The organism is Propionispora vibrioides (genome assembly GCF_900110485.1).
GTDB classification, from domain to species: domain Bacteria; phylum Bacillota; class Negativicutes; order Propionisporales; family Propionisporaceae; genus Propionispora; species Propionispora vibrioides.
On the sequence record NZ_FODY01000007.1, the window covers coordinates 1 to 57,671 of the forward strand.

General features: G+C 50.1%; 50 protein-coding genes. 5 read left to right on the forward strand and 45 right to left on the reverse strand.

Translation table 11 applies throughout. From position 1 onward, the window contains the following. Positions 1 to 318 precede the first annotated feature (318 nt). The 15 genes from lysS to BMW43_RS07535 all read right to left on the reverse strand — a co-directional run bounded on the left by lysS (position 319) and on the right by BMW43_RS07535 (position 15,785). Positions 319 to 1,815 (reverse strand): lysine--tRNA ligase, encoded by a 1,497-nt coding sequence (lysS, locus tag BMW43_RS07465; RefSeq protein ID WP_091745350.1) that lies wholly within the window; start codon positions 1,813 to 1,815, stop codon positions 319 to 321. A gap of 56 nt (positions 1,816 to 1,871) precedes the next feature. Continuing rightward, complete coding sequence (gene greA / locus BMW43_RS07470) at positions 1,872 to 2,348, reverse strand: transcription elongation factor GreA (protein WP_091745352.1); 477 nt, start codon at positions 2,346 to 2,348, stop codon at positions 1,872 to 1,874. A gap of 217 nt (positions 2,349 to 2,565) precedes the next feature. Further along, complete coding sequence (locus BMW43_RS07475) at positions 2,566 to 3,660, reverse strand: shikimate dehydrogenase (RefSeq protein ID WP_091745355.1); 1,095 nt, start codon at positions 3,658 to 3,660, stop codon at positions 2,566 to 2,568. Positions 3,661 to 3,810: 150 nt separating this feature from the next. After that, positions 3,811 to 4,713 carry a DUF8754 domain-containing protein gene (locus BMW43_RS07480; protein WP_091745357.1) on the reverse strand — a complete coding sequence of 301 codons (903 nt, stop codon included), beginning with the start codon at positions 4,711 to 4,713 and terminating at the stop codon, positions 3,811 to 3,813. A gap of 16 nt (positions 4,714 to 4,729) precedes the next feature. After that, complete coding sequence (locus BMW43_RS07485; RefSeq protein WP_091745359.1) at positions 4,730 to 5,248, reverse strand: transcriptional regulator; 519 nt, start codon at positions 5,246 to 5,248, stop codon at positions 4,730 to 4,732. Positions 5,249 to 5,421: 173 nt separating this feature from the next. Beyond that, on the reverse strand, positions 5,422 to 6,378 hold the full coding sequence (gene dusB / locus BMW43_RS07490) for a tRNA dihydrouridine synthase DusB (protein ID WP_091745361.1): 957 nt from the start codon (positions 6,376 to 6,378) through the stop codon (positions 5,422 to 5,424). 252 nt (positions 6,379 to 6,630) lie between these two features. Continuing rightward, positions 6,631 to 6,987, reverse strand: coding sequence for a PTS glucitol/sorbitol transporter subunit IIA (locus tag BMW43_RS07495; RefSeq protein ID WP_091745362.1), 357 nt, complete (start codon positions 6,985 to 6,987; stop codon positions 6,631 to 6,633). Positions 6,988 to 7,112: 125 nt separating this feature from the next. Then, complete coding sequence (gene srlE, locus BMW43_RS07500) at positions 7,113 to 8,090, reverse strand: PTS glucitol/sorbitol transporter subunit IIB (protein WP_091745364.1); 978 nt, start codon at positions 8,088 to 8,090, stop codon at positions 7,113 to 7,115. Positions 8,091 to 8,159: 69 nt separating this feature from the next. After that, the gene (gene srlA, locus BMW43_RS07505; RefSeq protein ID WP_091745366.1) at positions 8,160 to 8,690 is read right to left on the reverse strand and encodes a PTS glucitol/sorbitol transporter subunit IIC; all 531 of its coding nucleotides are present in this window, start codon (positions 8,688 to 8,690) and stop codon (positions 8,160 to 8,162) included. A 176-nt stretch (positions 8,691 to 8,866) separates the two neighbouring features. Then, positions 8,867 to 9,271, reverse strand: a complete 405-nt coding sequence (locus BMW43_RS07510) for a transcriptional regulator GutM (RefSeq protein WP_091745367.1) — start codon at positions 9,269 to 9,271, stop codon at positions 8,867 to 8,869. Positions 9,272 to 9,312: 41 nt separating this feature from the next. Then, a complete protein-coding gene (locus BMW43_RS07515) occupies positions 9,313 to 10,275 on the reverse strand; it encodes a sugar-binding transcriptional regulator (protein WP_091745369.1) in 963 nt (320 codons plus the stop codon). Positions 10,276 to 10,770: 495 nt separating this feature from the next. Next, entirely contained in the window at positions 10,771 to 11,733 is a 963-nt protein-coding gene (locus tag BMW43_RS07520) for a sugar-binding transcriptional regulator (RefSeq protein ID WP_091745371.1), read from the reverse strand. Between the two features lie 408 nt (positions 11,734 to 12,141). After that, entirely contained in the window at positions 12,142 to 13,437 is a 1,296-nt protein-coding gene (locus BMW43_RS07525; protein ID WP_091745373.1) for an NAD(P)H-dependent oxidoreductase, read from the reverse strand. 572 nt (positions 13,438 to 14,009) lie between these two features. Then, complete coding sequence (locus BMW43_RS07530) at positions 14,010 to 14,774, reverse strand: type III pantothenate kinase (protein WP_091745375.1); 765 nt, start codon at positions 14,772 to 14,774, stop codon at positions 14,010 to 14,012. Positions 14,775 to 14,795: 21 nt separating this feature from the next. Next, the gene (locus BMW43_RS07535) at positions 14,796 to 15,785 is read right to left on the reverse strand and encodes a biotin--[acetyl-CoA-carboxylase] ligase (protein WP_091745377.1); all 990 of its coding nucleotides are present in this window, start codon (positions 15,783 to 15,785) and stop codon (positions 14,796 to 14,798) included. A gap of 254 nt (positions 15,786 to 16,039) precedes the next feature. On the opposite strand from BMW43_RS07535, the gene BMW43_RS07540 reads away from it, so the two are divergent. The 3 genes from BMW43_RS07540 (at position 16,040) to BMW43_RS07550 (ending at position 19,040) form a co-directional block, all read left to right on the forward strand. Further along, positions 16,040 to 16,717 carry a response regulator transcription factor gene (locus BMW43_RS07540; RefSeq protein ID WP_091745379.1) on the forward strand — a complete coding sequence of 226 codons (678 nt, stop codon included), beginning with the start codon at positions 16,040 to 16,042 and terminating at the stop codon, positions 16,715 to 16,717. After that, entirely contained in the window at positions 16,714 to 18,120 is a 1,407-nt protein-coding gene (locus BMW43_RS07545; protein WP_091745381.1) for a sensor histidine kinase, read from the forward strand. Before BMW43_RS07540 ends, BMW43_RS07545 begins: the two co-directional genes overlap by 4 nt. Positions 18,121 to 18,365: 245 nt before the next feature. Beyond that, positions 18,366 to 19,040, forward strand: a complete 675-nt coding sequence (locus tag BMW43_RS07550; protein WP_091745383.1) for a hypothetical protein — start codon at positions 18,366 to 18,368, stop codon at positions 19,038 to 19,040. A gap of 123 nt (positions 19,041 to 19,163) precedes the next feature. Here the strand turns inward: BMW43_RS07550 and BMW43_RS07555 are convergent, their stop codons facing one another. From BMW43_RS07555 to BMW43_RS07650, 20 genes are all read right to left on the reverse strand, one after another. Continuing rightward, the gene (locus tag BMW43_RS07555) at positions 19,164 to 20,159 is read right to left on the reverse strand and encodes an asparaginase (RefSeq protein ID WP_091745385.1); all 996 of its coding nucleotides are present in this window, start codon (positions 20,157 to 20,159) and stop codon (positions 19,164 to 19,166) included. 68 nt (positions 20,160 to 20,227) lie between these two features. Next, positions 20,228 to 22,156, reverse strand: coding sequence for an ATP-dependent zinc metalloprotease FtsH (gene ftsH, locus BMW43_RS07560; RefSeq protein ID WP_091745387.1), 1,929 nt, complete (start codon positions 22,154 to 22,156; stop codon positions 20,228 to 20,230). A gap of 127 nt (positions 22,157 to 22,283) precedes the next feature. Next, positions 22,284 to 22,823: a hypoxanthine phosphoribosyltransferase gene (gene hpt, locus BMW43_RS07565; RefSeq protein ID WP_091745612.1), complete on the reverse strand. Its 540-nt coding sequence runs from the start codon at positions 22,821 to 22,823 to the stop codon at positions 22,284 to 22,286. Continuing rightward, the gene (tilS, locus tag BMW43_RS07570) at positions 22,813 to 24,228 is read right to left on the reverse strand and encodes a tRNA lysidine(34) synthetase TilS (RefSeq protein WP_091745389.1); all 1,416 of its coding nucleotides are present in this window, start codon (positions 24,226 to 24,228) and stop codon (positions 22,813 to 22,815) included. Before tilS ends, hpt begins: the two co-directional genes overlap by 11 nt. A 43-nt stretch (positions 24,229 to 24,271) precedes the next feature. Next, positions 24,272 to 24,727, reverse strand: a complete 456-nt coding sequence (locus BMW43_RS07575; protein WP_091745391.1) for a threonine/serine exporter family protein — start codon at positions 24,725 to 24,727, stop codon at positions 24,272 to 24,274. 24 nt (positions 24,728 to 24,751) lie between these two features. Then, positions 24,752 to 25,510, reverse strand: a complete 759-nt coding sequence (locus tag BMW43_RS07580) for a threonine/serine exporter family protein (protein WP_091745392.1) — start codon at positions 25,508 to 25,510, stop codon at positions 24,752 to 24,754. A 283-nt stretch (positions 25,511 to 25,793) separates the two neighbouring features. Further along, entirely contained in the window at positions 25,794 to 28,259 is a 2,466-nt protein-coding gene (spoIIE, locus tag BMW43_RS07585; RefSeq protein ID WP_091745394.1) for a stage II sporulation protein E, read from the reverse strand. Positions 28,260 to 28,741: 482 nt separating this feature from the next. Continuing rightward, entirely contained in the window at positions 28,742 to 29,191 is a 450-nt protein-coding gene (locus BMW43_RS07590) for a S1 domain-containing RNA-binding protein (RefSeq protein ID WP_091745395.1), read from the reverse strand. 114 nt (positions 29,192 to 29,305) lie between these two features. Beyond that, positions 29,306 to 29,659: an FtsB family cell division protein gene (locus BMW43_RS07595; RefSeq protein ID WP_245732265.1), complete on the reverse strand. Its 354-nt coding sequence runs from the start codon at positions 29,657 to 29,659 to the stop codon at positions 29,306 to 29,308. Positions 29,660 to 29,726: 67 nt separating this feature from the next. After that, positions 29,727 to 30,224, reverse strand: coding sequence for a spore cortex biosynthesis protein YabQ (yabQ, locus tag BMW43_RS07600; protein WP_177173498.1), 498 nt, complete (start codon positions 30,222 to 30,224; stop codon positions 29,727 to 29,729). Between the two features lie 175 nt (positions 30,225 to 30,399). Beyond that, positions 30,400 to 31,116: a lytic transglycosylase domain-containing protein gene (locus tag BMW43_RS07605; protein ID WP_177173499.1), complete on the reverse strand. Its 717-nt coding sequence runs from the start codon at positions 31,114 to 31,116 to the stop codon at positions 30,400 to 30,402. Positions 31,117 to 31,150: 34 nt separating this feature from the next. Beyond that, positions 31,151 to 31,432 carry a YabP/YqfC family sporulation protein gene (locus tag BMW43_RS07610; RefSeq protein WP_091745401.1) on the reverse strand — a complete coding sequence of 94 codons (282 nt, stop codon included), beginning with the start codon at positions 31,430 to 31,432 and terminating at the stop codon, positions 31,151 to 31,153. A gap of 468 nt (positions 31,433 to 31,900) precedes the next feature. Beyond that, positions 31,901 to 32,875, reverse strand: a complete 975-nt coding sequence (locus BMW43_RS07615) for a SpoIID/LytB domain-containing protein (protein ID WP_245732266.1) — start codon at positions 32,873 to 32,875, stop codon at positions 31,901 to 31,903. A gap of 74 nt (positions 32,876 to 32,949) precedes the next feature. Next, positions 32,950 to 34,998 carry a methyl-accepting chemotaxis protein gene (locus BMW43_RS07620; RefSeq protein WP_091745402.1) on the reverse strand — a complete coding sequence of 683 codons (2,049 nt, stop codon included), beginning with the start codon at positions 34,996 to 34,998 and terminating at the stop codon, positions 32,950 to 32,952. A 193-nt stretch (positions 34,999 to 35,191) separates the two neighbouring features. Next, positions 35,192 to 36,070 carry a phosphate ABC transporter permease PstA gene (gene pstA / locus BMW43_RS07625; RefSeq protein WP_091745405.1) on the reverse strand — a complete coding sequence of 293 codons (879 nt, stop codon included), beginning with the start codon at positions 36,068 to 36,070 and terminating at the stop codon, positions 35,192 to 35,194. Between the two features lies 1 nt (position 36,071). Next, entirely contained in the window at positions 36,072 to 36,980 is a 909-nt protein-coding gene (gene pstC, locus BMW43_RS07630; RefSeq protein WP_091745407.1) for a phosphate ABC transporter permease subunit PstC, read from the reverse strand. A gap of 135 nt (positions 36,981 to 37,115) precedes the next feature. Beyond that, a complete protein-coding gene (locus BMW43_RS07635; RefSeq protein WP_091745409.1) occupies positions 37,116 to 37,991 on the reverse strand; it encodes a phosphate ABC transporter substrate-binding protein in 876 nt (291 codons plus the stop codon). A gap of 362 nt (positions 37,992 to 38,353) precedes the next feature. Next, complete coding sequence (locus tag BMW43_RS07640) at positions 38,354 to 40,201, reverse strand: GGDEF domain-containing protein (protein WP_245732267.1); 1,848 nt, start codon at positions 40,199 to 40,201, stop codon at positions 38,354 to 38,356. Between the two features lie 220 nt (positions 40,202 to 40,421). Then, positions 40,422 to 41,138 (reverse strand): zinc dependent phospholipase C family protein, encoded by a 717-nt coding sequence (locus BMW43_RS07645; RefSeq protein WP_143050585.1) that lies wholly within the window; start codon positions 41,136 to 41,138, stop codon positions 40,422 to 40,424. 25 nt (positions 41,139 to 41,163) lie between these two features. Further along, positions 41,164 to 42,315, reverse strand: coding sequence for an MGDG synthase family glycosyltransferase (locus BMW43_RS07650; RefSeq protein ID WP_177173500.1), 1,152 nt, complete (start codon positions 42,313 to 42,315; stop codon positions 41,164 to 41,166). Positions 42,316 to 42,522: 207 nt separating this feature from the next. Here BMW43_RS07650 and BMW43_RS07655 point away from each other — a divergent pair, with 207 nt between their 5' ends. Both BMW43_RS07655 and BMW43_RS07660 read left to right on the forward strand, forming a co-directional pair. Further along, on the forward strand, positions 42,523 to 44,322 hold the full coding sequence (locus tag BMW43_RS07655) for an ATP-binding protein (RefSeq protein WP_091745415.1): 1,800 nt from the start codon (positions 42,523 to 42,525) through the stop codon (positions 44,320 to 44,322). A 146-nt stretch (positions 44,323 to 44,468) separates the two neighbouring features. Continuing rightward, the gene (locus BMW43_RS07660) at positions 44,469 to 45,854 is read left to right on the forward strand and encodes a PhoH family protein (RefSeq protein ID WP_091745417.1); all 1,386 of its coding nucleotides are present in this window, start codon (positions 44,469 to 44,471) and stop codon (positions 45,852 to 45,854) included. Between the two features lie 74 nt (positions 45,855 to 45,928). On the opposite strand, the gene BMW43_RS07665 is transcribed toward BMW43_RS07660, so the two are convergent. The 10 genes from BMW43_RS07665 to mfd all read right to left on the reverse strand — a co-directional run bounded on the left by BMW43_RS07665 (position 45,929) and on the right by mfd (position 57,579). Beyond that, positions 45,929 to 46,897, reverse strand: a complete 969-nt coding sequence (locus BMW43_RS07665; RefSeq protein WP_091745419.1) for a metal ABC transporter substrate-binding protein — start codon at positions 46,895 to 46,897, stop codon at positions 45,929 to 45,931. A gap of 174 nt (positions 46,898 to 47,071) precedes the next feature. Beyond that, positions 47,072 to 47,215 (reverse strand): hypothetical protein, encoded by a 144-nt coding sequence (locus BMW43_RS21050; protein WP_177173501.1) that lies wholly within the window; start codon positions 47,213 to 47,215, stop codon positions 47,072 to 47,074. 124 nt (positions 47,216 to 47,339) lie between these two features. Then, positions 47,340 to 47,999 (reverse strand): phosphate signaling complex protein PhoU, encoded by a 660-nt coding sequence (gene phoU, locus BMW43_RS07670; protein WP_091745421.1) that lies wholly within the window; start codon positions 47,997 to 47,999, stop codon positions 47,340 to 47,342. 27 nt (positions 48,000 to 48,026) lie between these two features. Next, the gene (gene pstB, locus BMW43_RS07675) at positions 48,027 to 48,782 is read right to left on the reverse strand and encodes a phosphate ABC transporter ATP-binding protein PstB (RefSeq protein WP_091745423.1); all 756 of its coding nucleotides are present in this window, start codon (positions 48,780 to 48,782) and stop codon (positions 48,027 to 48,029) included. Positions 48,783 to 49,135: 353 nt separating this feature from the next. Continuing rightward, positions 49,136 to 49,828, reverse strand: a complete 693-nt coding sequence (locus BMW43_RS07680) for a response regulator (RefSeq protein WP_091745425.1) — start codon at positions 49,826 to 49,828, stop codon at positions 49,136 to 49,138. Positions 49,829 to 49,952: 124 nt separating this feature from the next. After that, on the reverse strand, positions 49,953 to 50,225 hold the full coding sequence (gene hbs / locus BMW43_RS07685; protein WP_091745427.1) for a non-specific DNA-binding protein Hbs: 273 nt from the start codon (positions 50,223 to 50,225) through the stop codon (positions 49,953 to 49,955). A gap of 106 nt (positions 50,226 to 50,331) precedes the next feature. Next, entirely contained in the window at positions 50,332 to 51,813 is a 1,482-nt protein-coding gene (gene yabN / locus BMW43_RS07690; protein ID WP_091745428.1) for a bifunctional methyltransferase/pyrophosphohydrolase YabN, read from the reverse strand. Between the two features lie 16 nt (positions 51,814 to 51,829). Continuing rightward, on the reverse strand, positions 51,830 to 53,428 hold the full coding sequence (locus BMW43_RS07695) for a putative polysaccharide biosynthesis protein (RefSeq protein WP_091745430.1): 1,599 nt from the start codon (positions 53,426 to 53,428) through the stop codon (positions 51,830 to 51,832). A gap of 183 nt (positions 53,429 to 53,611) precedes the next feature. Further along, positions 53,612 to 54,178 (reverse strand): stage V sporulation protein T, encoded by a 567-nt coding sequence (gene spoVT / locus BMW43_RS07700; RefSeq protein ID WP_091745432.1) that lies wholly within the window; start codon positions 54,176 to 54,178, stop codon positions 53,612 to 53,614. Positions 54,179 to 54,261: 83 nt separating this feature from the next. Continuing rightward, on the reverse strand, positions 54,262 to 57,579 hold the full coding sequence (gene mfd / locus BMW43_RS07705) for a transcription-repair coupling factor (RefSeq protein ID WP_091745434.1): 3,318 nt from the start codon (positions 57,577 to 57,579) through the stop codon (positions 54,262 to 54,264). Between the last annotated feature and the right edge of the window lie 92 nt (positions 57,580 to 57,671).

Consider the following 57,671-nt stretch of genomic DNA (forward strand, 5'->3'; position numbering starts at 1 on the left):
GATACGAGTCCGCACATCTGGCATATTGTTTATACCTTACATTGTTCAGTTTTCAGAGAACACCGGACTGCGTTGCCGCAGTTCCTGTTGACCGCCGCCTTGCGACAGCTTTTATATACTATCACATCGGCTTTTGCCTGTCAACCTGTTTTTTTGTTTAACTAGCATCGCTCGTTCCAGCGACTTTTTATATGATAGCATATTACAAATTGTTTGTCCATATATTTTCCCGGATTTTGTCGGTAATTCATGCCGATGGTTTTCGGCAGACTCTTAGTTATAAGCATAAAAAAGTGAGCCCAAGGGCTCACTTTTCATTTATTCCCTATGTCTCATATGCGGGAACAACAAAACATCCCGGATAGAGTAACTGTCAGTCAGGAACATCACCAACCGGTCAATGCCAATTCCCAACCCGCCTGTCGGCGGCAAGCCGAATTCCAAAGCAGTCACATAATCTTCATCCATCATATGCGCTTCATCGTCACCGGACTCTCTTTGTGCCACCTGTTCCAGGAAACGGCCCTTTTGGTCGATAGGATCATTTAATTCCGAGAATCCATTGGCAATTTCACGGGCAAAGATAAAGGCCTCGAAACGATCGGTTATATCGGGGTTGTCCTTATTCCGTTTAGCCAAAGGCGAAATTTCAGTCGGATGTCCGGTAATAAAGGTAGGCTGAATCAGATGTTCTTCGGCAACTTCCTCAAACACATGATTTAAAATTCCACCAATACCGTCTTTCGCTTCATATTTCACACCTAATTGATCCGCTAGAGCTCTCGCTTCTTCGATTGTTTTGACTGAGTCAAAATCGACACCGGCAAATTTCTTAATGGCTTCCGGCATCGTCATCCGGTTCCAAGGCGGCGTTAAATCAATTTCCTGCCCTTGATAAGTAATCTTCGTTGTGCCAAGCACTTCTTTTGCCACGGAAGAAATCAATTCCTCGGTAAGCTTCATAACATCTTCATGGTCAGCATAGGCCTGATAAAGTTCCACCATAGTAAACTCAGGGTTATGTTTAATGGAAATGCCTTCATTCCGGAACATGCGGCCAAGCTCATAGACTTTTTCAAAACCGCCGACAATCAGACGTTTTAAATAAAGCTCCGGCGCAATCCGCATATATAGCTTCATATCCAGCGCGTTATGGTGGGTGATGAACGGACGGGCTGCCGCACCGCCGGCAATGGGATGCATCATCGGGGTTTCCACTTCCAGGAAGTCTTTTGCATCAAGGAAACACCGTAAAGCCCGGATAATTTTGCTGCGAGTCACAAAAGTCTGCCGTACTTCGGGGTTTACAATCAGATCCAAATATCTCTGCCGGTAGCGCATTTCCACATCTTTGAGTCCATGCCACTTTTCCGGCAGCGGTCGCAACGATTTCGACAGAATTTCAAAGTTGCTGATCTTAAGACTGATTTCGCCACGTTGCGTTCTGAATACCGTTCCCTCAACTCCTAAAATATCACCGATATCCAGCAGATGTATCTTCCGGTATTCCTCTTCACCTATCGCATCCTGACGAAAATACAATTGTATCTTGCCGCTCATGTCCATGAGATGGGCAAAACAGGTTTTTCCGTGTCCGCGGACAGACATAATACGCCCGGCGAGTTTAGCCGTTTGACCTTCCAACGTTTCAAAGTTTTCTAAAACCTCGGCCGCATGATGTGTAAAATTGTACTTACGGCCAAAAGGTTCAATGTCCATTGCTTCAATAGCTGTCAACTTTTCACGGCGGGCCCGCATTAATTCATTTAAACCGGTTGTTTCTTCCTGTGGTGTTACTTGTTCATTGTCTGACATTTGCACTTTCTCCCCCAACGATACTGCTTGTTGCGTTTACAGGTATTTTAATTGTATTAACGTTTAATATCCAGAATTTCATATTTTAATATTCCCGCCGGGACATTTACTTCCACGATGCTGCCTACCTTTTGACCTAGAATAGCTGCTCCGACAGGCGATTCGTTAGAAATTTTAGACTCAGTCGGATCAGCCTCCGCCGAACCAACGATGGTATATTCCAATTCATCGGAAAACTCCAAATCCTTTAAGCGAACGGTCGCACCAACTGCAACAACATCAGTACTGATTTCTCCTTCATCAATAACCTGAGCATTGCGTAAGGTTTTTTCCAGGGTAAGGATTTCACCTTCAATAAAGGCTTGTTCATTTTTCGCATCTTCATATTCCGAGTTTTCGCTGATATCGCCAAATTCTATGGCTTGCTTTATGCGCTCCGCTACCTCACGCCGTCTTACCGATTTTAAGTAGTCCAGCTTTTGTTCGGTCTTCTTTAATCCCTCTAACGTAAGGATAATCTGTTTTTCTGCCATAAGATGAGCTCTCCTTTATCCCTCTAAATTATACCTTATTAGAATTATGATAGAATCCGATTACTACATCATATTCTTATTTTTAATAAAATTGCCACGCGAAGCAAACAGACAATATAAATAGTGCCAAGTTACACTTGACACTTGCAACAGGCTGATGAATACCCCGCTATCATGCATTCATTATAGGCATTAAAGCTTATCTTGTCAATATTTTCTAAACGATTTCCCTCCTTAAAGCGGTACTTTTCCTTGCAGCATTTGTTTTTATTGCAGCTACCTCTTCCGGCCGCAAAGCGCGCTCAAAACTACGGAGCCCAGACAATTTGAACCCATGCTTTTTACCTAGTTGCTCTATTGTTTCCACCTGCCTGACGGTTAATTCACGTCCTAATGTAAAATTTTCGTATCTTTTTTCCAGAGCCAGGATCATCGTTTCCGCCATGCAGGCGTAGGCGGTGCCGGCCGGAAAACCAAAATGCATGCCGAAATCCACCTGTCCCGGTACTTCAACAATACCGCCTTCAATGACCAAAATGTCGTCTCTCAGTTCTGCCACCTTTCTGGACACATTGCGCGGTCTGGCCACATCACACACGATAGCTCCCGGTTTCAGGTCTTCCGCCTCAATAATACTATCTACCGCACTGGTTACGGCAATAATGATGTCCGCCGTTTTTAATGCAGCTTTTGTATTGGACGTTACCCGCACAGCCAATCCTGTATGACGCATAATTTGTCCGGCCAGCCATTCCAGCTTCGTTCCGTTGCGAGCGGCCAGTGTCAAGAAACGGACCTCTTTGGCCAAAATTTGCGCACAGGCTGCACCAATCGAACCGGTTGCCCCGAGTATTAAAATATTAGCCTCCTCCAGCTTTATATCCATGATAGCGGCAGCCTGCCGTATTCCCTCAATAGCCGTGGCCACCGTATAGCTATTGCCTGTGGTAACGGCAATATTTAGATGATCGGCAACGGTGATTCCCGCATCACCGACAATAGAGGTAAACGCTCCCAGGCCAACCACGTTTGCCCCCAGCTTTTCCGCGATCTTGCCAGCCTTGATTATCTTGTTCAGCACATATTTCTCCGGCAGCTCCAGCATTTGCCGCGATGTCAACGGGCAGCCGATAAACCAGCCCTCCGCTTCATTGCAGGGTGATTGTATCCCGGTTATAGTGGAAACCTTAAAGGGAGGAACATATTTAATCAAGGTCTCTACGAACGGATCGGGCAAATCCTTAACTACGGGAAACTTCCGGCTTACATCTTTCGCCGTAAGAGGATGAAGGATAAATGCAAACTTTTCCATACCGATTCCACTCCTTTCTATTAGACCTCTCCTGCAGTTAAACGCGAGTAGATGAACGAGGATTTTTTCGTCCAGTATTGGCGGGTTCTGGCACCAACGTTGGCCGGAAAAAAGACCGCTTAGCGTCTCGATTTAATTGTTGAATAAGGTCTATCCCCAGCACTCGATCCGGGGCCTTATATCCAGCTCGGTTAACCACCGTTCATAATCCCGTCCGGTAAGTTCTTCCGGCCGTTTGCCCGCTAAGGCAACAAGCACTCCTTCCAGCACATTCGTACCACAAGACCGTCCGCTCATCCATGGTGTAGTCGTTATCAGCGTCTTCACACCGCGTTCTTTGAGCAGCGCCATATCCTGGGCGGTAACGGTATTGGTGATAATGCTCTTGCCTGCCAAGCTATCCGGCATATACCGCCTGATATAATGAAAATCACCGGCAATAACCGCCGCTTCACGAAAGTAACTGCCAAACCGGGGGGTTGCCTGTTGTTGACTTAATCCGGTGGGATAGAAAAACCGGACGGGGAGCCGGGTAATTACAGGAGCCAGGCAACGCGCCAGCCTTGCCAGGCCGGTCAAGGTATGTAGCGGCAACGGCAAACCCACACCGAACAGTAAATCGCCAAAAACCAGCTTACTGCCCCGTTCCGTCAAGGCCTCGGCCATGCCAAAGCGATCTACCGCACAGACCAGCAGCACTGGCGTATCCTGGAATTGTACAATGCGCTGATCATCCAGAAATTGAATGACCCGCCGTTCCAAAGTATTTTTAAGACCACTGCCATCGACGACCGGCGTTTTCCTGGCTACTCCTGCCAACCGGGCACTTTCGCGAAAGGTGTACCGCTTTCCACCGGCATAAATGTAAAGATCAGTTCCGCCCAGACCAAAAGCATCTACCTGCCCATCCAGTTGACGGATCAGTTGCATGGCCTTCTTTATACTTCCGTCTGTGCCTATACGGGAAATAGCAACCGGTTGACCGCCGATTGTTTCGACGGAATGGTGATCGCGTTCTGACGCTCCCAGGCTAATACTGACAATGCGTTTCACCCAGAAAACCCTCCTGCTATAAAAGCTGCTCCATAATGGTGCGTACCTTTGCCGGGTCTACATATTCGTCGGCCACCAACGGCGATTCGCCAATTTTAATGGCGACAATCTCCTTGTCAAGCAAGGCGCCAAATAGCGCGACTCTCTTATCGGAGCCAATGACAATCACCGTTTCATAGGTCCGCAATTGGGAAAGAATGCGGATCAAATCGTTGAATAATTCCAGCCCTGACCTTTGCCTGATAAATTCCTGCCGGCCCTGCTCCGATAGCACCAGACAGTAATCAATACCGGTTTGCCTGGCAATAGCATCAATTTCATCGCAGTTTTTTATCGGAAACCCGATAATGGCCACCTTACCGCCTTTCCGGATTTCTCCCAGCGTTTCCAGTTTAGAGATGACCGTACGGTCCAGTCCGAAAGCTTCGGACGTTTCCATCTGAGAGTAGCCCCGGGAACGCATAAGCATAATATTGTCCAGTATTTGGTGGATTTTATACAAATTGATGACTTTAGCTCCGATGCGCAACAACATACGCTCGTCCTTTCCCTGCCAAGTGCCAATATGATCAGGAAACTACCTATAGTATATGTACACAATACGGTGCACATACGCCTGGAAACCAACTATTTGCAAACAAAAAAGGGTATAAAAAAACAGAGCCGCAGCTCTGTTAAACATCAAATATTACCTATGACACTGACGTCTTAAGAAAAGTAACGCTTTACCGTATCAATGAAATCCTGCCTGGATTCGGCTTGATTGAATCTTAGCCTCATTTCATTGGAATGGGGCAAACCCTTTGTATACCAGGCAGCATGGCGGCGCATTTCACGAATACCGACATATTCGCCTTTGTAATAAAGCAGCATATCCAGATGGCGAAACAAAACATCCATACGTTCGGCCATGCCAGGCGGCGGCAACAATTCTCCTGCCGCCAGATAGTGCGTAATTTGACGGAAAATCCAGGGATTCCCCTGAGCGGCCCGGCCTACCATTACCGCGTCGCAGGCGGTTTCTTCCATCATTCTTGCCGCATCCTGCGGCGTCCTGACATCACCATTGCCAATGACCGGAATGGTCACGCTCTCTTTCACTTTTTTTATAATACTCCAGTCAGCCTGACCGGCGTAAAACTGCTCCCGGGTACGTCCATGCACCGCGATTGCGCTAATACCGGCCTTTTCGGCCAGCAGGGCCATTTCCACAGCGTTTACCGAGTCGTCATCCCAGCCTTTGCGGATTTTAACAGTTACCGGTTTGTGAGCTGCTTCCGTTACACTGGCCATAATGCGGTAAGCTAATTCCGGTTGCTTCATCAGCGCCGAGCCTTCACCGTTTTTTACAATCTTAGGTGTAGGGCACCCCATGTTGATATCAATAATATCAACCCCGGCTTGTTCTACGATTTTAGCAGCTTCGGCCATCCCGTCCGGATCGGAGCCAAACAACTGAACGGCTACCGGCCGCTCCCGGTCCTCGCTTTGCATAATGCTTTCCGTATTGGTGTTTTTGTATAGTAAGCCCTTGTTGCTGACCATTTCGGAATATACCAGGCCGCAGCCCATTTCCTTGGCCAGCAGTCGAAAGGGTAAATCGGTTACACCAGCCATCGGCGCCAGAATAACCGGATTTTTCAGTATTATGTTTCCAATCTGCATATCCTTATTGCTCCCCGCTTAATCAGATGAACTTATTATATAGTGTCCCTCCATTTAGCGCAAATCAGACCGGTAAGAAACTATCTGTGCGATAGGGAACCACTGATTTATTCACATAACACAGCCAGCCGGAAAAATCTCTCGCCAGGCTGGCAGGCTCATTAAATCAGCGGTTCCCTAGAAACAAAAAAGTTTCATTATATATACAGCATTGTATATATAATGAAACTTTTATACTGCTATATGACCTGATTATTCGATGGTAATCTTATCGCCAACCGTAATTTCAGGTTTATTTTCACCTTTTAATTCAATTTGACCCGGCAGTTCCACTTCGGAATGTCCGGAAAATTTGAATGTGCAATGACCCAGTTCGCTCAATGTTTTCGGTGCTTCGTCACCGATAGCAGTAATGATGTACTCATGTTTCCCCATCGTTACTTTGTCGCCCACGGCAAGAGGACTCTTAATTTCGCCTGGCGTATGCATAAGCGATATTTCTTCCAGTTCAGTTAAAGGACATTTATCAAAAATAATCAAACAGCCGGTATCCTTCAATAATTCGAAGGCAGCATCTCCAACACTGGTAACAGTAACTTCGTATTTCATTTTTACTTTTCCTCTCATTTCTTAGCACAAAGAATGTAAAGTTAATGAGTGACAAGCAACAGTAGCGTGGCCCGCCCTCATTAACCTTACAAATCTTATATACTATATTGTTTTTATGATGTGACTTAGAACAACCCGATTCCCATGAAGTATGCAATTACTACGGATGCCGGGCCAGTGATAAGCCGTGTCATCAGAATAACCGGTACACCGATTTCAATAGTTTGCGGTTCAGCTTCAGCCAAGCTCAAACCAACCGGATGGAAGTCGCAACCAACCTGCGGGTTGATGGCAAACAGAGCAGGCAGTGCAAAGGAAGGAGGAATATGGCCAGCGCCAATTTCCACACCAAGCAACACGCCAACTACCTGAGCGATAACGGCGCCTGGTCCAAGCATCGGTGACAGCACCGGCAGGGAGCACACAACAGATATGGCCAGCAAACCGGGGATACTGCCGGCATACGGCGATACGAAATTAGCAATGATATTACCAATCCCGGATTGTAAGATAATACCGATAATCATACTTACAAATGCCATGAAAGGCAGAATGCTCTTAATACAAATATCAATGGTGTTACGACCGGCCTGGAAGAATACACCCACTACCTTACCGGCTGCTTTACCGAATCTGGCAAGGAAGTTGCTCTTTTCTTCCGGTTGAGGTTGTGCCGGTCTTGCAGCGGCGGCCGGTTTAGCGGCGGCCGGAGCTGCGCTCGGTACCGGAGCGGAACCGTCAAACATCGTAATGTTCTCTTCTTTAACATCCGATACATAAATATCTTCGGTAATGAATTGAGCCAGAGGACCGGTTTTACCTACAGGCAAAACATTAACGGTAGGAACACGTTTTTTCGGATATACACCGCAGCGAGCCGTACCGCCGCAGTCAACAACAACAACTGCGATTTGATCATCAGGAACACCGGTTTTAAAACCGTCTACCAGTTCGCAGCCAGTCATTTCAGCCAGTCTCAGAGCAATCGGATGAAAACCGCCGCCGGTAACGCAGACAACTTTGTTCTTTTGTTCGGTCGGTTGTATCACTAATGGTCCGCCAAAGCCGGCAGAGCCTCTTTCAATTTTTACTTTATTAAACATCGCTTCATGCCTCCTAAAGATTTTAGATATTTATCAGGCTAACCCAAAAATTCTTATTAAAACTTGTGATTAGTCTACGCTGATTCCATTTTTACGGAACATGTAAAGGGTTGCTTTTTCGGTAATAATGCCGCGCATTAAGATAACGATAACGCCTGTGATAAAGTATCTAACTGCCAGTTCGCCAAGAGGAAGGCCCAGAGTAGTGATGCCTTGCGAAATACCCATCCAAACGAATAATTCAGCCGAGTTTGCATGCGGGAAAAGTCCAGTGATCGGATGAACGAAGGAAATTGATGCATCCTGGAAAGCCGGTTTATATTTTTCCGGCAGGAAACGACCAAAACTGTAGCAAATCGGATTAGTTAGGAAAAATACCGCAATAACAGGGAATATGGTGTAACGCAGGATAATGTTGCCGGTACACATCTTAGCTATATTGTTTACTTTCTCTTCACCCACCAAACCAATCAGTGAGTTTACTGCCGTAATAAGAACAACAAGAGTGGGGATAATGCCTGTAACTAAGCCTGCAAAAACTGTACCGCCTTTTTGGAACAATGCGATAAAACCTGTCGCTAAATGTGCTAATAGATCCATGAACTTATACCTCCTTATAATTTGCACTGCCAGACTAATTCCACCGTAACCGTTCAGTCCCCCCGGACGCTTGCCGCTCCCCTCCCTTCGTGGGATTTGTAAACTGCTATATAAAATATAAGCCTATATTCTATATACTTTGTTAATGAAACCACCAGTTAGCTCTGCTCCTGTTCTTACGCCAGGCACTCGGCCGCTGCTTCGGTTTCCTCAGCCTTATTGAGCTGCCTTTCGATTTGTTCGATAGCTTCCAGCATAGCAACATCCCGTTTTTTATCCGGCTCAGCCAGTACTCTTTCTTTTAGCCGGGCAACGTTACAGCCTTTTACACCGGGTAGTTCCTTGAAGCGAGCCAGCACGCTAAATCCTTTCATCATGCGGCCTTCCACAACATCACCGTCCTCGTCGGTAACCAATACCACAATATTACCGGCCGTCAGTTTCCGTTTTTTACTGCCCATACCGACAAGCCCTTTCTGTCTGGACTCGGCCAGTGTCTTTCTCAGGTTTTTTATTTGGAAGTAAGTTAATAACATTTGCAGAGAATACATGACGAAAAGAAACAACATGAACCTTTCCATTGCCAGTCCCCTTCCTTATATCTTAATATTTAACTTAATATTTAACGTTGCTCGGCATAATCGCTGATGGCCGTCGCACTGCTATAATTTGTTACCAGCACATTAATTAATTTGCTATGCAGTGCGCCAATGATCGCCATGACTTTTTTCTCACCACAGGCTACGCCAATCATTGTTTCAATCCGTTTCAACGCTTCCATTTCGATGCCGACTACCCGTTTATTGAATTCAAACCGGTCAGTATTGCCTTCAATATCATAAAACCGCAGGCAAATATCGCCAATCGCTCCGGCCTTATCCAAATTGCTGGTATCATAGAGATTGAAGTAACCGCTGCTCATCATCGATGAGGCCGGGTCGGTAGGCGAACCGACGCCGACTAATCCTATATTGCATAATTTCGCATAATCCAATACTTCTTTGATACTGGTTTCTTTTAGAATTTCTTTTCTAATATTCTCGTTGCTGACCACTGCAGGGGCGTGCAATAACTTGAAGCTTCCGCCAAAGGCCCGGGCCAGATCGGTTATGATTTCATTGGGATGAATTTCTCGCTGTGACTGACCAACACCGCCGATAAACGGAACAAAGGTCAGATTTAATTTCCCCGGATTAGCGATATAATTGGCAATGCATTTCACCGTATTACCCATAGACACGCCGATGGTGTTTCCCGGCTTTACAATCCGCATCAAATACTCGGCAGCCGCTTTGGCAACCTGTATGGTCTGCAGCCGGTCATCTGCTTCATCTTCGACGATAATAACTTCTTTCATGCCAAATAACTTTTCAATTTTTCTTTCCAGCGATTCAAAGTTATTGCGTAATGGATTGATAATTTCGATTCTGACAATTCCGGTTTCTTTTCCCTCTTTCAACAGTCGAGACACTGTAGGCCGGGAAACTCCTAAAATGCTAGCAATTTCATTTTGTGTATAGTTTTCTTCATAATACAATTTACAGCATTTTACTATCAGCCGGCTGTCATCCACAATTTTTTGCATGTTCTACAGTTCTCCTCTTTATTGATTGAAACCGAACATTTTTACATTTGTTCTTTACTTATTCTTTTGTTTGAACTTATTATAATTTAAGTTTTTAAAATAGTCAATTAATTTTTTGATAATTTTCTGCTATTTTTCAAATGACAAATTAAATTTTCAATAAATTCAGTTTATGCCAGGGCTTATCAGTGAATTATTATTGCCTTTACCACTTAAAACTAGCCGTTATTCTTCTACTTTTTATAATTCAACCGGTAATTTTCTGTCGAAAATTCTCCTTTTCGTTACTTAATTGAATTTTCTCAATTTTCAATCTCGCTTAGCAGAAATCATTCCAATATTCTTCTAAACAGATTACTTTTTTACATTTTCTCTATTTTTTTATAATTGATAACTTTTGTTCAGTTGTATTTTATTCTAACGCCAAGGTTGCAACAAACAAAAAAAGTACCGGAACGAAGTTTTCACTCCGCCGGTACTCATCAACTCTTTATATCAATTTTCTTCTTTAAACGCAGCAATCTTCAAGGCATTACTGTAATTTGTCACCAATACATTGATCAGTTTGCTATTTAAGGCTCCGATAATTGCCATAACCTTGTTTTCGCCACAGGCCACACCAATCATAATTTCAATTTTCTTCAAATCCTCCAGTTCAATACCAACAACCCGTTTATTAAAGTCAAACTGTTCGGTATGACCGTGGATGTCATAAAAGCGCAGACAAACATCGCCAATCGCACCGGCCTTCTGCAAATTACTCGTATCGTTCAGATTAAAATAGCCGCTGCCCATAATGGTTGACGCCGGATCGGTAGGCGATCCGATACCCACCAGACCGATATTACACAGTTTGGTATGGTCCAGCACTTCTTTTATACTCTGTTCTTTGAGAATCTCTTTCTTGATGTTTTCATTGCTGACAACCGCCGGGGCATGGAGCAGTTTAAAATTACCGCCGAACGATTTAGCCAGTTCAGTGATAATTTCATTAGGATGAATTTCCCGCTGCGATTGTCCGACACCGCCAACCAGCGGCACAAAGGTCAAATTCAGGTTCCCCTGAATATCAATGTATTTTGCGACAGCTTTAACCATCGTTCCCATGGAAACACCGATCGTATTTCCCGGTTTCACAATGCGCATCAGATAGCTGGCCGCCGCCTTGGCTGCGTTCTTAGTCTGGAGACTAACGTCCGCTTCGTCTTCAACAATAATAACTTCTTTAAGACCGTATAATTGCTCCACACGCCGTTCCAGCGATTCAAAATTGTCCTGCAGAGGATTGACAATCTCAATCCGGACAACTCCCGATTCTTTACCCTCTTTCAACAACCGCGACACCGTAGGGCGTGAAATCTCCAACAGCTTAGCAATTTCATTTTGCGTATAGTTTTCTTCATAGTACAGTTTGCAGCACTTCACAACCAACCGGCTACCATCAATAATCTTGGGCATCCTGTTACCCCCCTACAACCTTGCCACTCGCACAGGTCTATTGGCCGGCGCACCTGACTCCACCGGCAGTCCGTCCTGATTCTTTTAATCAGAATTTATTTTCATAGTTACGCTTATTATAGTGTAGTCCTGCCAAATAGTCAACGTTTCGCCTGTTCTCTCAACTTAGCCCGCTTTTTTAAGCTTTTTCTTCTAGTGCCTCATCCGGCGGGAAGATGTAGTCATGTCATCGAGAATTTTGCCGTCAGGCAAGCCGACGACAACGAAGCATGACGGCAAAAAGGCCGGTAATCTACTACAGATTTCTGCCGGATGAGGCACTAGTACTTTTGCCAAAAAGGCTGTGAATAACTTATAAAGTAAGTTACCACAGCCTTTTCCAGTACAAGACCTTTGCTTAAGCAGCAATTATTTGTTATACATGGCGTCCTGTTCTTTACGGAGTTTGTAAATCAAGGTAGACTGATCCAATTCGACCATATCTAAAGTCAATAACTGGCCTTTCTTGGCGTCTTTCAGCATGCGGGCCTTTTTCGTAACCAAGCCGTAAGGTACATAGCCTTTAGCGTCAGATTCCTGAGCTGTGGCAATAGAACCATAGGTGGTATAGCCACCGATTCCGTCGATATATTGACCGGCTTTCAAATCGGTTTTAGCCACAGTAATACACTCACTAACCAGACCGTCAATCGGCACAATGGTGGATTCGCCGTCAATAACCGCTTTGGCCACTGTCAGCGGCGTTTCCAGGTTGCACAAGTGATACGGACGATATAAAATCCACAACGGACCGTTACCCATGCTATGATAACGCATCTGATAAGCAATTTCCTCATTTTCCGTAGATACGGCGACAAATACGCCCGGCGCAATGCCGTTTACATATTCAACAACACCGTGTTTATTCAAAATACCGCCGTCTTCTTTCAATCTGAATAAGTCAGGCAGCTCTTTAAGTCCGGCAGCAATTCCATGCCCACCAATTACATCAGGTATCAGTCCGGTAGCATTAGACATAGCTGTCATTTCTACCATGGTTTTGGTGCCGTCTTTGAAAGAACAAAGCATTTTAGGACTCATTTTGCGACGGGTTGCTTCTTCCAGAACGGTATCAGGGTTGCAGTCATAGTCCAGCTTATTATTTTTGCCTTTCCCCATGACTTTGACATCCATACCCATTGCCTTAGCAAAACAGTATAGTTCCATAACGGCACCCGGTTCGTCACCGGCCGAACCGGTATAAATAACGCCATGTTCAGCTGCAAACTTTTTGAGGTAAGGTCCGATAACAACGTCGGTCTCTACATTAAGCATAACAACATGCTTACCATTTTTCATGGCGTCAGTTGCCACTTTGGCGCCTACGTCAGGAACCCCTGTGGCATCAATAGCACACTCAACCAGATTAGCCTGAGAAACCAGGTCGGCATTGGCTGTTGCCACATATTTTCCTGCTTCAATCCATTTATTGGCATCAGACAACGTATCAACAATAGCGATTTGATCATCCTTAACACCGGCATAATGGAAAGCATGCACGGCATTTTCCACATTAATATCGGATACAATGGCAGGCGTAATCCCCTGCATGAGCACCATCTGCGTCACCATACCCCGGCCCATCTGTCCCGCGCCAACGATCCCGGTGCGAATCATTTTGCCTTCTTGCTGACGTTTTATTAACTTTTTATCCATGTTTAGCATAAGACAATCCCCTTTAATCTTTTTATTTAAACTTCCCGACAAGTCCATTAGCGGACTGTCTACTCTGAAATCATAATTGTTTCACGGGCCTTTTTCCACATGACTTCGTTGTCGTCAGCTTACATATGTTTGATATGTGCGCCTCTTTCGCCTCGCCTTGCGAAAATATTCCCGCTAATTCTTTTACGCTTTCAAAGTACACAGTCCACTAGGATTTGTCGAAAGTTCAACGACTTTTTAATTTTACATTTGTTCTAACATTAAAATTATGTCCACCTTTATTATAGTGTAAGATTTTTAAATAGTCAATAAAATTAAAACTAACTTTCTCTTAAATTTTAGATTTATCACCAACTCATTCTAAGAAACTCCGTTGCTTAGTTTATTCATTTATTTTTTACAAATGTTTTTTATAAAATCATTTATAAAAAACATTTCTTCTTTTTCTTTGTTAATGTATGATGTCCAAAAAGACAGGAAGAAATTTATCCTGCAAAAAAAATACAAGCCGGCAAAGTAGTCTCCTACCTTGCCGGCTTGTACCCCATTTACACTGTTCACTCGGGTTCATATTAAGAATTCCGTTCATAAAGAATACGCAGGCCTTCCAGCGTCAGAAAATGTTCAACCACCTGAATACTGGTCGATTCCTGGGCGATCAGGTTAGCCAAACCGCCGGTAGCGACGACATAGGCGTCCTGTCCCATTTCACCCCTCATCCGGCGGACGATCTCATCCACCTGTCCGGCAAAGCCGAAGATAATGCCCGATTGCATACTGGCCACCGTATTGCGGCAAATAACGCTTTTCGGTTTAACCAGTTCAATGCGCGGCAGCTTGGCCGCCCGTTGAAAAAGCGCCTCGGTGGAAATTCCGATACCCGGCGCAATGGCGCCGCCGAGATAATCGCCATTTTCCGCAATAGCACAAAATGTCGTGGCCGTACCAAAATCGACGATAATCAGCGGTCCGCCAAATTTAGCATGGGCCGCTACAGCATTGACAATTCGATCGGCTCCCACTTCCCGTGGATTTTCATAGCGAATGCAAATGCCTGTCTTAATCCCAGGTCCAACTACCAGTGGTTCAACTTTGAAGTAGCGCTGGCACATTTTGATAATCGGCACGACCAGCGGCGGCACGACCGAGGAGATCATGATGGCATGCACCTCGCTGATGCTGCGTCCGGCAAAACTAAATAGATTGTGAATCAACATACCGTATTCATCGCCGGTTTTCTGACGGTCGGTCGAAATACGCCAGTGATGAAGCAATTCCTTACCATCATAGAGACCTAACACAATATTGCTGTTTCCGATATCAAATACCAAAAGCATATATATCCTCCAACATTCTCTTTATTTACTCTTTTCCGTCACTGCCGGCCGGATGGAGACATCGCCGGCAATGACCGTTTCCAGCGATCCGGCCGTCTGTACCAGCAAAGCTCCTGATGCATCAATATCCACCGCCAGTCCGCTAAATTGCTTGTCCGGTCCGACAACCTGCACGGTTTGTCCCAGCGTAACCGACAACCGGCGCCACTCTTTTAGAATGCCGTCAAATCCGCTCCGGCTTACCTCCAGATAGACCGTTTCCAGTTCGGCCAATATTTCCTTCAATACCGTTTTACGGCAAAAAGGCCGGCCGGCGGCCTCCGCCAGCGAAGTGGCAATACCGGCTAGTTCTGACGGAAACTCGTCAGCCGCGATATTCACGTTAGTGCCCATGCCGAGTACAACATAGTTGATCGCGTCCATTTCCGCGCTCATTTCGGTCAAAATACCCACTATTTTTTTTCCGTTATATAAAATATCATTAGGCCACTTGATACCACAGAGAACGCCGGTCGTCCGCCGAATAGCCCTGGTGAGCGCCACGGCAGTCATCAATGTACATTTAGGAGCATCATAGGGCTGAAAGGGCGGCCGCAAAACAATCGACAGCCAGATCCCCTTGCCTCTGGGGGAAAACCACCCCCGCGCCAGTCGTCCCCGTCCGGTGCACTGGGCTTCCGCCAGCACCAGCGTGCCTTCCGGACAGCCTGCCGCCGCCAGTTTTTTCGCCTCATTGCTGGTGGAGTCAACACTGTCAAACCAGTAGATCTCTTTGCCCAGCACCTGAGTAGACAAGTCATTTTTTATCTCATCCGGCAGCAGCAAATCCGGTACTTCACTCAGACAATAACCCCGCCGGGGATGTGCTTCAATCAAATAGCCGTCCTGTTTTAGCGCCCGGATATGTTTCCAGATCGCCGTACGGGACACTGCTAACTGCCGGGAAATCTCCTCACCCGAGACATACTCTCCCTGATTTTTTCTTAATACACTGAGAATGCTGGAACGCATAATCACCCCTCCTTACCCACCGCCTGCCCGGTTAATCGCAGGCCGGCTACTTCCATAACCGTTCAGGCAGCCTTCTTTCCATTTTTTTCAAGAAGGTGTGGTAAAACCCGAGCGCGAAGAATAGTATTATTAATTCCCTTCTATAAAAAAGAGGAATCGTTGATTTAGTGTTTTCCAAGAACAGTTTACTCTAAAAGAACATACAAAGCTATGATAGCATGTTTATCGATACTGAACAATACGGAGGATCAACAATGTCTTTAAAAATTTTGATTGCCGACGACGAAATAAATATTTGCGAAGTAGTGCAGTTATATTTGGAAAAGGAAGGCTTTACCGTGTATACGGCTACCAACGGCGAACAGGCTATGGCGATTGAAACGACCGAAAAACCTGATTTGTTGCTGTTGGACATTATGCTGCCCAAATTATCCGGCTGGGATATCTGCCGCAGCATCGAACGTACGGTACCTGTCATCTTCCTAACCGCCCTGAGTGCCGAAAGCGATAAAATCACCGGCTTCTCCTTGGGAGCCGACGATTATATCACCAAGCCCTTTAGTCCCAGAGAGCTGGTAGCGCGGGTCAAGGCGGTCCTGCGGCGGAGCGGCCTTTTACAAACCAGCGGCAGCGCCCTTGAGTTTCCCGGTCTTTTGATCAACGCCACGACGCAAACCGTCGAAGTGGACAGTCAATCAGTCACATTGACCCCGAAAGAATTTGAGTTGCTCTCGTTTATCACCCGCCATCCCAAAATCGTTTTTTCCCGCGAACAGCTATTGACCAATGTCTGGGGATATGATTTTCAGGGTGATGATCGCACGGTGGATGCCACCATTAAACGGTTACGGCAAAAAATCACTCATGCCCACTATGCTTACGTGCATACCGTCTGGGGAACAGGTTACAAGTTCGAGGTGACTGCAAAATGATGCGCTCCATTTTCGGCAAACTGCTGATCTCCCATATTGTGGTGATCATGATCAGTTCATTGGCGCTCAGTCTATTGATGTCCTACCTGGTCCGCGGGCACTTTATCGACAACAAACGTCGCGAACTGCTGCAAAAAGGGGAAGCCACTGTCATCCTGCTCTCCCCCTCCCTATATAGCGGCCGCCTGCCCAGCGATATTACCATGAATGTTATGAGCAATCTGGCCGGCGCGACTATCTGGCTGATGGACGAGCAGGGCTCTATTATCGCCGGCACACCGCCGGAGCATTGGGATCGCGGCGGCTTCTTTGAGACTGATCAGGAAATGATGGAGTTGTTTAACGGGACTCCCCAATCCTGGGTAAGCGAAACCAGAAATAACAGAGCTCCGGCCATCGTCGTAGCCGTTCCTATTCCTGACACCATTGTCCCCACCGCCCTCTTTTTATATGCGCCCATCCTCGGAGTAAATCGAAGTGCGGAGGGGTTGGTACGCCTCATGTTCTACTCGCTCTTAGTCGGCGCTTTTATTTCGGTTGCCTTAGGCTACATCACCTCCCGCAATCTGACCAGACCGATTGCCGACATCAGCCAAGCAGCCCGCAATTTTGCCAAAGGGGATTTCAACAGCCGCACAACCGCTACAGGAAATGACGAAATTGGTGGTCTGGGGCGGACCTTTAACAGCATGGCCGCTTCCCTGGCCCGGGCTGAACAAAATAGACGGGATTTTCTCGCCAATGTGTCTCATGAATTGAAAACTCCGGTGGCCTCGATTCAAGCCCTGGCCGAAACTATCCTGGACGGTCTGGCGGCCAAACCGGCTCAGCAGGAACGGTATCTGCAGACCATTGTCGGCGAATCCAACCGTATCAACCGTCTGATCCGCGAGCTTTTGGATATGGCGCAACTGGAAGCCGGTGAACTGTCAATTGTCCGGCAGAAACTCGATATAAGAGAGTTTTGGGAACAAGAACAGGATAAATACGTTTCGTTATTAGCCGCTAAGGCTCTATCATTGGAAGTGGATATCCCGGCAGGCCTTTCTCCAGTCTGGGCCGATCCAGACCGTCTTTCCCAGGTCCTGTCCAACCTGCTCTCCAATGCCATCCGCTATGCGCCGGAACAATCGACTTTGACACTGACCGCCCGCTCCGTCCCTCAATTTCTTTCCCTTGCGCTCACTGACCAGGGACCGGGTATTGCCCCTGCCGATCTGCCTCATATTTGGGAACGCTTCTACCGGGTCGATTCAGCCCGGGCCCGCGATTCCGGCGGCACTGGACTGGGCCTTTCGATAACCAAAAAACTGGTCGAGACTATGGGCGGCAGCATTACCGTCCACAGTGTGGTGAACGAGGGAAGCACGTTCTCCTTCACGCTTCCCGTCGCCAGCGAATAATACTGAACTCCCAGTAAAGCTTGAGGTCTTTGCGGTCTCTTTCCGTCACCGCTGTGTTGCCGTTTCTGACGGGCATCAGCCCGCCGGGTCCGGCCGTCTTGCAGAGCCGAAAAATCCTAAATCCTTCTAATCTTTTAATGAGAGCTCAATATAAGTTTTTTTATCTCTCCTGTCATGATTTTGTCATATCTGAAACCTATACTAAAACTGACAAAAGAACCCAATTATGATACGGAGGGATTCACATGAATGTAAAAAAAATTTCCCAGACGGCTATGGCAGCCTTGGTGGCTGCAACCTTCCTGGTAGGCGGTCTGGCGGTATTGCCGACAGTACAGGCGGCTGACGGCGCCGATCGCCCGGCGATCGAACAACGCCATAAGATCAATCCGGAACAGATGGCCGAACACATTGCCACCACCTTCTCGCTAAATAAAGACACGGTCCTGCAATACTACAACAATGGTACAAGCTTCAAGGATATCCGGCACGCTGCTTTTTTAGCCAAAGCAGGTAACCTATCGCTGGATACTGTTTTACAAACTAAAACCGACAGCAATTCCTGGCAGGATGTAGCTCAGACCCTAAAAATCAGCCCCCAGCAAATCAAAGCCACCCGCATAGATTTACAGGCGAACCATCTGACCAAAGCCGGCCTTGACAAGCAAGCAGCCCTTGACCTCTTAAACCAGGGCTATCATCCCCGCGATATCGCCTGCGCCAACCAGTTGAGCAAAGATACGGGTAAATCCATCACCGATGTGCTGTTTTATAAAAAGATCAACAATACTTGGCAGGACGTAGCCACTACCCTCGGTGTCAGCCCCGAGCAATTCAAGCAGGAAATGAAAAATCTAAAGGGTTCTTTCCCGCACCATGGCGGCTTTCACCACAGAGGTACCGACCGAATAGCCTACTAAGTCTTAGCCAACTTGATAAATGCAATAAAAAAGAACCTGACTTACGTCAGGTTCCTCCGCAGACCGGCCTAGCTTGGGCCGGTCTGTCTTTTCATTTATCAGGAAGAGCAGGCCGCCTTCCTGTCAAAAAACGGCTTCCACTGTACCAATGATATCGCCGCAATGATTTTTTTGCGTAAAGGGAAATTTAGCCGCCAACAGCTCAAACTCCTGAGCCGAAATCAAGTCCAGTTTTTTCAGAAGAGAAATGACCACGGGCGCGACCGGCGCGTTACCACCATCGTCAATTTTGAGCGCTATCCCCAGTCCTTCATTTACCGCCGACAAACAATAGACTGCCTCAGCACCGACTTTGGCTACCAGACGTCCCTTGGTGACTTGCATGATCACCGTATCCAGGCGCCCGGTGCCGGCAACTACCTGAGGATAAGCCAGCATCGCATCCCGGATGGCGACCACGGCAGCCTGGCTTCCACCCCAGTCGGTTGCCGTCGGGTTTGCCAGCTTGGCATAAGCCAGCGCCATGTTCCGTAAAGGCAGGTAAAAGACAGGAACGCCGCAACCGTCAATGCCGGTCTCCACTTCAGCTGCCGGCAAGCCGGCTGACCGGCTGACAGCCTGCAGCATCAATTGCTGTACCGGATGTTCCAAGGCAAAATACCGGTCCCGCGGCACCTCCAGCAAGGTAGCCAAAGCCAGCATACCGGAATGTTTGCCGGAGCAAGGGTTGTGCACAGCCTGATAAGGCAGGTTCCGGCACATCAACTCCCTGGCAGCTTTACCGCTGAGTGGTCTGGCCGTGCCGCAGGCAAGGGCCTCGGTAGTCAAACCGATTTTGCCTAGCAGTTGACTGATGATCTCCACATGGTCCGGTTCACCGCTATGGGAAGCCGTCATAATGGCAAGTTCCCTGGTTGTCAGTTTAAACTTGTCCAGACCGCCCCGTTCCACCAGCGGCAACACTTGAAAAGGCTTGGCTGCCGACCGCCAGAACATCCTCCGTCCGGCATCGCCGACCTGGTACTGCACCTGTCCTGTCCGGTCCACCGCCACAATATCGCCGCAGTGAATGCATTCAACCTTGCCACCGCGGGTATAGTGTAGTAATACTTCACTCATAGCCAATTCCTCCTATAAAGAAGAAAAGACTTGTATAGTGCAAGTCTTTTCCGCAATGATGTTACTTATTAACGTTGCCAGCCGTGTTCGCGGGAAAGGTACACGATTTTCGGTCCCTCTGCCACACCACCACTGCCGGTATTATCCTGTGCAGCCGGTTCAGCAGGTTCAGCCGGTTTGTCTTCCCCTACCGCCGTGCCATCAATTTTTCCTTCTTTTAACAACTGCTCCAACTGAGAAGCTTCCAGCGTCTCCCGCTCAATGAGTGCCTGGGCAATCAAATGCAGCTTATCAATATTGGTCCGCAGCATTTCTTCCGTCTTGGTATAGGCATCCTCAATTAAGCGGCGTACTTCCTGGTCTATGGCCGAAGCCACCTCTTCGCCGTAGTTGCGGTCGCGGGAAATATCACGACCCAAAAATACTTGCTGATCCTGCCGGCGGCCAAAGGTAATCGGCCCCAGCGCTTCGCTCATACCGAACTCGCAAATCATTTTGCGCACCAGATCGGTAGCCCGTTCCAGATCGTTTTGCGCCCCTGTGCTGATCTCGGACAGAACAACGGCCTCTGCCACCCGGCCACCCAGCAGGGTTTTCAATTGATCTAAGAGCTCCGAACGAGTCGCGTAATAACGGTCTTCTTTCGGCAGCATCAATGTATAACCGCCGGCCCGGCCGCGGGGAATAATCGAAACCTTGTGCACCGGATCGGTGTGAGTCAGCAGCATGCCAATCAAAGCATGCCCAGCCTCATGATAGGCGGTAAGCTTCTTTTCCTTGTCGCTGATCACTTTGCTTTTCCGTTCCGGTCCGGCAACCACCCGTTCCACCGCTTCTTCCAGTTCCGGCATTTCAATGCGGCGCTTATTGCGGCGCGCCGCCAGCAGAGCCGCCTCATTGACCAGATTGCTCAGGTCGGCGCCGGTAAAGCCGGGCGTACGGCGGGCCAGTACTTCCAAACTGATTTCCTTAGCCACCGGTTTTCCCTTGGTATGAACTTTCAGAATCTCCGACCGGCCTTTTACATCGGGACGGTCGACCACAATCTGCCGGTCAAAACGGCCGGGACGTAAGAGCGCCGGATCGAGAATATCAGGACGGTTGGTAGCGGCAATAATGATAATTCCCTCATTGACGCCAAAGCCGTCCATTTCCACCAGCAACTGATTGAGCGTCTGTTCGCGCTCGTCATGTCCGCCGCCCAAACCGGCGCCACGCTGACGGCCAACAGCGTCAATTTCATCAATAAACACAATGCACGGAGCATTCTTTTTCGCCTGTTCAAACAAGTCCCGCACCCGGGACGCACCGACACCGACAAACATTTCTACGAAGTCGGAGCCGCTAATGCTGAAAAACGGTACGCCAGCCTCGCCGGCCACCGCCCGCGCCAGCAGTGTCTTACCTGTTCCCGGCGGTCCAAACAGCAGCACGCCCTTAGGGATACGCGCTCCTAAGTCATTAAACTTTTTCGGATGCTTCAGAAACTCGACAACCTCTTCCAGTTCCTGCTTCGCCTCATCGGCACCGGCCACATCGTGGAAGGTCACCTTGATCTTGTCTTCACTGTGCAGCTTGGCACGGCTTTTACCGAAAGACATCACCCGGTTGCCGCCGCCCTGGGTCTGTTGCATAATGAAAAACCACACGCCGATCAAGAGCAGCATCGGCAGAATTGACGAGAAAATTGTTGTCCACCAGGGTGGCTGTGGCGGCTGTTCAGCCTTAATATCCACATTCTTTTCCCGTAATGTATTAATCAGTGTAGGATCATTGGGTGCAACCGTGGTAAACTCCTGACCATCCTTAAGCTTACCTTTAATCGTATTGTCCACGATCGTTACACGTTCAACCTTTTGATCCGTTGTTTGCTGCAGAAACTGCGTATAGCTGATTTCCTGCTTGTTCGTGGTACGCGATGAATAGTAGTCAATTATCGATATAGCAATGATGATAATTAACAAGTAAAAGCTGACATTACGAAAAAATTTATTCAAAAAGTAGCCCTCCTCTCACTAGAGCCCAAAACCGATATTCCGCAGAGGTTCAAATACCTCCATAGTAGAACATTATACCATAACTGCCACTACTAAACAATTTGTTACCTTCAGCTTTTAACAAAATTTAAGGTTCATATACTGCTGGTTTCAAGATACCGATAAACGGCAGATTACGGTACTTTTCGGCGTAATCCAATCCATAGCCGACCACAAAATGATCCGGTATGGTAAAACCGTTATAATCTATATGCACATTCACTTTCCGGCGCTCCGGTTTGTTAAGCAGCGTGCACATCCGGAGACTGGCCGGTTTGCGTGATTTGATATTATCCAGTAAATAATTGAGGGTCAGACCTGAGTCAATGATATCCTCTACCACTAGTATGTGCTTTCCTTCCACCGTTTCATCCAAGTCTTTTAAAATACGCACCACGCCGCTGGAGGACGTACCGGCACCATAGCTGGACACTGCCATAAAATCGATGGCAACCGGAATATCAATCGCCCGTGCCAGATCGGCCATAAAAATAACCGCCCCGCGCAGTACGCCAATCATCAAAATTTCCTTGCCCGCATAATCCTGAGAAATCTGCTTCCCCATATCGGCAATCCGCTGTTTTAACTCCTCCGTGCTAATCAGTACTCTTTCCACATCATCCATCATCGAATGTACCATCTTTCTCCCCCTGCTTTTCGATTGTCAGCTGCAATAAATTCCGAGTATTGCTGTCTATTTTGCCTCGTTCAGACTGCCTGAAACCACAGACCCACAGTATTCCTGCTGCATCATAGATGATCGGCACCTGATCGCGCTGTTGACGCTCTACCTTAGCGTCAATAAAAAAGTCCTTTAATTTCTTGCTGCCCCGCATACCTGACGGAACAAAACGGTCTCCCGGCAGACGCGTCCTGATACCCAAGGGCGGCACAAGCTTGTCGGCATCAAAGACCGCGTTCTGCGATAAATGGTCACCAGTACTAGCTTGCAATAATCGGGCGTGAACTATGCACCCTAATTCCGCCGCCACCGTACGGCCCGGTACATTCAACCGGATGTCCACCGGAGCAGGAATCTCCGGTTCCGCCGGATGGGACAGAGTGCCAATGACAAGACCGTTATAAGTCTTGCGTGCCCAAAGGCAGCCGGGCAACGGCAGGCAGGCGCCCACCTGTCCGGTTAAAATCATCTCTATCATTTTTTCCACATGATAGAAGCTTATTCCTCTTAGATTTCCCTGTTTTTTTTCAATTGTCAAACGCAATACTTCCCGCTGCAGCGCACAAGGCAGACTGGCAAACTTCTGTCCGTCCAACACGAACATTTCCGACTCGGTTTGTACCGTTTCTCCCCAGATCTGCTCGGCTGCCGCCCGGACAAAAGCGTGCTCCTCGCCAATGATCGCCGCCGTGCGGCACAAAGACTCCTTAATTGCCGGATTATAGCGTTCCTCCAGCCAAGGCAGCAATTCCAGACGGATGGAATTGCGCAGATAATCGGTTTGCCGATTAGTGCTGTCCGTGCGGGCCGGCAGCCGGTGCTCCCGGCAGTAGGCCTCAATCTCAGACCGGGTCACCGCCAGCAACGGCCGGATAATTCCGTTACCGGTCGGCAGCATACCCGCCAGACCGTCACCGCCCGCGCCCCGCAAAAGATGGATGAGTACCGTCTCAGCCTGATCGTCCCGGTGATGGCCTGTGGCAATAGCTGCCGCTTTGACCTTGGCGGCAACTTCCCGCAAATACCGGTATCTGAAGAACCGTGCCGTCTCCTCCAGCGAATGCCCGGAACCGGCGGCTAAAGCCGGAATGTCCAGCGCCGTGCTGTAACAGCGGATATCCCGTTGCCGGCAGAAATCAGCGACAAACTGCGCGTCTGCCGCCGACTCAGCCCCCCGGATCATATGGTCCACATGGGCCGCTACCAGTTCAATATCATAGGTTGAGCGCAAAGCTTGCAGGATATGCAGCAACGCCAGCGAGTCCGGCCCGCCGGAGCAGGCCAGCAGAACGGTATCACCGGATCGCAGCAGCGAGTGACTCTCTATATATTGTTTAACTTTTTTTATCATACGACCGGCTTCTTCCCTAGGGCGTGTCAAAAAACTAGCCGGATCATTTCGGTAGCTTTCCGACACGCCCTAATTTATTATAATTTATCACCAGGCGATAGGCGGTAGAACTAGAAAAAATGCCGAAAGCAATGGCGGCGCCCGTCAAAACGGTACGCATAGCCATGGATACCCCGTCCACATAGTGCCCCTTCACCATATACAGCATGGTTGTATAGGCCTCGCTGCCCGGCACCAGGGGAAAAAACGCGGGAATAATAAAGATGATTGCCGGTTTCTTTAACAGCCGGGCCAATAGTTCGGCCGACACGCCGATAACAATGCTGGCCAAAAAATTAGCCATTATCGGGTTGGCTCCCGCCAGTCCCGCCAGATACATAACTCCCCAGGCGGCCACGCCAACGCCGCCGGCATATAACAGCAAGCTGCGCGGAATCCGGTATAACACCCCGACAGAAACAGACATTAGAAATACCGCCACCAATTTAAAAACAACCATACTACCTTCCCTTTCACCGCTTTTTCACAGGACCGTCGCCAGGACGATAAAAACGCCCATGGCTACCGCCACCGCCGTTAGCAGGGCTTCCATGCCCCGTGACAGGCCGCTCACCAGATCACCGACAATGAAATCACGCAGCGCATTGGTAATCGCCATACCCGGCACCAGGGGCATGATGCCGCCGATAATAATGCTGTCACGGCCTAAATGGGGCCAGTAATAGTATAAAACCGAACCAATCACCGCCACTACTGCGCCGCCTAAAAACTCATAAGCTACCGGCGTTCCCTGCAGCCGGGAAACAACATGGGCAATATAACGTACCGCGCCGGCGGCTACGAAAGCCGCCCCAATCTCAAAAAAACCGCCGGCCTGCAGGACAGCGGTCGTCGCCCCGATGGCGCCCGACGCAGCTATGGAAGTCGGCAAAGAGAATCCGCTCCGTTCCTTGGAGATGCGCAACAGGATGGCTTTGGCGCTGCCAGGATCAATACGCCGCTCCACCAGCCGGCGCGACAGCTCGTTCACCTTGGCAATGCGGTCCAGGTTGATCGTCCGGTCCCTGACCCGGCGAATCATTGTCAGCGACTGGCCCGACGCATCGCTTACCGTCAGAAAGACCCCGGTTGGAATGACAAAACTCTCCACACCGGCCGCGCCGCAGGCTCTGGCCATATGCTCCATCGTTTCCTCCACCCGCCGGGTCTCACCGCCGTTTTTTAGCAGGACTTCACCGGCCAGCGCCGCCAACAGAACAATCTTCTCCAAGGGAATCTCCACATTGCCACCACCTTTTGGTATTACTGTTCGCCCAGATTATAAAATTTCCTTCTGAGCCCGGCAGTACGACGCTGGGAAGCCCCGCCGGCACGGGCAGAAAAGGCAGCCCGCAAAACATAATGATGTGACCAAATGAAAAAATCCATTACGCCACAGGTCTCGAAACCATTCGCGGGTCCTGGCAGCGAGACTATTCCGCAGCACAAAGTAAGGGAGGGTACTAAAATAGTATGGCTCCCTCCCTCGTCGCTTATTAAATCCCGGTACAGAAAAAACAGCCGGATTATCCGGCTGTTTTTCCCTGTAGGGCATTGGACTCCGCAATCCGGACGGCCAACACCGTCATATCATCCCGCAGGCGTCCGCCCGACAGGCGTTTGGCTTCCGCCAGAATCTGCTGTGCCACCTCCTGCGGCTGACTGCTGCGCAGGCGCCGCAAATAATTGATTACCCAATTCTCTTTGCCGGCTGCCGTCGCCTGTACATCGGCCACACCGTCGCTTACCATGACAATAATATCGCCTGCCGCCAGTTGCGCCTCTACCGGTTCAATTTCAATCTGCTGCAATATGCCGATTGGCAACGATGCCGACCGGATCATGCCGACTTCATGAACCCGTTTTACAAAACTTGGCGGAGCGCCAATCTTGAGAAACTCCACCGCCCCGTTATAAGTATCAATAATTGCCATATCCAGCGTAGCAAAGCTTTCAGCCGGTCCCTGCAGCAGCAGCATAGCATTGGTTGTCCTAATGGCCGCTTCCACAGCAAAACCGGCAGTCAGGAGTTTTTCCATGAGTTGTACCGCCAGAGAGCTTTCCGTCGCCGCCTGACTGCCACTGCCCATACCATCGCTTAGTAGCAGCAGCGTTTTCCCTTGCGGCAAATGTGTGACGGAACAGGTGTCGCCGCAAACCTGGTGTACCTCCTTAGCTAAGCTGGCCATACCGGCCTGTACGGTAAAACGTTTGGCCGGCTGGAGCACGATCTGACAGGGCTTGTGTCGCAGGGCATGACCGCACTGAGTCCGCAGTACCATTCGTTCCTGCAGCAAATTGGCGGCCAACGGCAAAATAACCTGCCGGCATTCTTGCCGATCCTGACAAGGTTCCTTTTCCAGCCGGATACATAACGTCCCTTGGCGGCCGTTCACTTTCACACCACTCACGGGACAGCCCGCCTCGGCCGCTTTCGATGCCAGCAGCGCCGCCGCTCTCCGGTCATCTTTTGTTTCTCTGACCACTTCCTGCGCCAGGTTTCCCACAATATTGGCAATCGCTTTCATTTGTTCGGCCACCAGTTGCCGCTGGCCGGCCAGCTTGTAACGGCTGCCGCCCGTACCGCCGCTCTGCTCAGCCACCGCAACAAGAGCCACCGCCAGTTCCCGCTGTTTAATGCATACGCTGCGCAAATAAGGCGGCAATGTGCTGCTTGTGATGGCTTCCCCTGATAAAATCAGTTCACTAATCACCTGGCTGGTCCGGTAAAAATCAACTTCCCAGCAATTGGCCCGCTGGGCGCAGGCCCCACAAACCTGTTCATCAATAGCCGCCAGCACCTTGGCAGTCGCTTCTTCCCGGAACTGTTCCGGTCGCGGCTCGCTAACCCGGTTCATGGTCACTGCCAGTTCCTGAAATAGATCAGCCACATGAGTCAGTTTAGTCGCCGCCTCACTGATTTTTTGCGACGGTTTTGCCCGTTCTCCCCGCGGCACAAAGCGGGCCGTCCATTCTCCCAACCAGCTCATGGGCAGGCAAATAAAAGGAATCGCGGCTAAGGCGGATTCACTTAATACATTTAACAGCTCAGCAGCTTGTCCAAAGAATAATATGGTCAAGAGACTGCCTGTTTCAAAGCCTAAAATAACGGCAAATTTACCAAATTTACGAAAAATACCCGCAAAAGTCCCGGCCAGGGCATAGTACGCCACATGCATCACCGCGCCGTCCAGCAATCCGGCGGCCAGACCAAGCACGGTCCCGGCAGCGGCACCGGCTCCCGGTCCGCCCGCCAGGGCCAGTATCATGATTAGCAGACTGCCGGCCATATTGCGTACATTGTAATCCAATAACCACCAGCCATCCAAACCGCTGCTAGCAATCGCCAGCAAAACGACCAGACACATGAAGGTTTCCTGACTGAGCTGCCTGCCGGCGCTTGCCGGCGCCGCCTGCAAGACCGGGAAAGCGTATAAAAACGCATAGGCCAGCAGCATGCACATGGCGGCCTCCATACAAATTTCCAATACCGTATACAGGGTAACAACCGGTAGGTTCATATAAGCCAATCCCAGCCCGCCGATCAGTACCGTGCCCATCAGAAACAACGGAACGGCCAGGAATTTCCGATGCAGCAGCGTAAGCTTGTCTGCCAGCAGAAAGTAAAGCAACACCGACAACCCGTAGACTGACGCCTCCGAATAGTGTCCGGCCGACAGGCTCCCCACAATCACCCAGAACCCGGCCCCTAAAGCCTGACTGGGCAAGAATTGAGCCGTTGCCGCAAAAAAGGCCAGTCCGAAGGGAGAAATTTCACCGAGAATACTGACCCTCGACAGCAAGAAGGCCAGTACGGCAACAAACAAATACTCCGCCGTCACCACCGCCGCAAAACGTCTAACCAACAGGCGTCCCACTTTGAAACTTTCTGTCATTCGTTGCTTTATGGCAGGCGCCGCACTGACCTGTTCGGCCATTTCCGGCAGCCCTACGGCTTTATCCGGCAAAGAAACTACTGTTACTTTCGACATAAGAACCTCCACCTCTGCTATCTAGTCCCTTGGCAATTCTAAAACGACAGATGATGGCGGCTATGTTTCGCAGCACAAGGCGAGGGAAAGAGGCATACCGAACGTATGCCGATTGACGACAACGCAGTGTTACGAAATATAGACCGTCAGCATTACAGGATTAGGGTTGTCCAGAGACGTTCATCTGTACTATCATTTTACAGAAAGGAATACCCAATCTTTGTCTGAACAAGTCGCTAAATTGGAAAAATATTCCGACATATGGCAAGCGAAAAGTACAAATATATCCATGACTGCCATTGATCAGTACCGGCAGTCCTAAGAAGTGGCTGAGTAAATTGTCGATACAAATAAAAAACGGTGAGGGCTTTTGCCTGTCTCCGGCTAAGAAGACAGGGCAAAGGCCCTCACCGTTTTATTGCAAGCCGCCCACAAGTCTTCCGGCACAAAAAAAGAACCTTCCCGCAGGAAGGTTCCATCTTTTATTCCGCTCGGCGGGCAGCGCCACGGCCACCACGCTTTGATTCCGTGTTGCGCTTAAGATCACTTAACCGTTCATCACTGTCTTTCAGAAACTTGTTCAGCTTATCCTCAAAAGAAACGGTGTTAAACTTGTTGGGACGCCGATTGTCATTGGCAGGGCGCCGATTATCATTGGCGTATACTCGTTTGGGGCCTACAGCGGCATTAGGATTTGGCGCTTGCAACTGTTTGATGGACAAGCCGATTTTACCGCGCTCGTCAACCGATAACACTTTGACCTTTACCTTATCCTGTTCCTTGAGAAAATCTTTTACATCGCGGACATATACATCGGCGACTTCAGAAATATGGATGAGACCGACTTTTCCTCCAGGCAGTTCAACAAACGCCCCGAAATTTGTAATCCCGGTTACAACGCCCTCTACCACACTGCCAATTTCAATGGACATACTAACAAATATCCTCCCTTAAATAACTCGTTTTGCAAACATATTATACTCTTGACGGTGAAAAGGTGTCAAGAAATACTGTTACAATTAACAATCTTATAACAATAATGCCCCTTATTCCTTGGCCGGAACATAGGGCACTTCTCCCGGTTTTACCAAACCCAGTTCCTCCCGGGCCAGCTTCTCAATATAGGTCCGGTCATTCAGACGGTTACGCTCCTCCGTCAGTTCGGCATGACGTTTGTCGGCTTCCGCCAGCTTAGCTTTCGTCGCCTCAAGCTCCTGGTTGATCGCATTAATCTGAGATTGTTGTCCAAAAGAAAGATACGCAAAATACACAATCAGTCCGATAACGACCAGCCTAAACCATTTTAGCCGGTATTTCGGCCGCTGCTTGATCACTTTCAGCACCACCATCATTGATAATTTCCGGCACCACGAGGCAGCCGGCAAAAGGCAATACAACATTCATTTCTGCCTATATTCGCCAGACCGCTCCGTTTTCCTGCCACACCAGACGGCTGGCATCAGAAAACTACTTCTCCGGCGGCCGCTTGTTAAAGCGCCAGGGTCTACGGGCGCGGCAATATCGCCCGGCGCTCCGCCCCGCAGCCGCCAGCCGCCGCCCAGTAAACAGAAAAGGAAAGACCAGTGCTCCAAACAGGATAGCCACCGGTTTTACCACCAGCCAGAACAGCAACAGTTTCAGGTATCTGACGCCGGCGCCGGTAAGCCGGAGCCCCTGCAACAGCAAACGAATGACGAAGGAGCTGGCCAGACGATAGTACAGAGCGGCACCGGCAAATAAACCGATAAAGACATATAATCTGAGCTCACCGCCGTTGCTGAACAGCAGGATGCCGAAAACCACGGCGGTCGCAATCAGCCAGTACAAAAGGTCGGCCAATGCCGTGCTCCATTTTTTCAGCCTGGCGGTTCCCCGTAAAACCCGGTAGCCGTCAAATAAAATGCCTAGCAGGAAGCCTGTTGCCGCCATGACCCCAAACACTGCAGCCTGCCCGCTCAATTCCATAGTCTCACTCCTTACCCTAGTAGTCTGCCTACTTTGAAAGCCTAAAAGAATTCGCGGGAATTTTTTCGCAAGGCGAGGCAGAGAGGCGCATCTATCGAGCATAGATAAATCGACGGCAATGAAGCATTGTGGAAAAGGACCATGAGGCCTTTATGATTTCAGAGTAGACGGACCACTAGTACCACCGCCAGGATTTATGTCTGTTACGCAGTTGGCGCCCCTGACACACCAAAAGCAGCAGTGTTGCCCCTGTCAGCAGGTGCAACGGCGGCCAAAAGGCGTTCAGGTCATCGCCCGGCCAGGTAAACGGCTCTTGCCGCAGTTCGGAAGAGTACCGCGCAATCCGTGCCAGATACTGCCTGGTTTCATCATACGGCGGTACGCCGCCGTAGTCATCCACAGCCTGCGGTCCCGCATTATACGCCGCCAGCGCTTGTACGGCATTACCCTTGTACCGCTCCAGCAGGCGACTCAAATACGCTGTGCCGATCCGTATATTTACCGCCGGATCAAAGTAGCAGGCTTCATCGCTCCGGCCACCGGTGGCATGAATTTCACTGTTGATTTGCCGCCAGGTGGCCGGCATGACTTGCATCAGCCCCCTGGCACCAGTCGGGGACACCGCCTGAGGATTAAAGGAACTTTCAGCGAAAATCACACCGGCTACCAGTTCCGGATTAACGCCGGCCGCCCCAGCCGCCTGATTGATCAGCCCGGCATAGGGGATGTCCGCCGGCACCGGCTGACCCGGCGCTGCTGCCCGGTTATTAAAATGCCGCCAGCTTAAGGTCCTGTATCCCAGCACCGCTGTGTGTAACACACCATACGTCAGCAGCTCAGCCAGCAGCAGCCAGACCAGGAAGCGCCATGTCCTTAGCAGTCTGCTTCGCAAGCCCATTCCTCCCCTGTCTGCCGGGAATAACCGTCTATTTTAAAAACCTTTCCAGCAGCCCTTTTTTCTGGTGCCCACCGTCATCATAGCTAATGCCCTTGACTAGCCCCTCCACCACCAGGCTCCCCTGCTCCAGATTAAGCTGCTTAATATTGAGATGCTCTCCTTTAATCGACAGCAGGCCCTGCTCGGTTTCCATGATCATTTCATTTTCATCATAACTGCCCAGGCTTACCACACCCTCGACCTCCAATTCCTCCCTTTCCACTAACCGCAGTTGATGCTGCCACTTCGGTGTTCTATTATCAACCGGCATACCTTTCCCTCCCCGATGATCCATCGACTTAGTGATGTATATGCAGGGACAATGTATTCTATTACTTTTCCTTTTACCATTTAATACCTGTTCTTTCCCACGTCTTCTTCGGGCCTGTTTGATGAGATAAACTGTCTCCAATCATCTCTTCCCCTTTTTGTCATGATACAAAAAGGGGAAGCTTCCTAAAATCCGAAACTCGCTTCGCTCAGACAAGCGGATTTCTTAACGGAAGCTGCCCCTTCTGGCATCCTGCGGACCACCTTTTTCCGTAACGGCCGTTAAAACCATCTAAACGAGTTAAAGTAATTCCTTACCGCAGAAATTATCATTGGTCTCTGATCATTCATCAACTAATTATCATAGCCTTTTGTGTTAGAAAGAAAACTTTCTGCTGACTACTATGCTTTTATGAAAGAGAGGCTGTTGCGTTAAAAACCACAACAGCCTCTCTAACTGACTTAAATTTTAGTTCCATCGTTTTTCGATGGTAACATCCTTAAAGTAATGTCCAATGATGTCTTGCGACTTTTTGCCTTCTTGGGCCATTTTGTTAGCGCCCCATTGAGAGATGCCTACGCCGTGGCCATAGCCTTTACCGGTAAAGCGAACGCTATTGCCTGTCAGCTCAATCTTATCAAGCAGCATGGATTTTAGCTTGCTGCTGCCCAGGCCGATGCGCATTTCCGGTCCCGACACCTCGATAGTCCCGTTGACCAGCAGCGTCAGCGCCCGGCCGGAAGGACCTTTTTTACCGATTTGCAGGTTATCCAGGCTGGTCACATCCTTACCCAGACCGTGCAGCACATCCATGACTTCCTGCTTGGTAAACTCGGCTGTCCAGTTTTGCACATCGGCGGGAGCCAACTCATCCGGCGATTGCACACTGGTGATATACGGCGGCTCGTCCTCTTTAAAATCCAAGCCTTCTTTAGCAGTGGCCGTTATACCGCCGGCGCTGGCATGAAACCAGGCATGAATGGGCTTACCCTGGTAGGTAATGATTTGACCGCGGGTCATATCCACCGCTTTTTTCACCTGATCATTAACCGCTTGAGCATCATAGGCCTGAAATTCCTTAATATCGGTCGAAGCCTGTGTTCCCCGGTCAGGTACGCCGCCCTTTTCCTCAATAGCCTGCAGGGTAAAAGTCCTGGCCAAAATCGCCTGTGTAGCTAGCGCCTCCAAGGGCCAGTCATTCTTCATCTCACCGGCCACTACACCGGCAATATAGTCTTCCATTTTCATGGAACGTTTCTCACCGGTTTCATGCATATACACGGTGATGGTCGGCTCGGTCCCTTGAGCCGTTTGCTGCTGGGGCGCCGGCGGCTTCTGTTCCGGCTTTTGCTGCGGCGACTTCGACCAGGAACAGCCGCCGAGCAGCAGGATGGCGGCAAGCACAATCCATAGCTTAACATATATCGGTTTCATCTTCTGCATATCACTGCCTCCTTAGCAATTATCTGCTATTAGTATGACAATGATATGAGAATTTTATCACTACTCGCTAATTTTTACACCGTAAACTGACGTACCATCGACTCCAAATCGGCAGCCATACCTTGCAACCTATCTACCGCATCGGTAATTCGATGGGCCGCGGCTGCCTGTTGCTCGGAAACGGCGGCAATTTCCTGCGAACTGCCGGTATTGCCGGCCGCCAGTTCGGTAATATGGGTTACGGCCTCAATGGCCTGACCGCATAGCAGCATCTGCGCATCGGTTTCCTGTGTAATGGTCTTGGCCTGCGATCTGACATACTCAATATCTTCTACAATCTTGGCAAAGGCAACGCCGCTCTGCTGGGTGATAACCACGCCTTTATCCACATAACTGCGGCTTTGCTCCATCGCGCTGACAGCATCCTCCGCCTCATGATGAATCCGACTGATAATGTCGGCAATCCGGCCTGTGGCTTGTGTCGACTGCTCCGCCAGTTTTCGTACTTCCTCCGCCACCACGGCAAAGCCCCGTCCGGCCTGACCGGCCCGGGCCGCCTCAATCGCCGCATTAAGCGCCAACAGATTGGTCTGATCGGCGATTTCCTTGATAATATGAGTAACCTGACCGATCTCCCTGGTGCAGGCAACTAGTCCGGCTACCGTCTTTCCTGTTCTGTCGGCCAACAGTTTAATCTGATCCATCGTCCCGGTCGTTTGTTCAATCACCGACTGACCTTCCAGTGCCGCAGCGGCGCAAACCTCAGTCGAACGGGCAACCTCCTGAATACTTTCTGTGACCGTCCGGGTCACACCGACCAACTCATGCAGCAAAACCTCGGTAGTTTCGGTATCGCGACTCTGTTGTTCCATCTGTCCGGCAATATGTACAATCGATTCTGCCACATGACTGCTGGCCGACTTAGCCTGTCCGGCAGCCTGTCCCACCTGTCCGGAGGATTCCAGTACCAATACGGCCGTTTCCTTTACCGACAGAACAATTTGCCGCAAATTAGCCGTCATTTGATTGAAACCGCCTGCCACACGTCCTAGTTCATCATTATTCCTATTGTCCAGCTGATGGGTCAAATCACCGCCAGCAACCCGTTCCACCGCCTGCTGCAATTTTTTAAGCGGCAGCAGTGTTTTGCGGATAGCAAAAAAACCAAGCAGTACAAAGACAAGGGTAATCGCCGCCGTTACAAAGATGCTATGCCGCACCGTTGTGTAGGCTTCTGTTAAGGCCAGCTCTTTGGGATAGGCGGCGATAGCCAGCCAGGGAGTATTGGCAATCGGCCGGTAAGAGATCAAATATTCCTGACCCCGGAAAACACCGATAGTATCGCCGGTTTCCTCGGTTACCGCCTTTTTATAAAAATCGTCGGGCAGCACCTTGCGTTCGGTGACTGCAGCCGTATCGCTCTGATAAAAGAGTGGTACTTGCTCATGATCAACAATGATGACGGCATAGCCCGGATTCTGGGCTAATACCTCTTCCACCATGGTATACAGAGTGTTCAGCGAAATATGCGCCCCCAGCACACCTTCCACCTGGTTGCCGCTGCCGTATACAGGTGTGGTTCCTACCAGTTGCAACTGCTGATTAGGTCCGGCCACAGGCTCCGAGATTTGCGTCAACCCCTGCAACGCTGTTTTAAAATAGCCGGCCTCTGCCAGCGACGGCATGGTCAGCGGCTGGGTCGACCATACCAGGCTGCCGTCAGGCCTAGCCACGAATAAAGGATCATTACCGCCATAATAGGCCTGAATCGTCTCCAGATACTGCCGGATAGCCTCAGGCTGCATCGTCCGTAGCGCTTGATAAGCCCCGGCTACCGTAATAAAATTCTTTTTACTTTGCAAATAACGGCCGATGTCACTGGCCACGCGTTCAGCTACTTTATTGTTTTTATCTACAGCAGCGCTTTGCAGACTGGACATGGTCTGCGCGGCAAAATACCAGCCGGTCAGCAGCATCGCCAAAGAGCAGATGACAACAATAAACCCTGTGGCCCGTGTCACCAGGGAAGACATTAACTGCCGTACCGCGTGCTCGCCCTTTTCGTACCGGCAGTTCGACAAACCTCTGCGGATGCTCTTCAAACCTATTTTGATTCGGTTCATCCCCGTGCCCCCTAATCCATGTATGTTCGTTTACATATTACCATTTTTTTCTTTGTCCACCTATAGCAATACATCATATTTAACAAAGACTTAACACAGTGTTAATCTTTCGCTCATCTTAACATAACAACAGGGGCAGGGACCCTTTTACGGTCCCTGCCCCTGTTGTTATAAAGCCAGGTTAATCCTTTTATTAATGCTTTCCGGCACTCAGCTTTTTCTGCAAAAGCTGCCCCGGAATAGTAAACATCAGATTAAAGGCCAGGATGGTGATAATCAGCAGCGCGCCAATACCGTTGGCAATCTCCATCCGGTCAGGCACCAGGCCGACCGCCATGACATACCACATATGCACCGCCAGTGTTTCACCAGCCGCTGTCACATCAAAATTAGGAATCTGACGGGCTACTGTCGTACCGGCGGTAAATATCAAAATGGCTGTCTCGCCGAGGGCTCGCCCTGCTGTCAGGGTAATGCCGGTGATGATTCCCGGCAGGGCATTGGGCAGTACCACCCGCCAGATGGTTTGCCACTTGGTGGCGCCCAGCGCCAGACTGGCTTCCCGGTAAGATACCGGCACGGTGCGGATCGACTCCTCCGTTACCCGCACCAGCACCGGCAGATTGAGCAGCATAAGGGTAAGCGAACCACCGATAATGCTGAAACCGACCCCCAGCATGTTCACAAAAATAATCATGCCGAACAGGCCCAGTACGATGGAGGGTACAGTCGCCAGGCTTTCGGTACTAAGACGGATTATATCGGTAAGACGGCTGTTTCCGGCGTATTCAGCCAGATAAACCCCGGCACCAATGGCAACCGGAATCGAAAAGAGCAGGGACAGCACCAAAATATAAAAGGAGTTGAAAAACTGCGCTCCTACACCGCCACCCACAGTAATATCGCTCGACCGGCCGGTAATAAAGTTCCAGGATAGGACGGGAACTCCCTGATACAAAATATACAGCAAAAAAACTGCCAGAATGCCCATGATCAGAAGACCGGCTCCCCACATCAGTGCCGTCGCCAAATGGTTGATCAAGTAAGACCTCTTAGCGTACGTTCCGTTCATCTCACCCCACCCTTTCTTTGGCAATCCGGCGAATAACCAGGATCATCCCCAGTGACAATAAAAGCAATACCAGAGCCATCAAAAACAGTGAATTGCCCCAGGCCGAACCAAACGGCGTATTACCCATTTCCACGACAATCTCACTGGGCAGTGTCGCCGTAGGCATAAACAAAGACTTGGCCAATTGCGGCGTATTGCCAATGATCATTTGTACCGCCATCGTCTCTCCGATAGCCCGGGCCATGGCTAAGATTACTGAGGTTAAAATACCCGGCAAGGCGGCCGGCACCAGCACCTTCCATAATGTCTGCCAACGGGTCGCGCCCAGGGCCAGGGACGCCTCCTCCAGCGTACGGGGCACCGCCCGCAGCGCATCCTCCGAGATGCTGATAATCGTCGGCAATATCATAACTGCCAGAATCACGGCCGCCGCCAACAGGCCAAAACCGGAACTGGCATGAAAGGTTTCCCGGATAAAGGGCACTAGGATGGTCAACCCCACAAAGCCGTAAACCACGGAAGGTATGGCCACATACAAATCAGTGGCGGGCCGCATGAAATTTCTCAGCCGCGCCGGAGCAATCTTGGCCATGAACATAGCTCCCGCCAAACCAAGCGGCGCACCAAGCACGACTGCCAGCAGTGTTACGAGCACCGACCCGGAAATGAAGCTAAAGGCACCATAACTGCCTTCGCTCGGGTCCCATTTGGTCGAAAAGAAAAACTCGCTGGGACTGACTTCCTTAAAGGTGAGCAGCCCCTGCTGCCCGATAAAGAGAATGATCGACAAAATAATAACCGCCATTAAGCCGGCACTGGCAATAAATAAGTACCGGACATATTTATCATAGAGAAGTTTCCATTTATGTTCCCTATCTTCTACTGTTACACAGTTCTCTGCCAACTCCATGACCTCACATCCTTATAGTTCTCATGAGTTCATTATAAAGCACCGGGTCAGGGCAATTTGTTAACGCTTTGTAAAGTTTCTGTTAAATAAAAAAGCAGGCCACGAAAAGCGTGGCCTGCCTTTAGAAGAAAGCGCTTATTTCTTCACTTTGGTGATGGGAATAAAGCCGTTTTTCTCTACATAGGTTTCCTGGAACTCTTTGCTCATAACATAGTCAATGAAGGCTTTCACCGCACCGGTGGCTTCTCCCTTGGTATACATATGCTCATAGGCAAAGATAGTGTATTGACCGCCGATAACCGCATCAGGACTGTACTTTACACCGTCTACGGCCAAGGCTTTGACCGTGTTGTCGGCATAAGCGGCGTCAACGTAGCCAATAGCACCGGGTGTGCTGGCAATTGCCGAACGAACCGCACCGTTGGAATCCTGAATAACGGCATTGTCAGTAAAGGCAGCGCCTTTCAGCACCAGATCACTGATAGTAGCGCGGGAACCGGAGGATTTAGCCCGGTGAATCAAGGTGATTTTTTCATCCTTGCCGCCCACATCTTTCCAATTGGTAACTTTACCGGTCAGAATATCGACATACTGCTGTTTTGTCAGATTATCCAGAGTGACATCCTGATTGGCAATAAATACGAACGGTGCTACTGCGACCTGATGATCAATCAGGCCTTTATCTTTATATTCAGCCGGCAAATCAACATCGGAATTGCCGATATTCACCGAACCTGCCGCAACCTGATTCATCCCGGTGAAGGAACCGCCGCCGGCGATATTGATCGTGACCTTGTCATGTTTTTTCTGGAACTCTTCCTGAGCTGGTTTGAGGAGCGGCAGCAACGCCGTCGAACCTGATGCTGTTACCGTACCTTCCACTTTAGCCTCAGCCGGCTGGCTTTTTCCTTCGGTGCCTGCCCCCGAGCTACCGCAGCCTGCAATCACACTCATACCTAGAACAAGACCCAACACAGCGGCCAAAGCCTTTGACTTCTGAACAAGTTTCATCAAATGAGACCTCCTATTTTTTTGGCTATGCTCTCATTGTAAAGCATGCCCAACTGGCCTGTGTTAAGCGAATGTTACGGTTTTGTTAACTTTCTTCCAGTGCCTCATCCGGTGAAACTGGAAGTGTAGCGTCGAGAATTCTTGCTGTCAGGCGAGACAGAGGAGGCGCATATCGCGGACATATGTAAGCCGATGACAACGAAGCCGGCAAACAAAAAGGCCGACAATACTTAGGCTTTTACCGAGGAGGCACTAGCCATGCACCAATCCGCCGCAACGGTCTTCCGACAAAGAAAAAACCGGCCAATGCCGGATTTGCGCGTTTACACCAACTCTTTAATTACTGAAAACAGAACAACTATTCAATGGCCGCAAGCTTCCGGTCCGACAAAGTAGCAGCTTTTCCAGATGACTTTGCAGCGTTTTTTTACGCCTCCGGCGGTTTCAGCCAATGCAGCCGTTGACTTAAACCGTCCGGCCTGGTTTTTTACCACGGCAATGGACAGGGAAATCAGCGGATATTTTTCTTCCACACCATGACGGTTTTTGGCAATGATATATCCCTTAATTTTATCCCGTTCGGTATAAAAATCCAAAATCCGGTTATCGAACAATTCAATGAGCGCCTGGCACAGAGCTTCCACATTCACCTGTTTTACCACGGCGATAAAATCATCGCCGCCAATATGCCCGACAAAACAATCCCGGTTGCCCCAAAGCAACACCTGCTGTTGAATCATCTGAGCCAGCATGGACAGTACCTTATCGCCGTTGTCAAACCCGTAGGTGTCGTTGTAGGCTTTAAAATTGTCCAGATCAAAATAGAGCACGGCAAAGTCCGTGCGCCGCTCCAGTTCCTGCCGCAGTTTTTCTTCAATCAGAATATTGCCCGGCAGCCCGCTGAGCGGGTTGCAATGCTTAGCCCGGTTGACCTCCAGCTGAGTGGTTTTTTCCAGCAGGCATTTTACTGTAGTAATGCCATAATACAGCCCATTGCGCGTTACGATAATATAGTCATATAAATTCTTCTCCGGACGGGACACGGCAAACTTGGATACCTGGTCCAGGGGCATATAATAATCGACAATCAACGGATTGCGGTCCATGAGCAGGCTTACCTGCCGCTTGGTGTATACGGCTACTCCGTACTGGGTGCCCAATCGGCCAAAGAGGGTATTGCGCATCAAAAGGCCGACCGGATAGCCATCCTGGACAATGGTAATCCCCATTAAGTTAGGATTACAGTCAAAATGCTCGATGGCCTGAGAGCCGATTATGCTGACTTCAAAGGACGGGTCACGGCGAGCAATATCGCCAATCGGTATAGTCAGCGGCGTATGAAAGAGTTCCTGCTGCTTTTGCTCCTGTTTAGCTATGACATGCTGCCTGATGGCCGGCAAAATATCCATAAACTCTGCCTCTGGCCGTCCCAGAAAGAAACCCTGTCCATAGGGAATGCCAAGGGAAATCAACGTGTTGAGTTCATCAACAGTTTCAATGCCTTCGGCAATAATTTTCATATTCGTCAATACGGCAAAATCCTGAAAGGCCCGCATTAATGCCTGTTTTAGCGAGTCCTTATCAATATCACGCACCAGATCCATGTCGATTTTCACAAACTGCGGTCTGGTTTCAGCCAGCATTTTCAGGCCCGAATAGCCGGACCCGGTATCATCAATCGCAATTTTATAGCCCTGACTGGTATAATTGTCCAGCACCCGCCGGAAACTTTTATAATCATTGATCGAAGTTTTCTCGGTAATTTCAAAAATAATCTTGGTCGCGTCAATCTGATAGCTGTCCAGAATTTCCTTGGTGACACCTTTTTCAAAACGGGCGTCGTTGATGATCTTCGGGTCCACATTAATAAACAGCATCTGCATATCAGGCAGATGCTTTGCCTTTTCCAGCGCCTTTGTCCGGCATAAAAAATCTAAATCCCAAACCTTGCCACTCTGCTCGGCGGCTAAAAACAGCAAAGCAGGACTCTCCAACGGAGAGTTCTGCGGTCCCCGGCTCAAGGCTTCATAGCCGGCAACCGTCCCGTCGTCTAACGATACAATCGGCTGAAAAACCGGCCGGATTTGTTGGTTGGCAAGAACCTGCTCAAACTCCTGTAGCATATCTGACGTGATCATCGTATCATTCATTGCACCATCTGCGGCACGGTTAGCCGGGTTTTTTGAGGCTTCCCACTTGAGTGCCAGCACATTGGTTCCTCCGATAACATTTTTTATTCTATTAAGCAACCGTTTCTTAGGAAACCGCTGATTTAATGAGCCTGCCGGCCTGGCGAGAGATTTTTCCGACTGGCAAGGAAGCAAAAGCGCAGGAATAGCGGCCCCTATTTCAAGGTTTTGCTGACGTAGCCAGACGGAAAAAGATCCGCCAGGCTGCGTGGCATGAATAAGTCGGTGGTTCCCTTAGCGGTTACCCGCCGTTCAAACTCTGCTGCGGCAGCCCAACCTGTTCGGAAAACCGCTGCAGTAAGCCGGCGGTAGTACGTTGGGCCAGCGGTAACAATACCAGTGTTGCCGAGCGAAAATCCGTAATACTTGCCGTTTCATTTACCCACTCGAGCAAATCGGCGGCAATCAGCGCGTTATGTAAGGCAAGTCGGCAGGGATGCTCACTGTCATACACACCCTGTCCTTCGACGGCAAATTCGTGATGATGCTGTTCGGCCCAGCGTTCATACTCGCGGTGACCGCAAAACAGTTTGGCTCTGGCATGGTGCGGCACGCACACATCCTGCAGCAGGTGCGCCGCTGCGCCCAAAAAGAAGACGGCTTTGGCGATATCACCACACTCAAAATGCTGTACTCCCCGGTTATAATAACCCTGCAGTTCGGCCAGGGCATTGCTAAAGTGCCACAGTCCCCTGCCACTGACCGGATCAAAGTAATGGCCGGCGTTTTTCCAGCCACCATCCGCCCAGTAGACGCCAGCGTTCAATTCAGCCAAATAACTTTCAAAAAACACCGCGCTCCCCATGAGTCCGTCTTTTTTTAAAGTAGCAACAGCCTGCCTGTTGCAGAATTCATGGGTAATACCCGGACGGTCAAGCAGACCCTGCAACGGACTGGCTATCGCCAGCATCAGCGTTGTACCGGTATATTTCACAGAAGGAGATTGGCTCCCTTGCACACAGCATCACTCCTCGCCCACCGATTTAGAAACCAGATACGATTCCCCGTTTATCGAAGCGGTGACTGATAATAGCGGCAATCGCTTCTGCCGCCCTTGGTTGCCCAAGCTTTTCTGCATTATCCTGCACAAAAGCCGCGATATTGCCGTTCACAATCATGCCAGTTAAAAGTCGCTTTAATTCAGCGTCATTCTTTACCCAGAACGCCGCCCCCTTGGCATCCAGATAGGCTGCGTTTTCCTTCTCCTGCCCCGGAATGGGAGCATACAGCAGCATCGGCAGTTTCATGCTCAACGCCTCACTGATCGTCAGGGCGCCCGGTTTGGTAATCAGTACATCGGCTGCCGCCATCAGTTCCGGCACCTGACTGGTATAGCCCAGCAGCTTGACCGGATGACCGGAAGCCGCCGTAACCGCTTGTAGCTTTTTATACAATTTCCGATTCTTGCCGACCACCACCACCAGTTGCAGCGGCAGGGAAATTTCATTCAGCACATAAATTGCCTGGCTCACGCCACCCAATCCCAAGCCACCGCCCATGAGCAGCACGGTGTAGCGATCGGTCGCCAACCCCAGCCGGCGGCCGGCCGCCGTCCGGTCCACAGCCTGGGAGAAGCGTGAATCAATGGGAATACCGGTTACATTCACCTTGGCAGCAGCCACCCCCTGTGCCAGCAAAGCCTCCCGCAATTCCGGCACGGCAACGAAGTAACAATCCACTTCCGGATATACCCACAGGCGGTGTACGGCAAAATCAGTGATCACGCCTACCAGCGGAATATGAATTTTTCCCTTCCGTTTCAAGTAGGCCGCCGCACCACAGGAAAATGGATGGGTCGCAATCAGCCAGTCCGGCTGATAGGTTTCAATAATTTCCAGCATACTTTCCTGTAAAACCCGGGCCATTAGGGTTCCCATCCCCGTTCCCTGCCGGCCGTTTTGGGTCCATCGGTATAAAACATCATATATATTAGGTGACAAACGGAGCATTCTCAGATAGGTTTCCTTCATAAAGCCACTCAGATAAGACCTTTCGCCATCCATAAAATCGACTACCGTAATCTGTGCCAGCGGATATCTGCTTTGCAGTGCGCCGGCAAGCGCATTCGCCGCCCGGTCATGGCCCGAACCAATAGAAGCCGACAGAATCAAGATGTTTTTGATTTGTCTCGACATATTGTCCCGCCTCCCCAAACATCGCATTCTATGATTACAATGATAGCATATCACAGGCAAATTGTACTACTTGTTAAGCTCATATTAACTCTTGTTAATTTTTTGTTAAATAAAACAGCCGCCGCCGGCATAGCCGGCGATAGGCATTGCACGGTCTTAATCAAAGGCTGTATAATGAAGGCACCATATTTCCGGGAGGTGTCAGCTATGTTCCGCTGGGGAATCCGCTCCAGACTGCTTGTTTCTTTTTTATTGCTGGGGATTATTACCCTGTCTTTACTGGGAGGCTATATTCTCTGGTACTTTTATCAACACAACCTGGAGAGCCTGACCAGCAACTTATTGACCCACGCCCAGGTTACCGAGCAGTTCCTGCTCCATTCCATGCACACCCCGGAGGGTAAAGCCTCCCTTGATCCGGAGGTCAAGGAGCTGGCTGCCAAAAATAATCTGCGGATTACGATAGTCGATACGGCCGGAACAGTGCTGGCCGACTCGTGGGAAAATCCGGAAATGTTAGAAAATCATCTGTCCCGGCCGGAAATCAGCGACGCCATCCGTCAGGGTACCGGCACTAGCATCCGTTACAGTACTACCTTACACCAGAACCTGCTCTATGCGGCCATTCCTATCCGGCAGCAGGGAGAACTATTAGGCGTAGTCCGTGTCGCCAGTACACTGGCCTACGTGGAGGCCGGGTTCGGTCAAATCCGCTCCGCCGTGCTAGCCGCCCTCTTCCTGGTCGCGCTGCTGACCATCCTGCTCAGTCTGCGGCTGGCCAAGCACTATACAGCGCCACTGGAGGACATCACCGCCGCCGCACTCGCCATTGCCAACGGGGACCTCAAACGCCGTGTCCACACCCACACCGGTGACGAGCTTGACTTTCTGTCTCAAGCGTTAAATAATCTGGCATCCAATCTGGATGACAAAATTCATGAAGCCCAGGCAGAGACGCAAAAGCTGTCGCTAATTTTACAGCATATGGACAATGCCGTTATCCTGCTCGATCGCTACGGCCGGGTTACGGCCATCAATAAAATGGCCAAAGACACCTTTTCCATTGACGATGCCATGATGGGCCAGCATAATCTGCAGGTCATCGGCAACAGCCTGCTTAATCAGGCTATTCAGGAAACCCTCCAGTCTTCCGTAAACAAATCGATTGATTTAAAAACCAATATCGGCGGCAACAAACGGGTATTCCGGGTTTTTGTCGCCCCCATCATCGACCCCGAGCAAGAAACTACGGGAATTCTTACCGTGTTCCACGATATAACCGTGCTGCAGGAAATCCACGAACGCCAGGCCGAGTTTGTGGCCAATGCCTCGCACGAATTGGCCACCCCGCTGACCGCCATTAAAGGCTTTGCCGAAACGCTGCTGGACGGCGCCCTCCAGGACCCTGAACTGAGCAGCCGCTTTGTCAACATCATCCACAACCAGGCTGAACGCATGCACCGGCTGGTAAAGGATTTGTTGCAACTGGCCAAGCTTAATTCCCAGGAATACCGCCAGCAAATCAGTCTGGAACCGGTCAAACTGCAGCCACTGCTAGAGACGGTAGTTCAGGAACTGCTGCCGAATATCGAACGAAAAGAGCAGCATCTGTCGCTGGAAGTGACAGAAAACCTGACGATTCCCGCCCACCCTGACTGGTTAAAACAGGCATTAGTCAATTTACTGGACAACAGCAACAAATACACACCCAATGAAGGCAAAATTATCATTACCGCCTGGCAGGAAGCGACGCAGGCCTGCATCAGAATCCAAGATACCGGTCTGGGCATTCCGTCCCAGGATCTGCCGCTGATCTTCGAGCGTTTTTACCGCGTGGAACGGGCCCGAACCCGCAGCACCGGCGGCACCGGTCTGGGCCTGGCCATTGTCAAATTCATTACCGAAATGCATGGCGGCCAAATTAACGTAACCAGCGAACTCAATCGCGGCACGGCCTTCACCTTACGGCTGCCGCTCGGCCCGGCACCGGAAAAACCATCAGAATAGTAGTTCCCTTTACTATCAAACGCGGGGCGATCACATCGTTTCGCGTTTGGTTTTACCTGATTTTAAAGAAACCATAACTCATAGCCCGCCGGCTTCGCATATACTGTATATAGGCAGGTCAATATTCTCAGGAAAGAGGGATTGTATTGAATAAGTATTATGTACTGGATACGAACGTACTGCTTCACTCTCCTCAGTCACTATTTGCTTTCAATGAACATACCGTCATTATTCCTGAAGTTGTTCTCGAAGAATTAGACCGCTTTAAAAGTGAATCCAGCGACCGCGGCGCCAACAGCCGCGAGGTCAGCCGGATTCTTGACCGGTTTCGCACACAAGGCAACCTGCTGGCCGGCGTTCCTTTGTCCGAGCAGGGCGGGAGCTTACGCATCGAAACCAACCATCTGGACACCACACTGCCACCCCATTGGGATCGCAGCAAAGGCGATAACCGTATTCTCCAGGTTTGCAAGGGCTTTATGGAACAGGGCCACCCCACCATCCTGGTAAGCCGTGATACCAACATGCGAGTCAAAGCGACCATTCTAAAGATACAGGCAGAAGATTACCTGAACGATAAAGTTGCCAGTATTGAAAAACAGTATACCGGCCGTCTGGTCGTATACACCTCCTCCGAAATCATCAATGTCTTTCATGACGACGATAGTCATACCATTTCCCCCGAAGCTCTGTTCGTTTATGATGAACCCAGCCACACAGTAATTCCGGCGACACTGGAAACCAACCAGTTTCTTCTGATCAAGTCCACCGACAACGAGCGGCATACCGCGTTGGGACGGTTTGACGGCAAACAGGTCGTCCATCTGCGTTACGCCAACCGCAACCCCTTTGGCGTGATTCCCCGCAACATCGGCCAGATCTTTATGCAAGAGTGCCTGATGATGAGCGCCGCCGAAGCTCCGCTGGTCATTATCAAAGGGCCGGCCGGAACGGCCAAGACCTTCTACGCCCTGGCGGTGGGCCTCTATAAACAGCTCGAATGCCGCCCCCGGGATTACCACCACCTCTTAATCTGCCGCCCCAATATTCCGATGGATGAGGACATCGGGTTTCTGCCCGGTTCGGAAAAAGAAAAAATTGATCCCTATATGCGGGCTGTACGGGATAATCTCTTTTTACTGCTGGCCGGCCACAATATGACGGAGGCCAAGGAAATCGCCCAGGCTGAAGATACCGTGCAAATGCTGTTCGACAAACGGACCATTCAAACCGAAGCACTGGCTTATCAACGGGGCCGTTCGCTGCAAAAATACTGGATGATCCTGGACGAAATGCAAAACTCCACGCCCCGCCAGGCCAAAGGGGTGATCACCCGTCCCGGTTTGGGCACAAAAATCATCCTGCTGGGCGACCCGGAACAAATTGACCATCCCTTCCTCGACAGCCGTTCCAACGGCCTGTCCTATGCCAGCGAAAAAATGCGCGGCTCCAAGCTGTGCTTCCAGGTGACGCTGCAGCACGACGAATGCGAGCGGTCACCGCTGGCTGCCGAAGCGGCCCTGCGCCTGTAAAAACCGTAAAAGGCTGCTGTGTCAGGAAACTCTCCTGTCACAGCAGCCTTTCTCACACCCGTTGGCGCTCAGGACTATTCCTGCAGCGCCTTTTTCAGGTTAACCAGATTCTCCCGCATAACGGTCAAATAGTTTTTCCCTTGCTTCAATTCGTCTTCACCGAGGCTCTCCACCGGATTGAGCACCAACAGGCCGGCACCGGTTTCTTTCGAAATGGTCTGGGCCAGCTTGGGGCTGACAATGGTTTCGAAGAATATGTATTTTACATTATGTTCGCGGCAGAACTGCACCACATTGGCCATTTTCTCCGGTGTCGGTTCACTGTCCGGCGAAAGTCCCATGATGGCAACCTGCTGCAGATTGTACCGTTTAGCCAGATAGCCAAAGGCGGCATGACTTGTAACAATATCCCGGCTGGACACGTTGGCCAGCGTCGTCCGGTATTCCTGATCCAATGCTTGTAATTCGGCTTTGAACTTTTCACCGTTCTGTTCATAATATGCCTTATTCTGAGGATCAGCCTCACTCAGGGCCTGCACAATCGTATCCACTTCCTGCTGGGCCGCAACAGGGTCCAGCCATACGTGAACATCCATGTGTTCATGGTGGGTATCCTTAGCCGCATGCTCCGCTTCCTGCCCGTCAGCTTCCTCCTCTTCAGCAGGTCCTTCCATCAACGGAATACCCCGGCTGACCTCCACGGCTTTCGCATCACCCAGCACATCGGGTTTTAGCAGCTTATCCACCGGTTCCAGTCCGGCACTCTGGTATAAAAAGAGTTTGGCGGTTTTTATCCTGGCCAGGTCTTTAGGACTTGGCTCCCAGTCGTGAGGTTCGGCACCGGGTGGAATGAGCATGCTGACCTCTGCCTTATCACCGGCTACCTGCTTGGCAAACTCATATACCGGATACATGGTGGTCACCACCTTCAGGCCGGAACCTGCCGTGGCGGTACTGTCGGCCTGTTTGCCGCAGCCTGAGAGAAAAAGCGCTCCGGCCGCCACAACTGCCACAATCATCCACAATAAGCGAACTGACTTCATAACATCCTCCTTGATCGTATCTTTGGTTAATAAGAATATTCTTATTAAAGTATAGAGTAAAAAAAATCCTTCGTCAAGCTACATGAGAATTTTTTTCGTTAGCTGACAAGCAACCCCCCGGCCTCAGCCGGGGGGTTGCAAGAAGGTTAATGATATATCCGAAAAAAAGTGTCCTTAATCCAGCAGTTCATCCTTTACATATTTTGCAGCCGAGTAAAGCAGAACTCCTGCCGCCACCATTTTCACAATGGCGGGCATATCCATATCGGAATGCCGGCGTCTGGAACAATGACGTTGTTTTATCATTCTTTCAAACATAACACCACCTCCTCAGCTACTATTGTAACCAATCTTGAATGCTGGCAGACAAGAAAAAAATGTGAATTTATCCGATGGTTAAGCCTCAGAGGGTGCCAAAACACCCGCTGAAGCAAGTCCCCGTCTACTTTTTGCGAAGCCGTTCGCCGGTAGCCAGATAAATCGTCCACTCGGCAATGTTAGTGGCATGATCGGCAATGCGCTCCAGGTATCTGGCCACAAATAGAATTTGCGTGGCCTGGCTGATGGTAGCCGGCTTTTCCATCATGTAAGTCAACAGTTCGCGGACAACCTGATGATAGAGTGAGTCCACTGCATCGTCGGCCTGGCACACTTCTTCCGACTGCGCTACATTCAATGTCGTATAGGCCTCCAGCGAATCCTGCAGCATCTTTTGGGCCAGTTTGGCCATGCGGGGTATATCCATCAATGGCTTAATCAAAGGCTCATCGGCAATTTTCAAAGTGATTTTGGCAATATCATACGCATGGTCTCCCATGCGCTCCAAATCGGTAGTAATCTTCAGCCCGGTACCGATGATGCGAAGATCGCGCGCCAACGGCTGCTGCCGGGCGATTAAGACCATGCATTTGTCCTCAATATCAATTTCCAGCCCGTCGATGGCGTCATCCCCTTCCATGACCTTGCGGGCCAGGGCGCGGTCCTGGGTAGAAAGGGAGAGCACCGCTTCTTCAATCGCCCGGACCACCATATGGCCCATTTGCAGAATCTCCTGTCGCAGCGCCTCCAATTCCTGATTATAACCTTGTCTGGTACTTGGCATGCTTTTCCCTCCTCCAAAGCGTTCTCATTAACCGAACCGCCCGGTAATGTAATCCTCGGTCCGTTTATCCTGCGGCTTGGTAAAAATAGCATCGGTCTTGCCATGTTCCACCAGTTCGCCGTTTAAGAAAAAGGCGGTCTGATCCGATACCCGGGCCGCCTGCTGCATATTATGCGTTACCATGATGATGGTATACCTGTTTTTCAGCTCGGTAACCAACTCTTCAATCTTCATCGTCGATATGGGGTCAAGAGCCGAACAAGGTTCATCCATCAGCAGCACTTCCGGTTCTACGGCCAGCAGCCGGGCGATACAGAGACGCTGCTGCTGACCGCCTGACATGCCCATGGCTGACTGATGCAGCCGGTCCTTGACCTCTTCCCACAACGCCGCGCCTGTGAGGCTTCGTTCCACAATATCGGCCAGCGTCGCTTTATTGGTGATGCCATGAATCCGCGGCCCGTAAGCGACATTATCAAAAATCGACATGGGAAATGGATTAGGTCGTTGAAATACCATCCCCACCCGTTTGCGCAGCATAACCACGTCGGTTCCCGGCTGCAGCACATTCACGCCGTCCAATAAAATCTCGCCTTCAATCCGGACATTCTCCACCAGATCATTCATCCGGTTGATTGTCTTAATAAAGGTGGATTTACCGCACCCCGACGGTCCGATCAGGGCCAGCACACTGTTTTTTACCACACCGAGGGAAATCTTCTTTAACGCCAGCATATCCCCGTAATATAACTTCAACTTATTCGCCTGTATTTTATAGTCCATCTTGGCTATACCCTCCTGCTAGCGGACCGTCTACGCAGATGGTCCACCAGGTGTTTTGAGCGGTGTTGCCGCCTATATTGTGCACTATACCATAAATACAGGGGCCTGATTGTTAAGTTTTGATTAAAATTAAAAAAGCGCGAACCGTCCGGATGTAATCCTCAGGTTCGCGCTGATGCTACAAATACCAGGTACCACTGATTAATTCACGCTGCGCGTCCTGACGGATCTTTTTCCGCCTGGCTGCGTCAGCAAAACCTTGAAATAGGGGCCACTATTCCCGCGGTTTTACTTCCTTGCCTGACGGAAAAATCTCTCGCCAGGCCGACAGGTTAATTTTAATCAGCGGTTACCTAGATCTCCCGAAAACGGTAGCCGACGCCGCGCACCGTTTCAATCGCCTCGGCAACTTCGCTGTCTTCCGCCAGCTTGGCCCGCAGGTGCCGGACATGAACATCGACCGTCCGGGTATCGCCAAAGTACTCATAGCCCCATACTTTTTCGAGAAGTTGTTCTCTGGTATACACTTTCCCGATGTTTGTAACAAATAATTTCAAAAGTTCATATTCCTTCGGGGTAAGCTCCAGTTTCGTCTTGTTGAGAAACACTTCATAACGGCTGAAGTGAAACCGCAGACGGCTAACGGTAAGCTCACCCGTGCCGGCCGGCTCCTTCTGACTGCGCCGCAGCACGGCCTTTACCCGGGCCACCAGTTCACGGGGACTGAATGGCTTGGTCATATAATCATCAGCCCCCAGCTCAAGACCGATGATTTTATCAATCTCTTCCGTCTTGGCTGTCAGCATAATAATCGGAATACCAGCCGTAGCCTGTTGGTTTTTTAGGCTTCGGCACACCTCCAGACCATCCAGTTCGGGCAGCATCAAATCAAGCACGATCAAATCCGGCTTGTTCTGTCGGGCCGTCTGTAAAGCAACGGTTCCGTTATCCGCCTCTAAAACCGCGTACCCTTCCTTTTGCAAATTAAACTTTACCAGTTCTCGTATGGCTACTTCGTCATCGACTACAAGAATGTTGCCTGTCATGTCATCACTACTCCTTACTGACCGGCCAGTTATCAGAGGTGTCATGAATAATATGGCATTCATGGTGCTTTCATTTAAATAAAAACCAGGTTAGATAACCTGGTTTTTGAGACTGCCACTTATTTTAATTCACGGCATCCTTTAAGCCTTTGCCAGCCTTGAAGACCGGGTTTTTAGAAGCCGGAATAGTAATCTCGGCACCGGTTTGAGGATTGCGGCCCTTTCTTTCTTCGCGGGTTTTTACCTCGAAAGTACCAAACCCAATCACCTGTACTTTATCATTCTGGGCCAAAGCTTCTTCAATAGTAGTAAACAGGGCGTTGATGGCCTTCTCTGCATCCTTCTTGGTTAAATCGGATTTTTCAGCAACGCTGGCTACTAATTCAGTTTTATTCACAAATCCATCCTCCTCACGAAAATCGTTACGAATAGCATTATTCGCTGTTCATATTTTTATTCCTGTCTAATAGTAAAAAATTTACCTAAAATCAGTAATTTTTTTATTATTTTTTGGAAAATTCCCCGTTTTTCACCTCCGCTTTCTTCGCTTGCTCCCAAAATTCATCTAATTCAGCCAGTGTAAACTTGTCCCAACTGCGATTAGCAAGGGCTACCTGCCGTTCGACATAAGAAAACCGATTAACAAATTTATTGTTCGTCCGGGTCAAGGCAATTTCCGCATCAACGGTTAAAAAACGCGCCAGATTGACGACGGCAAACAGGACATCACCCAATTCCTCTTCCACAGCCGGGCTCTGCCCTTCCCGCACGGCTTCCTGCAGCTCAGCAAGCTCCTCCGATAATTTTTCCCAAACCGGAGCAATATTATCCCAGTCGAAACCAACTTTAGCTGCTTTTGCCTGCAATTTGGCCGCCCGCGCCAGGGCGGGGAAATGAATTGGAATACCGTCCAGCACCGACTTTTGTCCGGCGTGGCTTTTTTCCCGTTTTTTGATGGCTTCCCAGTTGACAACCACTTCCGCGGCGTCCCGTACCAAAATGTCGCCAAACACGTGAGGATGGCGACGGATCATCTTTTCCACCACCTGGTCAACTACATCCTGCATAGAAAAAGCACCGGTTTCTTCCGCCACTCGGGCGTGAAAGACAATCTGCAGCAAAAGATCGCCCAACTCTTCGCACAGCTTGTCCCGGTCACCCAGTTCGATGGCCTCCAGAACCTCATAAACTTCTTCCAGCAGGTATTTCCGCAAAGTGGCATGATCCTGTTCCCGGTCCCACACACAGCCTTCCGGTGAACGCAGTTTGGCCATGACTGCTACCAGCGGCTCTACGCTAAACCGCTGCTGCGTATCCGGCACGGCAGGTACGTACACGCTGGTCAAATGATCAATAAACGGCAGCCTGTCCAGTTCATACAGCGGTACCGTCACCAGCTTTTCATCCACCAGTCCCAGATTTTGCACGACGGTGATCAACACATCGTCGGGGTAAAAATCCATTAAGGACAACTTGGTTTCCGAAGCTACCTGGCGATTGTAAACCTGTGTCACTACCAGTGCCGTCCGCCGATCCGGCGCCACCTGCCCGATATCGGCCGCGTCCAGCACGGTAAGGCCGTCAATCGGATCGACCCCCAGTCGGGTGTACAGGACCTCCAGAAAGCTCATGCCCGGCAAGACCGTTACCGGGATGTTCCGCTCCTCGGCCATTTGCTGAATAAGCGTCACCGTTTTTTCAGCGACCAGAGGACTGCCCGGCACGGCGTAAACCACTGACTTTTCGGCAGCCTGCCACAGACAATCGGCCGCGATCGCCTCATAGACTTCAGCAAAACTGTCTTTTTCCTCATACAAGTAATCATAGCTGATAAACCGGATACCCCGTTTCTCCAGCTCGTTTACCGTCGGATGCTTGGCCGTGCGCAACAGCAAGGCTTCCGCTTGCGTAAGCCGTTCCAGCGTATCGAGTGTCAAAAGACCGAAAGAGCCTGGTCCCAGACCGATAATAGTAATATCCCCCATAATATGCCATTCTCCTTTATTTTTTCTTAAATAATTGCAAGTGTCTCAGCAGCTTTGCCAAAAAGGTCCCTGCCTTAGGAATTCCCGCCACATCCCGTTCCTCGACACCGCCCAGCAGCAGCAGGCTAGCGCCATACACCAGACTGCCTGCCGCAATCGCTGCCAGTGTCGCCATAGTATTATTCAGCCAGGCGGACATGGCCGCATCATATGTATATATTACCATAATACTCATCAGGATAGTGGCCATAATCGTTTTTGCCGTATTACCAAGCCTTGGACAAAAGCCGGTATACCGGTAGACAAAATACAGATTGAGCAGGGCGCCTACCGCAAAGTCCACATTGGTGGCCCAGGCAGCCCCCTGAATGCCCAGCGCCGGCAGCGCTGTCAGATACCAGCTCAAACCAATTTTTACGGCTGCCGCGATCAGCATATTGACCAGCGGTATGGCCGTGCGCCCCAACCCCTGCAGTACGCCGGTGCTGACCTGATGGATACCCAGAAAAACAACGCCCACCGACAAAACCCGCAGTGAAATTCCCGCCTCCGGCGCGCCATAGAGCATCGCCGAGATGGGTGTGGCCAACAGATACATCCCGGCAAAGCTGGGAATGGTAATCAGATTGGCAATTTTGATTGCCTTGGCTACCCGGTTTTGGATATGGCCGCTGTTTTTCAGCGTAAACGCCTCCGCCACCGAAGGCACCAGGCTGGCAGCCAACGAACCGGTCAGGATAGTCGGCAAATTGATCAGGGCCGTCGCCATACCGGTCAGATAGCCAAACAGTTCTGTCGCTTCCTGAATGGAAAATCCCGCCGCTTCCAGACGGGCCGGCACAATTAAAAGGTCAATGCTGGATACGACCGGCAGCATAATATTGGCCAACGATACGGGCAATGCCAATTTCACAATCCGCTTCATAATCCGCCAGCCCGAGTCCCGGCCGTTCACCGTTTCCCGTGGCTGCGGCAGATATGGCCGGCGATGCCAATAATAGTACATCAGCACAACCAGACCGGCCGCCGCTCCGGGAGCCGCCCCGAAGCTGGCGCCAGCCGCTGCATATTCAAGGCCCTGCGGCATCAGCACATAGGCCAGCCAAACCATGACCGCCACCCGCACCAGTTGCTCCACAATCTGCGACACCGCGGTCGGCGTCATCTGTTGCAAGCCCTGGAAGTATCCCCGGTAGCTGGACAGCACGGTTACAAAAAAAATAGCCGGCGCCAAGGCGGCAATGGCGTAATACGCCCGGGCGTCTCTGATCAACTGGTACTCGACAAGCCAGCCGGCCCCCCAATATAACAGCAGACTGGACAGCAGACCGGTAACCGCCAGCACACTCCAGGATATCCGAAATACCCGGTTGGCGCCGCCGATATCACGGACGGCGATTTTCTCGGCCACCATAATGGAAATGGCAATCGGAATACCCGCCGACGATAAGCTCAGCGCCAGCAAATAAATTGGATAAGCCATTTGATATAAACCAATGCCTTCACCGCCCAACAGCCGGGATAATAAAATACGGTTCACTGAACCGATCAGTTTCACGATGATCCCGGCAGCCGTGAGGATTAAGGCACCGCGCAGAAAATTATCTTTGCTCACACCATTCTCCCTCTCTGTTTCCACCTCCTTACTAATATATTGAACCTCTGCGGTAAAATATCCCTGCTAACGAAAAATTCCCGTCGCCGGCCCGAGGTTCATAGGAGGGAGACACCGGAACCCCTGGCAGTGATATAAAAAAGTAGCGAACAAAGGTCCGCTACCTGTTGATCACCTATTCAATTATTGCGACATCTGCTTAGCCAAAAAGCCTGCTGCAGTTTCGGCCAGCTTGGTTTCCATATCGGCCATCTGGACGCCCGCCTGTTTGGAACAGATCACCACCGCACCGATTGCATCACCTTCCACAATAATCGGGGCAATGACTTCCGCCGTAAACTTGCAGGTTTCCCCCTCATCGCAGACAGTAACACAATCCTTGCCATTCTTTTGTTCGCCGGGATTATTAATCAGCACGGTCTTACGTTCTTCCATGACCTTTTCAATGGCCGGTCCTAGCGGCTTATTGAGAAATTCTTTCTTTGATGCCCCTGCCACGGCTACGATATTGTCTCTGTCGGCAATCAAAATGATCTGTCCGATTGCTTCATACAAAGAGTCAGCGTACTCCTTCGCAAAATCCCCTAATTCTCCTACCGGAGAATACTTCTTTAAAATAACTTCTCCCTCACGGTCCACATATATCTCTAACGGATCACCTTCACGAATCCTTAATGTTCGTCTGATTTCTTTCGGGATTACTACTCTGCCAAGGTCATCAATTCTTCTCACAATACCAGTTGCTTTCACCAGTATCCCCCCTTTTCAAACAGTATTTGACATTTCAGTTCAGTGATAGTATATATCCTGCATAACACTTTTATTCATGACCTTCAAGCCGGTAAAAAACGGTCTGTCGACGAGATAACCGCCGGATTTTCAAGCAATTCGAGCTTTTTTAGCAACCAGGGGCACAGGGATTTATCAGATAATTTTGCTGTTTTTACCTGTATGCTGCCCGGCGGTCCGGGAAACATGGTAACCCGGCCAGGCAGGCTTTCTTTCAGCGCCAGAATTCGCTCAATCTCCACATTCGGCTTCTCGCTGAACGTCATATCAATATAATGGGGTTTCTGAATAATCGCCCGGATACCCAACTGACGGGCCTTATTTTTCATACGGGCAATGGTTAAGAGGTTCATGACGCATTCCGGCGGCTCACCAAAACGATCGATCAGCTCATCCAGCAATTCGTTCAAATGCTCGTCGCTGCGGCTGGCGGCAATCCGCTGATATATTTCTATTTTATGCATGGCATCGCCGATATAGTCACCGCTGATATAGGCTTCCACCTGAAATTCAAGCACAGGTTCCACCGGCACTTCCACTGTTTTGCCTGTTTTCAGTTCCTGAATCGCCTCATCCAGCATGTGGCAGTACATTTCAAAACCGACATTGACGATATGACCATGCTGCTGGGCGCCTAATATATTACCTGCCCCCCGGATTTCCAAATCCCGCATGGCGATCTTGAAGCCGGCGCCCAGTTCGGTAAACTCCTTAATGGCTTGCAGGCGCTTTTCCGCCACTTCGGTCAGCACCTTGTCCTGCCGGTAGGTAAAATAGGCAAACGCCATTTGGTGGGACCGTCCCACCCGGCCCCGCATCTGGTAAAGCTGAGAAAGGCCGAAATAATCGGCGTCATAAATAATGATGGTATTGGCATTGGGTACATCCAGCCCGTTCTCGATGATACTGGTGCAGACCAGTACATCGTCATGGCCCTCATAAAAATCAAGCATAACCTGCTCTAAAATTTCTTCCGGCATTTGTCCGTGAGCGCATTTAATCTTGGCATCAGGCAGCATATCGCTTAAATGCTTCGCCATTTTGTCGATGGTCTGCACCCGGTTATACACAAAGTACACCTGCCCGCCCCGTTTCAGTTCCCGTTTAATGGCCTCACGAATCATTTCGTCATGATATTCAACCACATAGCTCTGGACCGGGAACCGGTTTTCCGGCGGCGTTTCAATAATGCTCATGTCCCGCGCACCGACCAGCGACATATGTAAGGTACGGGGAATCGGCGTGGCGCTCAGTGTCAGCACATCAATCCCGGTACTCCATTTTTTCAGTTTTTCCTTTTGGGCCACACCGAAGCGCTGCTCCTCATCGACGACCAGCAGGCCGATATCCTTAAATACCAGATCGGAATTTAAGATCCGGTGTGTCCCGATCAAGATGTCAACCTGACCAGCTGCCAGCTTTCTCAACGTTTCCTTCTGTTCCTTGGCGCTGCGAAACCGGCTGATCACATCCACCGTCGGCCCAAAGCCGGATATGCGTGAGCTAAAGGTCTGGAAATGCTGCTGGGCCAGTACGGTAGTCGGTACCAGCACCGCCACCTGCTTGCCGCTCATGACTGCCTTAAAAGCCGCCCGGATGGCTACCTCGGTCTTGCCGAAACCAACGTCACCGCACAGCAGGCGATCCATGGGCCGCTGTTTTTCCATATCGGTTTTAATTTCCTTGATGGCCTCCAGCTGGTCGGGAGTTTCCTCAAAGGGAAAAGCGTCTTCAAACTCCTTCTGCCAGGGAGTATCCGGCTCAAAGGCAAAGCCCGGCAGCACTTGCCGCTCGGCATAGAGAGCCACCAGTTCCCTGGCAATATCGGCAACCGCCGCTTTGGCCCGGCTCTTGACCTTCAACCATTCGCTGCCGCCCATACGGTGCAAACGCGGGATTTCACCTTCGGCACCGATATACTTTTGCAGCAAATGAACCTGATCGGTGGGCACATACAGTTTGTCTTCCCCGGCATAGCGGATATGCAGATAATCTTTGTGAATACCGCCGACATCCAGCGTTTCTACCCCGACATATTTCCCAATACCGTGATTGACGTGTACTACATAGTCCCCGACATTAATATCACGGAAATAAGTAATTTTCTTTTCCTTGGCCACTCTGAGACGGGGCTTTTTCTTTTGCCGTCCGAAGATATCCAGTTCGGTAACGACCGCCAGCCGGGCCTGCGGCAATTCAAAGCCGGTGTGCAGCACGCCGGTGGCAATCAGCACCGTATCGACACTCTTGGCCGTCAACTCATCGCCAACAACCGATTTAATGCCAGCCTGCATCAAATTTTGCTGCATGGCGGCCGCCTTGTCCCGGGAGGACAGCAAAATAACCGGCAGGACCTTCCGTTCCAGCCAGCTTTTCAATTCGCTAAAAAACATATCCATTTGCTTATGAAATGGTGCAATCCCCTTGGCGGTAATGCCGGTAATCCTTGCCGGTTCAGTTTGCGGTGTTTTCTGCAGCATCAGCGACAGATAGACGACAGAATACGGCTTGGCCGCATTGGCCAGATCGGTCCAGCCAAAAACCTTTCGTTTGAGTTCGGGATTTTCTTTAACGACCTGGCTGACTTGTTCCCGGATGCGAGCCGGTTCATCGAACACCACGGTTCCGCCCGGCGGCAAATAGGAGAAAAACGTCGCCGGCTTACCTTCATAGGCCGGTTCCAGCAGCGGTAGAATATCCACCTGATCCAGATTGTCCACCGACCGTTGCGTCGCCGCGTCAAAGGCACGCAGCGAATCTACCTCATCACCAAACAACTCCAGCCGGACAGGCAGTGATTGGTTTACCGCAAAAATATCAATAATGCCGCCGCGGGCCGAAAACTGGCCCATGCTATCCACCTGATCAACCCGTTCATAACCTAACTGTACCAGTGAATTCAAGAGCTGCTCCCGATTGATCTCGTCATGAATGCTCAATGACAGCCGGCTGTTTAAAAACTCCTGGCGGGGTGGCGCCTTCTGGATAGCCGCCTGGGCCGTAGCCAGTACAATCATGATATCGCCCCGGGCTATGCGGCCCAATACGTTCATCCGGCGGGCAAACAATTCGGCGCTTTTAGCCGTCACGGTAAAGGTTACGATATCAATAACCGGCAGTTCCACTACCTCTACGGCAGGCAGCAGCGTCGCCAAATCCTCCCGGATTTGCTCCAGATTGTCATAGGTTCCCGTAACCACAACCAGCGAACGGGGCTTGGCTAAAAAAGCAGTCGCCAGCAGCAGGCTTTTTTGACTGCCCGTAACCCCGTATACCAGACTTTGTTCTTTTTCTGATGTAAATCCGGCAACAGCTTGCATCAGCGCCGGATCGTTCTGAACCATTTCTGTTAAAATCTTCATAAGCACCTCTCGTCCCACAGCAAAAAGAGGCTTTAGCCAGTGCTAAAGCCCTAGTAAGTATGTTGATCCCTCATCGGGATGAGCTCTACCCT

Coding starts and splice junctions, on each gene's coding strand:
- lysS (WP_091745350.1), bottom strand. CDS start 1,815: ATGTCAGACAATGAACAAGTAACACCACAGGAAGAAACAACCGGTTTA.
- greA (WP_091745352.1), bottom strand. CDS start 2,348: ATGGCAGAAAAACAGATTATCCTTACGTTAGAGGGATTAAAGAAGACC.
- BMW43_RS07475 (WP_091745355.1), bottom strand. CDS start 3,660: ATGGAAAAGTTTGCATTTATCCTTCATCCTCTTACGGCGAAAGATGTA.
- BMW43_RS07485 (WP_091745359.1), bottom strand. CDS start 5,248: ATGTTGTTGCGCATCGGAGCTAAAGTCATCAATTTGTATAAAATCCAC.
- dusB (WP_091745361.1), bottom strand. CDS start 6,378: ATGCAGATTGGAAACATAATACTGAAAAATCCGGTTATTCTGGCGCCG.
- BMW43_RS07495 (WP_091745362.1), bottom strand. CDS start 6,987: ATGAAATACGAAGTTACTGTTACCAGTGTTGGAGATGCTGCCTTCGAA.
- srlE (WP_091745364.1), bottom strand. CDS start 8,090: ATGTTTAATAAAGTAAAAATTGAAAGAGGCTCTGCCGGCTTTGGCGGA.
- srlA (WP_091745366.1), bottom strand. CDS start 8,690: ATGGATCTATTAGCACATTTAGCGACAGGTTTTATCGCATTGTTCCAA.
- BMW43_RS07510 (WP_091745367.1), bottom strand. CDS start 9,271: ATGGAAAGGTTCATGTTGTTTCTTTTCGTCATGTATTCTCTGCAAATG.
- BMW43_RS07515 (WP_091745369.1), bottom strand. CDS start 10,275: ATGCAAAAAATTGTGGATGACAGCCGGCTGATAGTAAAATGCTGTAAA.
- BMW43_RS07520 (WP_091745371.1), bottom strand. CDS start 11,733: ATGCCCAAGATTATTGATGGTAGCCGGTTGGTTGTGAAGTGCTGCAAA.
- BMW43_RS07525 (WP_091745373.1), bottom strand. CDS start 13,437: ATGCTAAACATGGATAAAAAGTTAATAAAACGTCAGCAAGAAGGCAAA.
- BMW43_RS07530 (WP_091745375.1), bottom strand. CDS start 14,774: ATGCTTTTGGTATTTGATATCGGAAACAGCAATATTGTGTTAGGTCTC.
- BMW43_RS07535 (WP_091745377.1), bottom strand. CDS start 15,785: ATGCGTTCCAGCATTCTCAGTGTATTAAGAAAAAATCAGGGAGAGTAT.
- BMW43_RS07540 (WP_091745379.1), top strand. CDS start 16,040: ATGTCTTTAAAAATTTTGATTGCCGACGACGAAATAAATATTTGCGAA.
- BMW43_RS07545 (WP_091745381.1), top strand. CDS start 16,714: ATGATGCGCTCCATTTTCGGCAAACTGCTGATCTCCCATATTGTGGTG.
- BMW43_RS07550 (WP_091745383.1), top strand. CDS start 18,366: ATGAATGTAAAAAAAATTTCCCAGACGGCTATGGCAGCCTTGGTGGCT.
- BMW43_RS07555 (WP_091745385.1), bottom strand. CDS start 20,159: ATGAGTGAAGTATTACTACACTATACCCGCGGTGGCAAGGTTGAATGC.
- hpt (WP_091745612.1), bottom strand. CDS start 22,823: ATGATGGATGATGTGGAAAGAGTACTGATTAGCACGGAGGAGTTAAAA.
- tilS (WP_091745389.1), bottom strand. CDS start 24,228: ATGATAAAAAAAGTTAAACAATATATAGAGAGTCACTCGCTGCTGCGA.
- BMW43_RS07575 (WP_091745391.1), bottom strand. CDS start 24,727: ATGGTTGTTTTTAAATTGGTGGCGGTATTTCTAATGTCTGTTTCTGTC.
- spoIIE (WP_091745394.1), bottom strand. CDS start 28,259: ATGTCGAAAGTAACAGTAGTTTCTTTGCCGGATAAAGCCGTAGGGCTG.
- BMW43_RS07590 (WP_091745395.1), bottom strand. CDS start 29,191: ATGTCCATTGAAATTGGCAGTGTGGTAGAGGGCGTTGTAACCGGGATT.
- BMW43_RS07595 (WP_245732265.1), bottom strand. CDS start 29,659: ATGTTGTATTGCCTTTTGCCGGCTGCCTCGTGGTGCCGGAAATTATCA.
- yabQ (WP_177173498.1), bottom strand. CDS start 30,224: ATGGAATTGAGCGGGCAGGCTGCAGTGTTTGGGGTCATGGCGGCAACA.
- BMW43_RS07610 (WP_091745401.1), bottom strand. CDS start 31,432: ATGCCGGTTGATAATAGAACACCGAAGTGGCAGCATCAACTGCGGTTA.
- BMW43_RS07615 (WP_245732266.1), bottom strand. CDS start 32,875: ATGCAGAAGATGAAACCGATATATGTTAAGCTATGGATTGTGCTTGCC.
- BMW43_RS07620 (WP_091745402.1), bottom strand. CDS start 34,998: ATGAACCGAATCAAAATAGGTTTGAAGAGCATCCGCAGAGGTTTGTCG.
- pstA (WP_091745405.1), bottom strand. CDS start 36,070: ATGAACGGAACGTACGCTAAGAGGTCTTACTTGATCAACCATTTGGCG.
- pstC (WP_091745407.1), bottom strand. CDS start 36,980: ATGGAGTTGGCAGAGAACTGTGTAACAGTAGAAGATAGGGAACATAAA.
- BMW43_RS07635 (WP_091745409.1), bottom strand. CDS start 37,991: ATGAAACTTGTTCAGAAGTCAAAGGCTTTGGCCGCTGTGTTGGGTCTT.
- BMW43_RS07650 (WP_177173500.1), bottom strand. CDS start 42,315: ATGTCGAGACAAATCAAAAACATCTTGATTCTGTCGGCTTCTATTGGT.
- BMW43_RS07655 (WP_091745415.1), top strand. CDS start 42,523: ATGTTCCGCTGGGGAATCCGCTCCAGACTGCTTGTTTCTTTTTTATTG.
- BMW43_RS07665 (WP_091745419.1), bottom strand. CDS start 46,897: ATGAAGTCAGTTCGCTTATTGTGGATGATTGTGGCAGTTGTGGCGGCC.
- BMW43_RS21050 (WP_177173501.1), bottom strand. CDS start 47,215: ATGTTTGAAAGAATGATAAAACAACGTCATTGTTCCAGACGCCGGCAT.
- phoU (WP_091745421.1), bottom strand. CDS start 47,999: ATGCCAAGTACCAGACAAGGTTATAATCAGGAATTGGAGGCGCTGCGA.
- pstB (WP_091745423.1), bottom strand. CDS start 48,782: ATGGACTATAAAATACAGGCGAATAAGTTGAAGTTATATTACGGGGAT.
- BMW43_RS07680 (WP_091745425.1), bottom strand. CDS start 49,828: ATGACAGGCAACATTCTTGTAGTCGATGACGAAGTAGCCATACGAGAA.
- yabN (WP_091745428.1), bottom strand. CDS start 51,813: ATGGGGGATATTACTATTATCGGTCTGGGACCAGGCTCTTTCGGTCTT.
- mfd (WP_091745434.1), bottom strand. CDS start 57,579: ATGAAGATTTTAACAGAAATGGTTCAGAACGATCCGGCGCTGATGCAA.